At 75.1% G+C, this 57,671-nt stretch carries 50 protein-coding genes and 2 riboswitches (1 of these 52 cut by a window edge); of the genes, 18 read left to right on the top strand and 32 right to left on the bottom strand.

Annotation, left to right across the window (positions count from 1 at the left end):
- The first annotated feature begins 224 nt into the window (after window positions 1-224).
- The 5 genes from ABD160_RS10510 (at window position 225) to ABD160_RS10530 (ending at window position 6,386) form a co-directional block, all read left to right on the top strand.
- Complete coding sequence (locus ABD160_RS10510; RefSeq protein ID WP_344020971.1) at window positions 225-599, top strand: DUF952 domain-containing protein; 375 nt, start codon at window positions 225-227, stop codon at window positions 597-599.
- Between the two features lie 144 nt (window positions 600-743).
- A complete protein-coding gene (gene mdo / locus ABD160_RS10515) occupies window positions 744-2,015 on the top strand; it encodes an NDMA-dependent methanol dehydrogenase (RefSeq protein WP_425563599.1) in 1,272 nt (423 codons plus the stop codon).
- A gap of 90 nt (window positions 2,016-2,105) precedes the next feature.
- Window positions 2,106-3,155: a MadB family AAA-type ATPase gene (locus tag ABD160_RS10520; protein WP_344020973.1), complete on the top strand. Its 1,050-nt coding sequence runs from the start codon at window positions 2,106-2,108 to the stop codon at window positions 3,153-3,155.
- Window positions 3,152-4,675: a MadC family VWA domain-containing protein gene (gene madC, locus ABD160_RS10525; protein WP_344020975.1), complete on the top strand. Its 1,524-nt coding sequence runs from the start codon at window positions 3,152-3,154 to the stop codon at window positions 4,673-4,675. Before ABD160_RS10520 ends, madC begins: the two co-directional genes overlap by 4 nt.
- A 52-nt stretch (window positions 4,676-4,727) precedes the next feature.
- Entirely contained in the window at window positions 4,728-6,386 is a 1,659-nt protein-coding gene (locus tag ABD160_RS10530; protein ID WP_344020977.1) for an ABC transporter substrate-binding protein, read from the top strand.
- 960 nt (window positions 6,387-7,346) lie between these two features.
- On the opposite strand, the gene ABD160_RS10535 is transcribed toward ABD160_RS10530, so the two are convergent.
- Entirely contained in the window at window positions 7,347-7,709 is a 363-nt protein-coding gene (locus tag ABD160_RS10535; RefSeq protein ID WP_344020979.1) for a four-helix bundle copper-binding protein, read from the bottom strand.
- A gap of 118 nt (window positions 7,710-7,827) precedes the next feature.
- Window positions 7,828-8,532 carry a phytanoyl-CoA dioxygenase family protein gene (locus ABD160_RS10540; protein WP_344020981.1) on the bottom strand — a complete coding sequence of 235 codons (705 nt, stop codon included), beginning with the start codon at window positions 8,530-8,532 and terminating at the stop codon, window positions 7,828-7,830.
- 44 nt (window positions 8,533-8,576) lie between these two features.
- Here ABD160_RS10540 and ABD160_RS10545 point away from each other — a divergent pair, with 44 nt between their 5' ends.
- The 3 genes from ABD160_RS10545 to ABD160_RS10555 all read left to right on the top strand — a co-directional run bounded on the left by ABD160_RS10545 (window position 8,577) and on the right by ABD160_RS10555 (window position 13,900).
- Window positions 8,577-9,362: a class I SAM-dependent methyltransferase gene (locus ABD160_RS10545; protein ID WP_344020983.1), complete on the top strand. Its 786-nt coding sequence runs from the start codon at window positions 8,577-8,579 to the stop codon at window positions 9,360-9,362.
- A 221-nt stretch (window positions 9,363-9,583) separates the two neighbouring features.
- A riboswitch (cobalamin riboswitch) is annotated at window positions 9,584-9,787 on the top strand.
- Window positions 9,788-9,902: 115 nt separating this feature from the next.
- Window positions 9,903-12,806, top strand: a complete 2,904-nt coding sequence (locus ABD160_RS10550) for a ribonucleoside-diphosphate reductase subunit alpha (RefSeq protein WP_344020985.1) — start codon at window positions 9,903-9,905, stop codon at window positions 12,804-12,806.
- 5 nt (window positions 12,807-12,811) lie between these two features.
- Complete coding sequence (locus ABD160_RS10555) at window positions 12,812-13,900, top strand: ribonucleotide-diphosphate reductase subunit beta (RefSeq protein ID WP_344021745.1); 1,089 nt, start codon at window positions 12,812-12,814, stop codon at window positions 13,898-13,900.
- A 1-nt stretch (window position 13,901) separates the two neighbouring features.
- On the opposite strand, the gene ABD160_RS10560 is transcribed toward ABD160_RS10555, so the two are convergent.
- The 13 genes from ABD160_RS10560 to ABD160_RS10620 all read right to left on the bottom strand — a co-directional run bounded on the left by ABD160_RS10560 (window position 13,902) and on the right by ABD160_RS10620 (window position 30,378).
- The gene (locus ABD160_RS10560; RefSeq protein WP_344020987.1) at window positions 13,902-16,298 is read right to left on the bottom strand and encodes an ABC transporter ATP-binding protein/permease; all 2,397 of its coding nucleotides are present in this window, start codon (window positions 16,296-16,298) and stop codon (window positions 13,902-13,904) included.
- Between the two features lie 161 nt (window positions 16,299-16,459).
- Complete coding sequence (locus ABD160_RS10565) at window positions 16,460-17,437, bottom strand: ABC transporter permease (protein ID WP_344020989.1); 978 nt, start codon at window positions 17,435-17,437, stop codon at window positions 16,460-16,462.
- A gap of 13 nt (window positions 17,438-17,450) precedes the next feature.
- The gene (locus tag ABD160_RS10570; protein ID WP_344020991.1) at window positions 17,451-19,028 is read right to left on the bottom strand and encodes an ABC transporter substrate-binding protein; all 1,578 of its coding nucleotides are present in this window, start codon (window positions 19,026-19,028) and stop codon (window positions 17,451-17,453) included.
- A 48-nt stretch (window positions 19,029-19,076) separates the two neighbouring features.
- The gene (locus ABD160_RS10575; protein WP_344020993.1) at window positions 19,077-19,859 is read right to left on the bottom strand and encodes an ABC transporter ATP-binding protein; all 783 of its coding nucleotides are present in this window, start codon (window positions 19,857-19,859) and stop codon (window positions 19,077-19,079) included.
- On the bottom strand, window positions 19,856-20,905 hold the full coding sequence (locus ABD160_RS10580) for a FecCD family ABC transporter permease (protein ID WP_344020995.1): 1,050 nt from the start codon (window positions 20,903-20,905) through the stop codon (window positions 19,856-19,858). The genes ABD160_RS10575 and ABD160_RS10580 overlap by 4 nt, the downstream gene beginning before the upstream one ends.
- The gene (locus ABD160_RS10585; protein ID WP_344020997.1) at window positions 20,902-21,939 is read right to left on the bottom strand and encodes a FecCD family ABC transporter permease; all 1,038 of its coding nucleotides are present in this window, start codon (window positions 21,937-21,939) and stop codon (window positions 20,902-20,904) included. The genes ABD160_RS10580 and ABD160_RS10585 overlap by 4 nt, the downstream gene beginning before the upstream one ends.
- Window positions 21,936-22,976 carry an ABC transporter substrate-binding protein gene (locus tag ABD160_RS10590; protein ID WP_344020999.1) on the bottom strand — a complete coding sequence of 347 codons (1,041 nt, stop codon included), beginning with the start codon at window positions 22,974-22,976 and terminating at the stop codon, window positions 21,936-21,938. The genes ABD160_RS10585 and ABD160_RS10590 overlap by 4 nt, the downstream gene beginning before the upstream one ends.
- A 111-nt stretch (window positions 22,977-23,087) precedes the next feature.
- Window positions 23,088-23,321 carry a phosphopantetheine-binding protein gene (locus tag ABD160_RS10595; protein ID WP_344021001.1) on the bottom strand — a complete coding sequence of 78 codons (234 nt, stop codon included), beginning with the start codon at window positions 23,319-23,321 and terminating at the stop codon, window positions 23,088-23,090.
- Window positions 23,322-23,325: 4 nt separating this feature from the next.
- Window positions 23,326-25,011, bottom strand: coding sequence for a (2,3-dihydroxybenzoyl)adenylate synthase (locus tag ABD160_RS10600; RefSeq protein ID WP_344021003.1), 1,686 nt, complete (start codon window positions 25,009-25,011; stop codon window positions 23,326-23,328).
- Window positions 25,012-25,052: 41 nt separating this feature from the next.
- Entirely contained in the window at window positions 25,053-25,835 is a 783-nt protein-coding gene (locus ABD160_RS10605; RefSeq protein ID WP_344021006.1) for an SDR family NAD(P)-dependent oxidoreductase, read from the bottom strand.
- Between the two features lie 66 nt (window positions 25,836-25,901).
- Window positions 25,902-26,768, bottom strand: coding sequence for a siderophore-interacting protein (locus tag ABD160_RS10610; protein ID WP_344021008.1), 867 nt, complete (start codon window positions 26,766-26,768; stop codon window positions 25,902-25,904).
- Window positions 26,765-28,561, bottom strand: a complete 1,797-nt coding sequence (locus ABD160_RS10615; protein WP_344021011.1) for an ABC transporter ATP-binding protein — start codon at window positions 28,559-28,561, stop codon at window positions 26,765-26,767. The genes ABD160_RS10610 and ABD160_RS10615 overlap by 4 nt, the downstream gene beginning before the upstream one ends.
- The gene (locus ABD160_RS10620; protein WP_344021012.1) at window positions 28,558-30,378 is read right to left on the bottom strand and encodes an ABC transporter ATP-binding protein; all 1,821 of its coding nucleotides are present in this window, start codon (window positions 30,376-30,378) and stop codon (window positions 28,558-28,560) included. Before ABD160_RS10620 ends, ABD160_RS10615 begins: the two co-directional genes overlap by 4 nt.
- A 91-nt stretch (window positions 30,379-30,469) precedes the next feature.
- Here ABD160_RS10620 and ABD160_RS10625 point away from each other — a divergent pair, with 91 nt between their 5' ends.
- The gene (locus ABD160_RS10625; RefSeq protein ID WP_344021014.1) at window positions 30,470-31,144 is read left to right on the top strand and encodes a TetR/AcrR family transcriptional regulator; all 675 of its coding nucleotides are present in this window, start codon (window positions 30,470-30,472) and stop codon (window positions 31,142-31,144) included.
- Between the two features lie 9 nt (window positions 31,145-31,153).
- Here ABD160_RS10625 and ABD160_RS10630 read toward each other — a convergent pair whose 3' ends face one another.
- From ABD160_RS10630 to metE, 5 genes are all read right to left on the bottom strand, one after another.
- Entirely contained in the window at window positions 31,154-32,134 is a 981-nt protein-coding gene (locus tag ABD160_RS10630; protein ID WP_344021016.1) for a DUF6925 family protein, read from the bottom strand.
- Window positions 32,135-32,333: 199 nt separating this feature from the next.
- Complete coding sequence (locus ABD160_RS10635) at window positions 32,334-33,152, bottom strand: ABC transporter permease (RefSeq protein WP_344021018.1); 819 nt, start codon at window positions 33,150-33,152, stop codon at window positions 32,334-32,336.
- A complete protein-coding gene (locus ABD160_RS10640) occupies window positions 33,149-34,102 on the bottom strand; it encodes an ABC transporter permease (RefSeq protein ID WP_344021020.1) in 954 nt (317 codons plus the stop codon). Before ABD160_RS10640 ends, ABD160_RS10635 begins: the two co-directional genes overlap by 4 nt.
- Window positions 34,099-34,446: a periplasmic substrate-binding domain-containing protein gene (locus ABD160_RS10645; protein WP_344021022.1), complete on the bottom strand. Its 348-nt coding sequence runs from the start codon at window positions 34,444-34,446 to the stop codon at window positions 34,099-34,101. The genes ABD160_RS10640 and ABD160_RS10645 overlap by 4 nt, the downstream gene beginning before the upstream one ends.
- 98 nt (window positions 34,447-34,544) lie before the next feature.
- Entirely contained in the window at window positions 34,545-36,833 is a 2,289-nt protein-coding gene (gene metE, locus ABD160_RS10650; RefSeq protein ID WP_344021023.1) for a 5-methyltetrahydropteroyltriglutamate--homocysteine S-methyltransferase, read from the bottom strand.
- Between the two features lie 186 nt (window positions 36,834-37,019).
- A riboswitch (cobalamin riboswitch) is annotated at window positions 37,020-37,228 on the bottom strand.
- A 232-nt stretch (window positions 37,229-37,460) separates the two neighbouring features.
- Here metE and mdo (ABD160_RS10655) point away from each other — a divergent pair.
- The 3 genes from mdo (ABD160_RS10655) to ABD160_RS10665 all read left to right on the top strand — a co-directional run bounded on the left by mdo (ABD160_RS10655) (window position 37,461) and on the right by ABD160_RS10665 (window position 41,703).
- Entirely contained in the window at window positions 37,461-38,753 is a 1,293-nt protein-coding gene (gene mdo, locus ABD160_RS10655) for an NDMA-dependent methanol dehydrogenase (RefSeq protein ID WP_344021024.1), read from the top strand.
- Between the two features lie 133 nt (window positions 38,754-38,886).
- Window positions 38,887-40,152: an AAA family ATPase gene (locus ABD160_RS10660; protein WP_344021026.1), complete on the top strand. Its 1,266-nt coding sequence runs from the start codon at window positions 38,887-38,889 to the stop codon at window positions 40,150-40,152.
- A gap of 9 nt (window positions 40,153-40,161) precedes the next feature.
- Window positions 40,162-41,703: a VWA domain-containing protein gene (locus ABD160_RS10665; RefSeq protein WP_344021028.1), complete on the top strand. Its 1,542-nt coding sequence runs from the start codon at window positions 40,162-40,164 to the stop codon at window positions 41,701-41,703.
- 85 nt (window positions 41,704-41,788) lie between these two features.
- On the opposite strand, the gene ABD160_RS10670 is transcribed toward ABD160_RS10665, so the two are convergent.
- Window positions 41,789-41,968 (bottom strand): hypothetical protein, encoded by a 180-nt coding sequence (locus ABD160_RS10670; protein ID WP_344021030.1) that lies wholly within the window; start codon window positions 41,966-41,968, stop codon window positions 41,789-41,791.
- A 109-nt stretch (window positions 41,969-42,077) separates the two neighbouring features.
- Between ABD160_RS10670 and ABD160_RS10675 the strand changes: the two genes are divergently transcribed.
- From ABD160_RS10675 to ABD160_RS10685, 3 genes are all read left to right on the top strand, one after another.
- Window positions 42,078-43,325: a sensor histidine kinase gene (locus tag ABD160_RS10675; RefSeq protein WP_344021031.1), complete on the top strand. Its 1,248-nt coding sequence runs from the start codon at window positions 42,078-42,080 to the stop codon at window positions 43,323-43,325.
- Window positions 43,322-43,954: a response regulator gene (locus ABD160_RS10680; RefSeq protein ID WP_344021033.1), complete on the top strand. Its 633-nt coding sequence runs from the start codon at window positions 43,322-43,324 to the stop codon at window positions 43,952-43,954. The genes ABD160_RS10675 and ABD160_RS10680 overlap by 4 nt, the downstream gene beginning before the upstream one ends.
- A gap of 122 nt (window positions 43,955-44,076) precedes the next feature.
- Window positions 44,077-44,679, top strand: a complete 603-nt coding sequence (locus tag ABD160_RS10685; RefSeq protein ID WP_344021035.1) for a hypothetical protein — start codon at window positions 44,077-44,079, stop codon at window positions 44,677-44,679.
- A 13-nt stretch (window positions 44,680-44,692) separates the two neighbouring features.
- Here ABD160_RS10685 and ABD160_RS10690 read toward each other — a convergent pair whose 3' ends face one another.
- The 9 genes from ABD160_RS10690 to ABD160_RS10730 form a co-directional block, all read right to left on the bottom strand.
- Window positions 44,693-45,367 (bottom strand): response regulator transcription factor, encoded by a 675-nt coding sequence (locus ABD160_RS10690; RefSeq protein ID WP_344021038.1) that lies wholly within the window; start codon window positions 45,365-45,367, stop codon window positions 44,693-44,695.
- On the bottom strand, window positions 45,364-47,553 hold the full coding sequence (locus ABD160_RS10695) for a sensor histidine kinase (protein ID WP_344021040.1): 2,190 nt from the start codon (window positions 47,551-47,553) through the stop codon (window positions 45,364-45,366). The genes ABD160_RS10690 and ABD160_RS10695 overlap by 4 nt, the downstream gene beginning before the upstream one ends.
- A 36-nt stretch (window positions 47,554-47,589) precedes the next feature.
- Window positions 47,590-48,333: a hypothetical protein gene (locus tag ABD160_RS10700; RefSeq protein ID WP_344021042.1), complete on the bottom strand. Its 744-nt coding sequence runs from the start codon at window positions 48,331-48,333 to the stop codon at window positions 47,590-47,592.
- A gap of 97 nt (window positions 48,334-48,430) precedes the next feature.
- Window positions 48,431-49,237 carry an ABC transporter permease gene (locus ABD160_RS10705; protein ID WP_344021044.1) on the bottom strand — a complete coding sequence of 269 codons (807 nt, stop codon included), beginning with the start codon at window positions 49,235-49,237 and terminating at the stop codon, window positions 48,431-48,433.
- Window positions 49,234-50,403, bottom strand: a complete 1,170-nt coding sequence (locus ABD160_RS10710) for an ABC transporter substrate-binding protein (protein WP_344021046.1) — start codon at window positions 50,401-50,403, stop codon at window positions 49,234-49,236. Before ABD160_RS10710 ends, ABD160_RS10705 begins: the two co-directional genes overlap by 4 nt.
- Window positions 50,400-51,119 carry an ABC transporter ATP-binding protein gene (locus ABD160_RS10715; RefSeq protein ID WP_344021048.1) on the bottom strand — a complete coding sequence of 240 codons (720 nt, stop codon included), beginning with the start codon at window positions 51,117-51,119 and terminating at the stop codon, window positions 50,400-50,402. The genes ABD160_RS10710 and ABD160_RS10715 overlap by 4 nt, the downstream gene beginning before the upstream one ends.
- The gene (locus ABD160_RS10720) at window positions 51,095-52,123 is read right to left on the bottom strand and encodes an acyl-CoA dehydrogenase family protein (protein WP_344021050.1); all 1,029 of its coding nucleotides are present in this window, start codon (window positions 52,121-52,123) and stop codon (window positions 51,095-51,097) included. The genes ABD160_RS10715 and ABD160_RS10720 overlap by 25 nt, the downstream gene beginning before the upstream one ends.
- Entirely contained in the window at window positions 52,120-52,659 is a 540-nt protein-coding gene (locus ABD160_RS10725) for a DUF4242 domain-containing protein (protein ID WP_344021052.1), read from the bottom strand. Before ABD160_RS10725 ends, ABD160_RS10720 begins: the two co-directional genes overlap by 4 nt.
- Window positions 52,660-52,908: 249 nt before the next feature.
- Window positions 52,909-53,211 (bottom strand): hypothetical protein, encoded by a 303-nt coding sequence (locus tag ABD160_RS10730; RefSeq protein ID WP_344021789.1) that lies wholly within the window; start codon window positions 53,209-53,211, stop codon window positions 52,909-52,911.
- Here ABD160_RS10730 and ABD160_RS10735 point away from each other — a divergent pair.
- The gene (locus tag ABD160_RS10735) at window positions 53,192-53,713 is read left to right on the top strand and encodes a TetR/AcrR family transcriptional regulator (protein WP_425563608.1); all 522 of its coding nucleotides are present in this window, start codon (window positions 53,192-53,194) and stop codon (window positions 53,711-53,713) included. The two genes, ABD160_RS10730 and ABD160_RS10735, sit on opposite strands and share 20 nt — an antisense overlap.
- 117 nt (window positions 53,714-53,830) lie before the next feature.
- Complete coding sequence (mftM, locus tag ABD160_RS10740; protein WP_344021054.1) at window positions 53,831-54,580, top strand: mycofactocin oligosaccharide methyltransferase MftM; 750 nt, start codon at window positions 53,831-53,833, stop codon at window positions 54,578-54,580.
- On the opposite strand, the gene ABD160_RS10745 is transcribed toward mftM, so the two are convergent.
- Window positions 54,501-55,673 carry a DUF418 domain-containing protein gene (locus ABD160_RS10745; protein ID WP_344021056.1) on the bottom strand — a complete coding sequence of 391 codons (1,173 nt, stop codon included), beginning with the start codon at window positions 55,671-55,673 and terminating at the stop codon, window positions 54,501-54,503. The genes mftM and ABD160_RS10745 overlap by 80 nt on opposite strands.
- Window positions 55,639-56,262: a hypothetical protein gene (locus tag ABD160_RS10750; protein WP_344021058.1), complete on the bottom strand. Its 624-nt coding sequence runs from the start codon at window positions 56,260-56,262 to the stop codon at window positions 55,639-55,641. Before ABD160_RS10750 ends, ABD160_RS10745 begins: the two co-directional genes overlap by 35 nt.
- A gap of 111 nt (window positions 56,263-56,373) precedes the next feature.
- On the opposite strand from ABD160_RS10750, the gene ABD160_RS10755 reads away from it, so the two are divergent.
- Window positions 56,374-57,671: the 5' portion of a sensor histidine kinase gene (locus ABD160_RS10755; RefSeq protein WP_344021061.1), read on the top strand. Its footprint extends 28 nt past the window's final position; 1,298 of the gene's 1,326 nt are visible here — the first part of the coding sequence; it begins with the start codon at window positions 56,374-56,376; its stop codon lies off the right edge, out of view.

The following is a 57,671-nucleotide window of genomic DNA, read 5'->3' on the forward strand; positions in this document are numbered from 1 at the left end:
CGTCGATGGAGACCTCCTCGACGAGGGTCTCCTCGACCAGGACGTCCTCGTTCTGGTGCTCGCTCATGGGCAACCTCCGCAGGGATCCACTCTCGGCGAGAGCGGTGACCGACCGCCCCGCCGGCCGGCGCGGGCAGCAGATCGGACGTTATTGGCACCGGGTGCCGGAAAGCAAGAACCTGCGGGGACGCCCGTCCGTTCGGACGGGAGGGCATGCTGGCCGCATGACGGTGGACGACACGCTGCTGCACCTGTGCACCCCCGCCGAGCGGGCCGGCTACGAGCTCGCCGGGGAGATCGCACCGCCCTCGCTGGACGAGGTGGGCTTCGTGCACCTGTCCACCGCGGACCAGGTCGCGCTGCCCGCGCAACGGCTGTTCGCCGGCCGGACCGACCTGTCGCTGCTCGTCGTCGACCCGGCCGCGCTCGCCGCCGCGGGCGTCGAGGTCCGGTGGGAGCCGGGCGTGCCGGGCGATCCGGAGTCGATGCGCTTCCCGCACGCCTACGGCGCCGTGCCCGCCTCGGCGATCCGCGCGGTGCTGCCGTACCCGCCGGGGCCGGCTGGGTTCACCGCACCGGAGCTGCCTGACCTGGGCTGACGCCCGCCGCCCCGTCCGGTCGGACGGGGAACCTGACCGGGCCGACGGGCAGGTGGTCAGGTACCCGTCTGTAGCTGTTGCCAGTCATCTGCAACAGCCACCGTTGTGCTCGTCCGAACGCCAACGAGGCCGCGAGGAGAGCCAATGGCCATCGAGCTCAACCAGATCTGGGACTTCCCGATCAAGGAGTTCCACCCGTTCCCGCGGGCGCTTCTGGGGGTCGGCGCGCACGACATCCTGGGCGTCGAGGCGAAGAACCTGGGCATGACGCGGGTCCTGTTCGTCACCTCGGGCCTGCGCGGCTCCGGCATCATCGAGGAGCTCAAGGGCAAGGTCGAGTACCAGGGCGTCGACGTCGTCGTCTACGACCAGGTCGAGTCCAACCCCAAGGACTACAACTGCATGGACGCCGCCGCGCTCTACACGAGCGAGAAGTGCGACGGCATCATCTCGATCGGCGGCGGCTCGTCGCACGACGCCGCGAAGGGCGCCCGCGTCGTCATCGCACACGACGGCCGCAACATCAACGAGTTCGAGGGCTTCTCGAAGTCCACGAACATGGAGAACCCGCCGCACATCGCGGTCTCCACCACGGCGGGCACCGGGTCCGAGACCTCCTGGGCCTACGTCATCACCAACACCTCCGACATGGACAACCCGCAGAAGTGGGTCGGGTTCGACGACGCCGTCGTCACCACCCTGGCGCTGGACGACCCGCTGCTCTACTACAGCTGCCCGCAGCACTTCACCGCCTACTGCGGGTTCGACGTGCTCGCGCACGGTTCCGAGCCGTTCGTGTCCCGATTGGACTTCGAGCCCTCGCTGGGCAACGCGCTGTACTCGATCGAGCTGGTCGGGCAGTACCTGCGCGAGGCCACCTACGAGCCGCGCAACCTCGAGGCCCGCTCCAAGATGATGCACGCGCAGTACATCGCGGCGCAGGCGTTCAACTCGGGCGGTCTGGGCCTGGTGCACTCGACGTCGCACGCGGTGTCGGCGTTCTTCGACACCCATCACGGCCTCAACAACGCGATCGCGCTGCCCCGGGTGTGGGAGTACAACCTGCCCTCGCGCTACCAGCGGTACGCCAAGATCGCGACCGCGCTCGGCGTCGACACCACCAACATGACGACCGTGCAGGCCGCGGACGCCGCCGTCGAGGAGGCGATCCGGCTGTCCAAGGACGTCGGCATCCCGGACAACTTCGGTGTGCTGCAGTCCGACAGCTACGACAAGAACCGGATGAACACCGGCAAGTACGCCGGCCGCGGGGACACCATCCCCACCGACGAGAAGACGGTCCACCGGATCGCCGAGCACATGATGGGCGACTACTGCACCCCCGGTAACCCCCGCGAGTGCACGGTCGAGTCGCTGGTGCCGCTGGTCGAGCACGCCTTCACCGGGTCGTACTAGACGACCCGGCACAGGGAACGCACGGAACCCGCCGCCGCGCCCGGATCAGCCCCCGGGCGCGGCGGCCCCCGCACGCGCACGAGGAGAACGGTGCCCCCGACCACGTTCGACAGCCCCGAGACCCTGACCGAGGCCCTGTCCGGCGAGAACTACGTCATCGATCCCGACTTCGCCGTGGTCGTCCACCTGGCGACCGCGCTGGAACGGCCGCTGCTGCTGGAGGGACCGGCCGGCGTCGGCAAGACCGAGCTGGCCTCCTCGCTGGCCGCGGCGAGCGGCCGGCGGCTGGTGCGGCTGCAGTGCTACGAGGGGCTCGACGACGGCCGGGCCCTCTACGAGTGGGACTACGGCAAGCAGCTGATGCACGTCCAGATGCTGCGCGACCGGATCGGCGAGCTGCTGTCCGGGACGACGACGATGGCCGAGGCGTCCGCCCGGCTGCAGGCGCAGGACACCGGGCTCTACACCGAGCACTTCCTGTCCACCCGCCCGCTGCTGGAGGCGGTGCTGTCCCCGGACCCGGTGGTGCTGCTGGTCGACGAGGTCGACCGCACCGAGGAGTCGATGGAGGCGCTGCTGCTGGAGGTGCTCGCCGAGCAGCAGGTGACCGTCCCGGAGATCGGCACCTTCACCGCCCGCTCCGTCCCGTGGGTGGTGCTCACCTCCAACGACACCCGCGAGCTGTCCCCGGCACTGAAGCGCCGCTGCCTGCACTTCCAGGTCGGCTTCCCGACGCCCGCGCGGGAGGCCGAGATCGTGTCCCGGCGCGCGCCGCAGGTGGCGCCCGAGGTCGTCGCCGACGTGGTGGAGCTGGCCCGCACGCTGCGCGGGTTCCCGCTGCGCAAGTCGCCGTCGATCTCCGAGGTGATCGACGCCGCCCGGGCCGCCGCGGTGCTCGGCCTGGGCTCGGCGGGCGAGCTGGAGAAGGTGCGGCCCGCGCTGCTGTCCGCGCTGCTCAAGTACGGCTCGGACCGCGAGCTGGCGATCCGCAGGCTGGACGGCGAGGACCCCGGTCCGCAGGCGGGCGGACCGGTCGCCGCGGAGGGCGCGTCGACGACCGCGGGGGCCTTCGGCGCCGGGCGGGCCGCCTCCACCGGGTCCCGCGCGGCCGCCGACCGGAACCGCCGGGGCCGCCGGTGACCGCGCCGGCCCGCGATCCCGGGCCATGGGTGCTCTCGGTGCTCTCCGCGGCGTTCACCCGGGTGCTGCGGACCCAGCGGGTCGCGGTGTCGCCGGCCGAGGCGATCGAGGTCCGGCGGGTGCTGGCGATGTTCGGCGCGTCCGACCTGGACCGGCTGCGCACCGGGCTGCGTGCCGTCACGGTCGCCTACGCGCACGAACGTCCCGGCTTCGAGCGCGCCTTCGACGCGTTCTTCGGGCTGCTCCCCGGCACCGGTGACGGCTCCGGCGCGGACGGGCCCGGCCTGCGCGGACCGGCCGCGCAGGGACTGCCGACCGATCTGGAGCTCGCCGACGGCGACGACCCGCTCGGCCGCTACGCCGATCACGACCCGGGCACCGCCGACGTCGGTGACCTGCTCGACGCGCCGGAGCAGGAGAAGGGTTTCAACCCGCACCGCGACGACGACGACGTCTCGCTCGGCGGGTCCGACCGGGACCTCTCGGTCTCCTCGGCCGAGGACCGCGGCCGGCGCGGGACGACCCACACGGTGGACCTGGAACGGGCCGGGGCGGCGGCCGGGAAGGAGCTGACGTCCGGCGGCGCCGACCGGGTGTCGGGCCGGATCGACCTCGACGACCCGGAGGCCGTCCTGGCCATGCTCGCCGCCTACGACCCGCACGCCGTCTACGCCGACGGCCCGGAGGGCGAGCTGCTCTCGGCGAACCAGCTGGGCCGGCTGGTCGACGCGATCAGCGAGTTCGTCGCGCAGCTCGCCGAGCGGATCGAGACCGGCCCGGGCGCGCCCGCGGCGCCGGACACCGACCGCACCCCGGAGCCCGCCGACATGCAGCGCGCCTGCCACGAGCTGCTGCACCGGATGCGCGGTGCGCCGCGCCGGGTCCCGCGCGAGCACGCCCGCGGGCCGCTCGACGTCCGGCACACCGTCCGGCGCAGCATGCGCAGCGACGGCGTGCCGTTCCACCTGCTGGTCCGCCGGAAGGTGCCGGACCGGGTGCGGCTGCTCGTCGTCGCCGACGTGTCGCTGTCGGTCCGGTCGATCACCGCGTTCGTGCTGCGGCTGGCCAGGACCCTGCACCGGCAGGCGTTCCGCTGCCGGGTGCTGGCCTTCGTCGACGCCCCGGTCGACGTCACCGGCCTGCTGCTGCGCGCGCACGACGACCGGGCGCTCGCCGCGGTGCTGGCCGCACCCGGCCTGGACCTGGACGCCACCAGCGACTACGGCCGCGTGCTGGGCGGGATCAACGAGCGGTTCGCCGACGCGGTGGACAACCGGACCGCGGTGCTGTTCGTCGGCGACGCCCGGTCCAACGGCCTGCCGCCGGGCACCGACGAGCTGCGCCGGCTGGCGCGCCGGGCCTACCGGGTCGGCTGGATCACGCCGGAGCCGCGCCGCTACTGGGACCAGGCGTCGTGCGCGATGGGCGAGTACGCCGGGATCGTCGATCACGTGCTGGTCGCCCGGGACGCCGACGAGCTGCTGGCCGGGGCCGGCGAGCTCGGCCACGCCCTGTCCTGATCCGGCCCCGACCCGGTGCGGGGCGCGCCGACCGAACGGGCACCCTGGTGCGGTGGCCCTGACCCGTCGATCGTTCCTGCGCGTCACCGGTGCCGCGGCCGCACTGGCCGGGATCCCGGCGCTCGCCGCCTGCGGTGCCGCGGCCGACACCACCGCGCCGCCGCTCACCGTGCTGTTCGCCGGGGCCGGGCCGCTCCCGCCGCCGGACCCGCACCACGTCTGGCGGCCGGTGGACCGGGCCCGCGCCGCGGCCGTCGCGGACACGCTGCTGGTCTGGTCGCCGGAGATGCGTGCGGTGCCGCACCTGGCCGAGTCGGTGGAGCCGGACCCGACCGGCACCCGGTGGCGGGTCCGGCTGCGGGCCGCCGTCGCACACGACGGGCGGCCGATCACCGCGGCCGACGCGCTGGCGTCGTTGCGCCGGATCGCCGACCCGGCCACCGGGGCGACCGCCGCCCCGCTGCTCTCCGGCGTCGATCTCACCGCCAGCCGGGCGGTCTCGCCGACCGAGCTGGAGATCGTCCTGGGCGCGCCGGACTTCCTGTTCCCGCTGGTACTGGGTGCGCCCGGGACCGGGATCGTGCGCGACGGCGACGGCGCTGCCCCGGTCGGCACCGGCGCGTTCCGGCCGCACCCGGTGGGGCCGGAGGTGCTGCTGCGCCACGACGGGCACTGGCTGGGCGCTGCGGCGTCGCCGGAGCTGCGGTTCCTGGTCGACGACGACGAGGAGAACCGCTTCCAGGCACTCGTCGAGGGCCGCGTCGACTACGCGCACGATCTGTTCCCCCACAGCGTGCGCCGGATCATGGGCCGGACCGGGACCCGGGTCCTGTCCGCGCCCGGCTCGGCGACCCGGTTCCTGGAGGTCGGCAGCGGCCGGGCGGACCGGCTCGGCCGGGCCGACCTGGGCGGCGACGGGACCGCCCCGGACGGCGGCGGCCCGGCCGGGGCGCTGTTCGACGATCCGCGGCTGCGCGAGGCGGTGCGGTTGGGCATCGACCGGGAGGCGCTGGTCCGGCGGGTGCTGCTGGACCTCGGCGATCCCGGCGACGACCTGTTCGGTCCGGGCCTGGAGCACCATCCGGCCGACGTCCCGCCGGTGGAGCGCGACGCCGCCCGGGCCGCCGAGCTGGTCGCCGCGGCCGGCGCGACCGGGATCACGGTGCCACTGCTGTTCGACCCGTTCGATCCGCTGTCCCGGCCGGCGGCGGCGGTGATCGGCGAGCAGCTGGAGGAGATCGGGCTGTTCGCCGAGCCGCGCGAGCCGGACCCGGTGGGCGCCGAGCCGACCCCGGGGATCGCGTTCCGCCGGGTGCCCGCGCAGCCGATCCCGCTGCACCTGCGCGCCGCGGCGCTGGGCAGCTCCCCGGTGCCGGGCCCGGACACCGGCAACGACAACGACGGCGGCGGCGACAGCGACAGCGACAGCGACAGCGGACCGGACGGCGAGCCGCTCGGCCCGCCGCCGGCGGAGCGCCCGTACGCGCCCCGGGCGGACGTCGCCCGGCTGCTGGCGGCGGCCACCGCCACCCCGGACGACACCGTCCGTGGGGACGCGCTGCGCCGGGCCCAGGTGCTGCTGCGCGACGCCGCGACCGTCTGGTCGGACGGCGACGAGCACGTCGGGATCTCCGCCGACCTGGACGGGATGGAGCCGGCCCGGCCGGACACCGTGCGCTGGGCCAGGTTCGACCGCGCCCGGCTGGGGTGACGGGCGGGCGCCCCGGGGGTGCGCCGCGGGGTCGGTGGCCGGCATGGGTCGGTGCCCGACGCCCGGCACGGGTCGATACCCGACGCCCGGCACGGGTCGATGCCCGACGCTCGGTTGGGGCGGTGGCCGACACCCGGCCTCTCGACTCGCGTTCCGCGGAACGCCGTCCGCCGATCTGCGGGACACGGACACGCGGGAGACGGGCATGGGGGAACGGGGAGCTGCGGAACGCAGGGCTGCGGGACGCAGGGCTGTTGCGGGACGCGGAGCCGGCGGGCAACCAGTGGTGCGGGATCCCTCGATCCGGCGTTCCGCGGAACGCGTCCGCGGGAAGGAGCGCCGGGCCGGCACCGCCGGCTGACCGCGAACCGCAGCACTCCCGGACCACCCCGCTCGCGTTCCGCGGAACGCACCACGGCCCGTCCCGCGACCCGGTGATCCCTCGGAACCCGCCTGCTCGACCGCGTTCCGCGGAACGCACCACGACACATCCGGCCCCGCAGAACACGTGCCACAGCACGCCACCCCGCCCGCGTTCCGCGGAACGCACCGCGACACATCCGGCCCCACGGAACGCGTGCCACAGCACATCGCGCCCCCGGCCGCGTTCCGCGGAACGCACCGCGGGTCCCGCGGAACCCGCGCATCGCGCCCTCCGACCGCGTTCCGCGGAACGCACCGAGCACGCAGCACCCGCCGCCCGGCCACCTCCCGCAGCCCGCAGCCCGCAGCCCGTCGCAGAGCCTCACAGCACCCCGCGCAACACGCACAGCACCCGGCAGCACCCGGTCACCGCGTTCCGCGGAACGCACCCCAGCACCGTTCCGTCGGCCGGCCGGCCGGGCGGCCGGGCCGGCCCGACCGCCGGCCGGCGGACCTGCCGGGCGGCGCCGTCGACGGTCCCGGCCGGTGGGCCCCGCACGACCGGCCGGGGCCGGCACCGGTCGACGGCGCCGGCCGTCAGCCGCCGCCCTGCTCCCGCAGCAGCGCGGCGGCGTCCCGGGTGATCTCGGAGTGCCGCCGACAGTGCTCGTGATGGCCGGCGTGCGCGCCGCAGGCCGCCGAGCTCGCCTCGCAGGCGAGCATCGCGGCCTCCACCGCTGCCCGGGCGACGGCCTCGTCCCCGTGCCGCCGGCCCAGCACCCGCGCGGCGGCCGAGCACAGGTCCGCGCAGTCCAGCGCGAGCAGCACCTCGCGCTCCATGCCGCCGGCCCCGACCATCGCCGACGCGCAGGCGGTGCTCGCCCGCTCAGCCTCGTGCAGGATCTCGACGACGGCCGCCGGGGTCGTGACGCCGGCAGCCTCCAGCACGTCGTGGCTCATGTCCTTCTCCTCTCCGTGGTGACGGTCACCACGGCCGAGCCTGACAGCCGGCACACCGTTGCGCCCGGCAACTCAATCTTCCGTCGGGTGAGTCCCCGGGCCCGCCCGATCCGGGACCTCAGTCCTCCCGAAGGTGCGGCCGCCCCGCGGGCTGGAACAGACAGAGCAGCGCCCGCCGGTCCCGGTCGGACCGGTTCGGCCCCGACGAGTGCAGCATCAGCGTCGGAAACAGCACGACGTCACCGGCGACGGCGCGGATCGTGACCGGCGCCGGCTCCCCGGGCCGGGGCCCCTCGCTGTCCGGGCGTGGACCGGTCCGATGACTGCCGGGGACCAGGCGGAGCGCGCCGTTGCCGTCGTCGGCGTCGTCCAGGAACACCATCGCGGTGACCACCTCGGCGGCAGCCCGCGGATCCAGGAAGCGGGCCAGGAACGAGTGGTCGGTGTGCCAGATGAACGCCGAACCGACCCGGGCCCGCTTGAAACTGATCTTCGACGTCAGCAGGCCGACCCGGTCCGTGCCGAGCATCCGGGCGGCCGGGCCGGTCAGCCGTGGATCCTCGGCACAGCGGGCGAGCCGGTCGTCGAGATGCGCGACCGGGCGCAGGTTGCGCACCACGTCGCCGCCGGGTTCCCGGTGCACCGACGTCGGCGGCCCACCGCGCAGGCCGACCGTGGTGGCGATCCGACGGCCGTCACCGGACACCGTCTCGTGCACGACGTCGGCCGCAGCGGCCAGCGCCACCGCGGCCTCCACGGCGTCGCGGAGCCCGGCGAGCTCGTCACCGGTGAACACTCCGCGGCAGATCTCGAATCCGGGCATCCCACACCTTCCTTGTTGAACATGGATATCGATACCATTTTGTGGTGACCGATCCCGATGGGTACACGACCGCCATGCGCAGCCTGTGGGGCGGCGCGGACTACCGCCCGCTCGCCGCGCGACTCGCACCCGCATCCCGTGCCCTGGTCGACACCGTCGCACCCGGCGACACCGAGCAGGTGCTCGATGTCGCCGCGGGCACCGGCACCGCCGCGCTCATGCTCCGGGAGCGGGGCGCCGCGGTGCTCGCGACCGATCTCGCACCCCGGATGGTCGAGCTCGGCCGGGAGCGGACCGCGGGGACCGGGATCGTCTGGCTGGAGGCCGACGCGGAGGACCTGCCGTTGCCGGACGGCAGCGCCGACGTCGTCGTGTCGAGCTTCGGACTGATCTTCGCCCCGCGGCCGGAGACCGCACTGGCCGAGCTGCGCCGGGTGCTCGCGCCGGGAGGCCGGCTGGCCTTCACGGCGTGGACGCCGGACGGGTTCATGGGGCGGATGACCACGGCGATGCGGGCGCACACCGGCACCCCGCCGGGGGTCGCCGACCCGCTCGACTGGGGAGTCCCGGACACGGCGCGCCGGCGGCTGGCCGGATTCGCCGGGATCCGGATCTCCGCACACCGGCTGCCGTGGCACTTCGACTCGCCGGCGGCGATGACCACCTTCCTGCGCCGGCACTCCCCCGCGCACGCCGCCGCGGCGGCCGGGCTGGGCGGGCGCGCGAGCGCGATGTTCGACGACGTCGAGGCGCTCGCCGGACCGGCGGACCGGCCGGTCCGGCTCGACGCGGAGTTCCTCGTCGTCGACGCGACCGCGCCGACCCGCTGACGGCGCCGCCCGGCCCGGCCGGCCCGCCCGGCCACATCGCGGCGACGGCCACGGCGACCGCGGCGACGGCCACCGGCGCGTCGCGCATCACCCGCCCGGGTGACCCGTCGTCGTCCACCGGACCGACCCGCCGGGGCCGACCTGCACCGTTCACCGGCGGTGACGATTCGTCGCACCACACCGACTCCTTGGGGTCTCGAACGGCGACCGCCCCAAGATGTAGTGTCCGCGGCGCTGGTGGTTCACCGGCCCGCCCGGGCCGGTGAGGCAACAGGGAACCCGGTGCGAATCCGGGACTGCCCCGCAGCGGTGAACGGGAACGACCGCCGTCAACGAGCACTGGGAGCGATCCCGGGAAGCGACGGCCAGTAGGAGCGTGCACGACGCCCGTGAGTCCGAAGACCTGCCACCGGTGCGCGCGCCGCCGGCGTGCGCAGCTCCGGGGCCTCGCGGGAGGGCGCCAGGGTGCGGCGGTCCCGGACCGCCGTCGCCTCCTCGCGCGGGTCACGGACCGACGGCGACTCGCGAGGAGAGAGACCCGTGACCGCAAGCACCGCTCCCCCTGCATCCGCGCACGGCACGGCCCCGCCCGGCCTGCGGGTGATCCGCCGTGACGGCTCCGAGACCACCTTCGACGCCGGCAAGATCTCGGTCGCGATGACCAAGGCGTTCCTGGCCGTCGAGGGTGGCCCGGCGGCGGCGTCGTCGCGGCTGCACCATCTCGTCGGCGAGCTGACCGACCAGGTCGTCGCGGCACTCGCCCGGCATCCCGCCCCCGGCGTGCACGTCGAGCAGATCCAGGACCAGGTCGAGCTGGCCCTGATGCGCGGCGGGCACCACAAGGTCGCCCGCTCCTACGTGCTCTACCGGGAGCAGCACGCACAGGCCCGCGACGCCGCACCCGCCGCCCCGGGCACACCGACCGTGCACGTCACCCAGCCGGACGGCAGCCGGGTCCCGCTGGACCGCGACCGGGTCGACACCGTGCTCGCCGAGGCGTGCTCGGGCATCGACGACGTCTCGCCGGAGCCGGTGCTCGCCGAGCTGGACCGCACCGTCTACGACGGCATCACCGCCGACGAGCTGTCCCAGGCACTCGTCATGGCGGCCCGCACGCTGGTCGAGCGGGAACCGGACTACTCGCTGGTCGCGTCCCGGCTGCTGCTGGACCGGCTGCGCACCGAGGCCGTGTCGCACCTGTCCGGCACCCGGGAGACGCCCGACCAGGCCACGATGACGCAGCGGTACGCCTCCTACACCAGGGACTACCTGCGCCGCGCGATCGACATCGGGCTGGTCGATCCGGAGCTCGCCACGTTCGACCTGGACCGGGTCACCGCCGCGGTCCGCCCCGAGCGCGACCTGCAGATCGGCTTCCTCGGCCTGCAGACCCTCTACGACCGCTACCTCCTGCACGAGCGCGGCACCCGCTTCGAGCTGCCGCAGGCGTTCTTCCTGCGGGTCGCGATGGGCCTGGCGATCCGCGAGGTCGATCGCGAGGCGCGCGCGATCGAGTTCTACGAGCTGCTGTCGAGCTTCGACTTCATGGCGTCCACCCCGACGCTGTTCAACTCCGGCACCACCCGGGCCCAGCTGTCGTCGTGCTTCCTCACCACCGTCGACGACGACCTGGACTCCATCTTCGGCGGCTACCGCAACAACGCGCTGCTCGCGAAGTACTCCGGCGGCCTGGGCAACGACTGGACCCCGGTCCGCGGCCTCGGCGCGCACATCCGCGGCACCAACGGCGTCTCGCAGGGCGTCGTCCCGTTCCTCAAGATCGCCGGGGACACCGCGGTCGCGGTCAACCAGGGCGGCAAGCGCAAGGGCGCCGCGTGCGCCTACCTGGAGACCTGGCACGTCGACATCGAGGAGTTCCTCGACCTGCGCAAGAACACCGGCGACGACCGGCGCCGCACGCACGACATGAACACCGCGAACTGGGTTCCCGACGAGTTCCTGCGCCGGGTCCAGGCCGACGCGGACTGGACGCTGTTCTCCCCGGACGAGGTCCCCGACCTGCACGACCTCTACGGCACCGCATTCGCCCGCCGCTACCGCGAGTACGAGGCCGCCGCCGGCCGCGGCGAGATCCGGGTGCACCGGACGGTGCGCGCGGTCGACCTGTGGCGCCGGATGCTGACCATGCTGTTCGAGACCGGGCACCCCTGGATCACCTTCAAGGACCCGTGCAACCTGCGCAGCCCGCAGCAGCACGCCGGGGTGGTGCACTCGTCGAACCTGTGCACCGAGATCACCCTGAACACCCAGGCCGGGCCGGACGGCGAGGTCGCGGTCTGCAACCTCGGCTCGGTGAACCTGGCCGCGCACACCGGACCGGACGGGCTCGACGCCGACAAGCTGCGGCGCACGGTGACCACGGCCGTCCGGATGCTGGACAACGTCGTGGACATCAACTTCTACACGATCCCGGAGGCCCGCCGGTCCAACCTGCGGCACCGCCCGGTCGGCCTGGGGATGATGGGCTTCGCCGACGCGCTGTTCCAGCAGCGGATCGCGCCGGGCAGCGACGCCGCCGTCGAGTTCGCCGACCGCAGCGCCGAGGCGCTCAGCTTCCACGCGATCGCCGCGTCGTCGGACCTCGCGGTCGAGCGCGGCCGCTACGCCTCGTTCGACGGCTCGCTGTGGAGCCGCGGCATCCTGCCGATCGACTCGCTGGAGCTGCTCGCGGCCGCCCGCGAGGAGGGCGAGCTGGACGTCGACCGCTCCACCACCCTCGACTGGGACACCCTGCGGGCGACGGTCCGGCGCCAGGGCATGCGCAACTCCAACGTGCTCGCGATCGCCCCGACCGCGACGATCTCGAACATCTGCGGGGTCGCCCAGTCGATCGAGCCGATCCACCTGAACCTGTACGTGAAGTCCAACATGTCCGGCGACTTCACCGTGGTGAACCCGCACCTGGTCCGCGACCTCAAGGAACGCGGGCTCTGGGACGAGGTGATGGTCGCCGACCTCAAGTACTTCGACGGCTCGCTGGCCGAGATCGACCGGGTGCCCGCCGACCTCAAGGAGCTGTACGCGACGGCGTTCGAGATCGAGCCGCGCCGGCTGATCGCGGCCGCGTCGCGCCGGCAGAAGTGGCTCGACCAGGCCCAGTCGCTGAACCTCTACCTGGCCGGTCCGAGCGGTCGCAAGCTCGACGAGCTGTACCGGCTGGCCTGGCGCAGCGGCTGCAAGACCACCTACTACCTGCGCACCCGGGCCGCGACGTCGGTGGAGAAGTCCACCCTCAAGGGCACCGACGGGCGGCTCACCGGGGTGCCCAGCGGCGCCGGCGCGGGCGGCTCCCCGGCAGGCACCGCCCCGGCGCCGGCCGTCCCCGCGGCCCCGGCGGATTCCACCACCGGCGGCATGGAGCTCGATCTCGATCCCGCCGCCGCCTGCTCGATCGACGACCCCGACTGCGAGGCCTGCCAGTGACCACCGTGGACAGCACCACCGGCCCCCGGACCGACCCCGCCGACGCGACCGGCCTCGGCGAGATCGAGCGCGGCGCCGCCCCGGTGCACGCCGACGACAAGCGCATGATCAACGCCCGGACCGACGTCAACCAGCTGCTCCCGATGAAGTACCACTGGGCGTGGGAGAAGTACCTGGCCGGCTGCGCCAACCACTGGATGCCGACCGAGGTCGCCATGCAGGCCGACATCGCGCTCTGGCGCACCCCCGGCGGCCTCACCGACGACGAACGGCTGATGCTGACCCGCAACCTCGGCTTCTTCGCCACCGCCGAGTCGCTGGTCGCGAACAACATCGTGCTCGCCGTCTACCGGCACCTCACCAACCCCGAGTGCCGGCAGTACCTGCTGCGCCAGTCGTTCGAGGAGGCCGTGCACACGCACACCTTCCAGTACGTCTGCGAGTCGCTCGGGCTCGACGAGGGCGCGCTGTTCAACGCCTACCGCGAGGTCCCCTCGATCACCGACAAGGACACCTGGGCGCTGCGCTACACCCAGGCGCTGTCCGATCCGGACTTCCGGACCGGCACCCCGGAGAACGACCGGGCGTTCCTGCGCGACCTGATCGCGTTCTACGTGGTGTTCGAGGGCATGTGGTTCTACACCGGCTTCGCCCAGATCCTGGCCCTCGGGCGGCGCAACAAGATGGTCGGGATCGCCGAGCAGTACCAGTACATCCTGCGCGACGAGTCCATCCACCTGAACTTCGGCATCGACTGCATCAACCAGATCAAGATCGAGAACCCGCACCTGTGGACGCCGGAGTTCGCCACAGAGATCCGCGGCATGCTGCACGAGGCGTGCGAGCTGGAGATCGCCTACGCCCGCGACACCATGCCGCGCGGCATGCTCGGGCTGACCGCCGAGTCGTGCGAGCAGTACCTGCGGTTCATCACCGACCGGCGGGCCGAGCAGATCGGGCTCGCGCCGCTGTTCGGGCAGGCCGAGAACCCGTTCCCGTGGATGAGCGAGGCGATGGACCTGCGGAAGGAGAAGAACTTCTTCGAGACGCGGGTGACCGAGTACCGCACCGGCGGCTCCCTGGAGTGGGACTGAGTCACTGAGCCGGACGGCCACCGGCCCGACCGCCGAGATGCGCACCAGTGTCCGGATGTGATCGACAATTCGCGCTGACGCGCATCTCGGCGGCGGCGGGCAGCAGCGTCCCGCCGTCGACGACGAGCACCCGGTCGGCGAGCGCGTCGACCGCCTCGTGGTCGTGGCTGACGAACAGCACCGCCAGCCCCTCGGTGCGGCGCAGCTCCCCCAGCAGGTCCAGGATCGCCCGCCGGTTCGCCGGGTCCAGCGAGGACACGATCTCGTCGCACACCAGCAGCCGCGGCCCGGCCGCCAGTGCCCTGGCCAGGGCGACCCGCTGCTGCTGGCCGCCGGAGAGCCGGTCGGTGCGCCGGTCGAGCAGGTCCGCTGCCAGGCCGACCCGGTCCAGCAGCACCGCCGGCGGCGCCGGCGTCCCGAAGATCCGGATCGGGGCGGCGAGCTCCGCGGCGACGGTGCGGCGCGGGTTGAGCGAGCGGGCCGGGTTCTGGAACACGTACTGCACGGCGCCGCGCTGGGCCCGGGTCCGGGCCCCGGCGCGACCGGCCAGCGGCACCCCGTCCAGGGTGACGGTGCCGTCGTCCGGGCGGTGCAGCCCGACCAGGCAGCGGGCCAGGGTGCTCTTGCCCGCGCCGGAGTTCCCGACCAGCCCGACGCACTCGCCGGCGCCGACGTCGAGATCGACCCGGTCGAGCACCGGATGCGCCCGGTACCCGGCGGTCAGCCCGCGGACCTCCAGCAGCGGCACCCGGGCGATCCCGGCGGACGAGCGCGTACCCGGGGCGGTATGTGCCAGGGCGGTCTGTGCAGGGGCGGTATGTGCCACGGCGGCCTGCCCCGGGACGGTCTGCCCAGAGGCGGCCTGTGCCACGGCGGCCTGCCCCGGGACGGTCTGCCCAGAGGCGGCCTGTGCCAGGGCGCCCTGCGCCAGGGCGGCCCGCACCGGGGTGATGGCCTGCGGCCCGGCCGGAGCACCGTCGACCACGGTGAGCACGTCGTCGACGAGATCGCGGACCGCCGCCAGGTCGTGTGTGACGACGAGCAGCGCGACGCCGCGGGCCCGCCGCGCGCGCACCAGGTCCAGCACCGCCGCCGCGGTGTCCGGGTCGAGCCCGGTGGTCGGCTCGTCGAGCACCAGCAGGTTCGGGTCGCCGACCAGGGCGAGCGCCAGCAGCAGCCGCTGTTGCTGGCCGCCGGAGAGCTGGTGCGGGTAGCGGCGCAGGAACGCCGGGTCGCCGGGCAGCCCCACCCCGCGCAGGGTCGCGGCCACCGCGTCCCGGCCGGTCCCGGCACCGTGCGCGCGGTGCACGTCGCGGACCTGGGTGCCGATCCGCACCGACGGGCTCAGCCCGAGCGCCGGGTCCTGCGGGACCCAGCCGACGGCGCGACGGCCGGGACCGCCGCCGAACCGGACCGTCCCGCCGGCCCGCAGCCCGGGTGCCAGCGCCCCGGTCACCGCGCGGACCAGGGTGCTCTTGCCCGACCCGGACGGCCCGACCACGGCCAGCCCGCGGCCGTCGCCGAGCACCAGGTCGATCCCGGACAGCAGCGGGCGGCCGCCGGCGTCGTGCACCGAGAGCCCGTGCGCGACCAGCGCGTCCGGGCCGTCCCCGGCCCGCGGCGGGACCGGCACCGGCCGGCGCGGGGTGTCCCGGGCGGCGCGCGAGTCGGCCAGCAGGTTCACCGACACCACCAGCAGCACGATCATCAGGGCCGGGGCGAGCACCGCCGGAGGCTGCACGGTCAGCCCGCCCTGGTTGGCGGCGATGTCCAGCGCCCAGTCCGGGGTGTTCGGCGGCAGCCCGAGCCCCAGGTAGCCGCCCGCGGTGACCACCGACAGGGTCGCCGTCAGCCGCATCCCGGCGTCCGCGGCGACCACCGGGACGATGTTCGGGGCCACCTCGCGGAAGGCGATCCGGCGCAGCGGCTCGGCCCGGGCCTGCGCCGCCTCGACGTACCCGGCCGACGCCTCCTCCAGCACGGCGCCGCGGACCACCTTCACCACCCACGGCAGCGCGGTGAGCGCACCCGCGGCGACCAGCGCCGGGGCGCCGCGGCCGGCCGCCGTCGCCAGCACGGCGAGCACCAGGAACCAGGGCAGCACGACGAGCACGTCGACCGGCCGCATGATCCAGCCGTCCGCGGACCGGCGCAGCCCGGCCAGCAGCCCGGCCGGGAACCCGACCAGGTAGGCCGCGGCCAGCGCGGTCACGGTGATCAGCGCCAGCCGCCAGCCGCCGTGCAGCACCCGGGACAGCACGTCGCGGCCGAGCCGGTCGGTGCCCAGCGGATGCCCGGCGGACGGGCCGTCGAACGGGACGCCGACGGTGGCGCCCGGGTCCCACGGGGCCAGGATCGGCCCGGCCGCGACCAGCACGACCAGCACGGCGAGGCCCACGGCGACCAGCCGGCCGGGACCACGCCACCCGGTACCCGGACCGGGCCCGTCCTCCGGCCCGGCGCCGGGAGCGTCCCGCCGCCCGGTGCCGGGTACGTCCCGCCGCCCGGTGCCGGGTACGTCCCGCCGCCCGGCGCCGGGAGCGGCCGGGCCCCGGCGGCTCACCGGCGCCCGTCCAGGACCGCGCGGCGGGCGAGCGGGCTGGCGGCCAGCGCGGCGAGATCGGCGAGCAGGTGCACCGCCACCCCGAACACCGCCATCAGCACCGCGGCCGCCGCGACGACCGGGAAGTCGCGCAGCGCGATCGCCCGCACCAGCTCCTGGGCCAGGCCCGGGTAGGAGAACACCGTCTCGACGACGGCCACCCCGCCGACCAGCCCGGCCACCGATCCCGCGATCGGCGGCAGCGCCGCGGCCAGCGCGACCGGGGCCACGTAGCGGGCGAACAGCCGGGTGTGTCCGACGCCGTGCAGCGCCGCCGTGCGCAGCGGCTCCCCGGCGACCAGCTCGGCGGTGCGCGCCCGGATCACCCGCACCGGATGCGGGACCAGCCCGGCGAGCAGCGCGAGCACCGGCAGCACCAGCACCTCGGGGCGGGCCAGCGGGCTCGTCCCGGACGGCACCAGCGACACCGCGGGCAGCAGCCGCCAGCCGAGCGCGACGACCGCGATCAGCACCACCCCGATCACGAACGACGGCACCGCCTCCGCGGTGAGCGCGCCGGTGCTCACCGCGCGGTCGGTCCGGGTCCCGGCGCGCACCCCGGCGAGCACGCCGAGGCCCAGCGCCAGCGGGAACAGCAGCGCCACCGTGACCGACGCGAGCACCAGGCTGTTGCCGATCCGGGCGCCGAGCACGTCGGCGACCGGGCGGCCGGACAGCAGCGAGCTGCCCAGATCGCCGCGCAGCAGCCCGCCGGCCCAGGACCCGAACCGCTCGACCGGGCCGCGGTCCAGCCCGAGCTCGGCGCGCAGCGCGGCGACCTGCTCGGGCGGCAGCGCGCCGGAACGGCCGCTCTGCGCCAGGATCGTCTCGGCGGCGTCCCCGGGCAGCGTCTCGAACAGCCCGAACACCACGACCGCCACCACGACGAGCACCAGCGCCGCGCCGGCGAGCCGGCCGAGCAGGTACCGGATCACCGGCCGGGTCCGGTCACGCCGAGAGCCACACGCCGCGGTAGCTCGCCCAGTCGTCGTTGCCGAGGACGAACTCGGGCACGCCCTGCACCGACGGCGCGATCCCGGCAGGCTGCTTGACGAAGTTGTGCACGATCAGGCCGCCGGTGTCGAACAGCGTCTGCTGCAGCTCGGTGTAGAGCGCGGCCCGCTCGTCGACGTCGAGCGTGCCGCGGGCCGCCATGAAGGTCGCGTCCCACTCCGGGTCGCGCCAGCCGGCGTTGCCGGGCGCGTCGGAGACGGTGGTCTGGCCGTAGAAGTAGTCCAGGCTGTAGTTCCACCAGTTGTTGTGGGTGAGCGGGCGCTGCCCGGAGACCTGGGCGGCGTAGTTGTCGGCCGGGACGGTCTCCAGGTTCACCGTGATCCCGGACTCGCGGGCCTGCTCGGCGAACAGCGTCGCCGAGTCCAGCTGGCCGGGGCTGGAGTCGGCGGTGGTGAGGGTGACGGTCAGGTTCTCCTGCCCGGCCTGGCGGAGCAGCTCGCGGGCCCCGGCCGGGTCGTGCGGGCGCTGCGGGATGTCGCTCGCGTAGAACGGCGCGCCCAGCCCGTAGAGGTCGTTGCCGACCTCGGCGAACCCCAGGTATACGGTGTCGGCCATGGCCTGCCGGTCGACGGCCAGGCGCAGCGCCTGCCGGACCCGGACGTCGTCGAACGGCGGGGTGTCGGCCCGCATCTGGAGCGCCGCCATGGTGCCGAGCCGGGGCTCGACCAGCCGGAACGTCCCGTCGTCGGCGAGCGTCCTGGCGTGCAGCGGCGGGGTCTGGTCGATCATGTCGACCTCGCCGGAGCGCAGCGCGTTCACCCGCGCCTCCGGCTCCGCGATCTGCAGGATCTCGACCTCGTCGAGGTGCGCGACGCCGTCCCAGTACTCCGGGTTGCGCACCAGCAGCGCCCGCTCCCCCGGTGCCCACTCGCGGAGCACGAACGGCCCGGTGCCGACCGGCAGCGACGACGCGTCGAAGGTGTCGCTGCCCTCCTTGACGACGTAGACGTACCAGCCGGCCAGCACCGAACCGAGATCGGCGAGCGGCTCGGACAACGCGACCTGCACCGCGAGATCGCCGTCCGCCCTGGTCCGGGACAGGTCCACCATGGACAGGTCGGCCGAGGACGGCTTTGCCGGGTCGAGCATCCGCTCGATGCTGTACAGGACGTCCCGCGAGGTGAGCGGGCTGCCGTCGCTGAACCGCACGCCGGACCGCAGGGTGATCCGCCACTCGCTGCCGTCGGCGTTCGGCTCCAGCGACTCGGCGAGCCGGTAGCGCAGCGTCAGGTCGTTCTCGTAGGCGACGAGCCGGTCCCAGACGTTCTTGGCGATCGCGCCGGCCGCGGCCGATCCGGCGACGTGCGGGTCCAGCACGTCCGCCGACGGCGACTGCCCGGCCAGCGCGACCCGCAGCCGGCCGCCGGGGCGCGGCGGGCCGGCGTCCGGCGCGGCCGGTTCCGTGCTGCTCCCGCACCCGCCCAGCGCGACCGCGCCGGCCAGGCCGGCCGCACCGAGCAGCAGCGCCCGCCGGGACAGCGCCGTGCGGCGGGCCAGTTCGTCGATCCTCATGAAGAAGATTGATACATGAACAGCTGCTCAAGTCTGCAGTGAGTCACATCACCTTCGTGGCCGGGGCAGCACCAGCGGCGTGCCGGTCAGCGGATCGGTCGTCACCAGCGCGTCCACCCCGAACACCGACGACACCAGCTCCTCGGTGACGATCTCGCCCGGCTCCCCCTCGGCGACGATCCGGCCGCCGGCCATCGCGATCAGGTGGTGCGCGTAGCGCGCGGCCAGCTCCAGGTCGTGCAGCACCATCACCACCGTGCGGCCCTGCTCGACGTTCACCGTGCGCAGCAGCTCCAGCACGTCGAGCTGGTGCGCCAGATCGAGGAACGTGGTCGGCTCGTCGAGCAGCATCGTCTCCGGGCCCTGGGCCAGCACCAGCGCGATCCAGGCCCGCTGGCGCTGCCCGCCGGACAGCTCGGCCACCGGCCGGTCCGCCAGGTCGGCCAGCCCGGTCGCGGCCAGCGCGGCACCGACGGCCTCCTCGTCGTCCGGCGACCACTGCCGGAACCAGCGCTGGTGCGGATGCCGCCCGCGCCCGACGAGATCGGCGACGGTGATCCCGTCCGGCGCGGTCGGCTGCTGCGGCAGCACCCCGACCCGGCGGGCGAGCTCGGTTGCGGGCAGCCGGGACAGCTCGGTGCCGTCGAGCAGCACCCGGCCGGCCTGCGGGCGCATCAGCCCGGCGAGGCCGCGCAGCAGGGTGGACTTGCCGCAGGCGTTCGGGCCGACGATCACGGTGATCCGGCCGTCCGGGATCCGCACCGACTGCCCGTCGACGACCGGCTCCCCGGCCGCGTAGCCCAGGCTCAGGTGATGGCAGCTCAGGGTCATCCGCTCGCTCCGATCCGGTTGCCGCGCACCAGCAGCGCGATGAGCACGGGCGCCCCGACCAGCGCCGTGAGCACGCCGACCGGGAGCTCGCGCGGCGCGAACACGGTGCGCGCCACCAGATCGGCGGTCACCACCACGAGCGCGCCGGTCCCGGCGCAGGCGAGCAGACCGGGGCTGCGGTCGCGCAGCACCCGGCGGACGATCTGCGGCGCCACCAGCGCCACGAACCCGACCGGCCCGGCGGACGCGGTGGCCAGCGCGGACAGCCCGACCGCACCAGCCAGCAGCCCGGCCCGGGCCCGGCCGACCCGCGGGGACAGCGCGCGGGCCAGGTCGTCGCCGAGCTCGAGCACGGCCAGCCTGCGGGTCAGCGCCAGCATCGGCGGCAGCAGCAGGCACAGCCCGGCGGCGACCGGCACGACATCGGGCCAGGACCGGCCGGCCAGGCTGCCGACCAGCCAGACCGCGGCCTGGTAGGCGGCGTTGATGTCGGCCCGGCTGAGCAGGAAGGTCGCCGCCGCGCCGAGGATCGCGGCCACCCCGATCCCGACCAGCACCAGCCGGTAGCCGGAGAAGCCGCCCCGGTAGGCGATCGCGTACACCGCGACGGCCGCCACCGCGGCCCCGGCGAGCGCGCCGCCGGTCACCCAGGCCGCGGTCGCCCCGAACCCGATGATCATCAGCACCGCGCCGGCCGAGGCGCCAGCGTTGATCCCGATCACGTCCGGGCTGACCAGCGGGTTGTGCGCGAGGCGCTGCAGCACCCCGCCGGCGACGCCGAACGCCGCCCCGACCAGCACCCCGGTCAGCGCACGCGGGATGCGGTGGTTCACCACCACGTCGTAGGTGATCAGGGTGCCGTTGCCGGCGAGCGTGTCCAGCACGGTCGGCAGCGGCACCGGGTACTGGCCGACCGTCGTCGCCCACAGCGCGACCAGCACCGCACCCAGCCAGGTCAGCGTGCCGAGCACCAGCCCGCGCACCCCGAACCGGGCCGAGAACGGCCCGCGGCGCAGCACCACCGTCCCGCCACCCACACGACTCACAGGGTGGCCACCTTCCGGGTCCGCACCAGGTACAGGAACACCGGCCCGCCCAGCAGCGCCGCCGTCACCCCGATCTGGACCTCCTCGGGGGCGAGCACCACCCGGCCGGCGACGTCGGCGAGCAGCACCACCGCCGCGCACAGCAGCGCGGACAGCGGCAGCACCCACCGGTGCGCCGTCCCGACGAGCAGCCGGGCCGCGTGCGGCGCGACCAGCCCGACGAACGCGACCGGGCCGGCCACCGCGGTCGCCGTCCCGGCCAGCACCACGACGGCGACCAGGCCGGTCACCCGGGTCACGCCCGGCCGGGCACCCAGGCTGCGGGCGGTGTCGTCGCCGAGCGCGACCGCGTCGAGCCGGCGCACCAGGACCACCGCGAGCAGCACCCCGGCCACCGCGAACGGCACCGCCTGGCCGACCGTGACCAGATCGGCCCGCGCCAGCGACCCGATCACCCAGTACCGGTAGCGCGCGAACAGGTCCCGGTCGAGCAGGACGAACGCCGAGGTCATCGCCATGATCAGGGCGGAGACGGCGGCGCCGGCGAGTGCCAGCTTCACCGGGGTCGCGCCGTCCCGGCCGGAACCGCCGATCGCGTAGACCGCCGCGGCCGCGATCGCGCCGCCGAGGAAGCCGAACCACACGTAGCCGCTCAGCGACCCGACGCCGGTCAGCGCGATGACGGCGATCATCGCGCCGGCCGCGCCGGCGTTCACGCCGAGCGTGCCCGGCCCGGCCAGCGGGTTGCGGGTGACGCCCTGCGCGACCGCGCCGGCCAGCCCGAGGCAGGTCCCGGCCAGCAGCCCGGCGATCGTGCGCGGCAGCCGGATGTGCCGGACGACGATGTCCGACTGCGTCCCGCTGAAGTGCAGCAGCCCGGCGTGCAGCTCGGCCCAGGCCAGCGGGCGGGCACCCACCTTCAGCGAGGCGACGACCGCGACCGCGACCAGCAGCACCGCCGCCGGGAGCGCCCAGGGCGCGGCCGCGCGGACCCGGACCCCGGTGGGCGGCCGGACCGGGGCGGCGACGCTCACTCCGGGTGGACCAGGTCCGCGACCCGCTCGGCGGCGTAGGGGGCGCGCAGGCTGGCGGCCCGGTCCGCGAACAGGAACGCGTGCACCGCACCCTCCCGGACGGCGGTGCTGCCCGACAGCGCCGGATCGCCCAGGATCTGCGCGACGTCGGCCTCCCCGTCGGCGTCGACGGTGGCCGGATCGCAGCAGGTGGAGGTGAGGATGACGTCCGGGTCCCTGGCGATCAGCTCCTCCTTCGACACCGCCACGTGCCGGCGCTCGGTCAGGTCGGCGAACACGTTCTCGGCGCCGGCCATCTCCAGGATCCGGCTGCCGAAGTCGATGCCCGACGCCACCCGGTAGCTGCCGTCGTCGTCGTTGAGCAGGATCGCGACCCGCGGCGCCGGCCTGCCCTCGACCCGCTCCTGCACCGCGGCCACCCGCGCCTGCAGGTCGGCGACCAGCTCGCCGGCCCGCTCCTCGGCCCCGAGCAGCCTGCCCAGCGAGCGCAGGTCGTCGTAGATGGTGTCCATCGACACCTGGGCCGGATCGATGGCCTCGTCGGAGGCGCCGTCCTCGGTCGGGCACAGCGGGGCGTTGATCCAGGTCCGGACGCCCAGCTCGGCCAGGTCCGCCCGGGTGCTGACGGTCTCGTTGCCGCTCGCCGCGAACGAGTTGTTGTACCCGGACAGCACGAAGTCGGGTTCGGTGGCGAGCAGCGCCTCCCGGGTGGGGAGATCGGGGACGTAGGGGACCGCCTCCTGCGCCTGGGTGAACTCGGCCAGCACCGGCGCGTCCAGGTAGGCGGTGCCGACCAGCCGGTCGCTCACGCCGAGCGCGTGCAGCGTCTCGATCGCCGGCTGGTAGAAGGCGTAGATCCGCTGCGGCGGCTCCGGGACGGTCACCTCGATCCCGCAGTTGACCTCGGTCACCGGCTCGCCGCCGCCCGCGGCGGGCGCGTCGGGCGCCGGCGGGCCGCCGCAGGCGGAGAGGACCAGCGCGGCGGCGGCCGCGACGGCGACCGGCAGGATCCGGCGGGGAACGGACCGGGGGGACATCGCGGCTCCACAGCGTCGACGGGGCTCACAAGACACCTGACAAATTGTTCATATGTCATGGATGTCGTGAGATCCATCGTGCGGCCGGATTTTGTCCGGAACGTCACCCGGTCATCGGGCGGCGCGCAGCAGCTCCGTCCACCGGCGCAGCACCGGCTCGTCGGCGAGATCGGGGAAGTTCAGGTCCGGGCTGCCCTCGGCGCGCCAGCGCTCGACCAGCGACATGATCCGCACCGAGTCCAGGCCCAGGTCGAGCAGGTCGTCGTCGGGGCCGATGGTCGCCGGATCGCAGCCGAGCAGCTCGGCGACGTCGGCCCGGATCCGTTCCTCGAGCGGCAGGGTCATCGGTTCACTCCTCGTCGTCGGGGCCGGTCCCGGCCGCCGTGCGGTCCTGCAGCGCCGCGCGCAGCTCGCGCCTGCTGGTCTTGCCGACCCCGGTGACCGGGAACGCGGGGACGATCTCGACCAGGTCGGGGACCTTGAACGCGGCCACCCCGCGCTCGCGGACGAAACGCCGCAGCACGGCGCCGGTCGGGGCACCACCGGGGCGGGGCACCACCCACGCCTGGGTGCGCTCGCCGAGGTACTCGTCGGGGACACCGACGACGGCGGCGTCCAGCACGTCCGGGTGCGCCATCAGGTGGTCCTCCACCTCGGCCGGGGCGACCTTCTCGCCGCCCCGGTTGATCTGTTCCTTCACCCGGCCGACGACCTCGATGTGCCCGGTCGGGCGGCGCCGCACCAGGTCGCCGGTGCGGTAGAAGCCGTCCGCGGTGAACGCCGTCGCGTTGTGCGCGGCGGCCCGGTAGTAGCCGCGGATGGTGTACGGGCCGCGGGTGAGCAGCGCCCCGGCCCGGCCGGGCTTCACCAGCGCGTCGGACGGTGCGGCCGGGTCGTCGGGATCGACGATCCGGATCTCGTCGTCCGGCGAGATCGGGCGGCCCTGGGTGGTCAGCACGAGCTCGTCCGGGTCGTCGAGGCGGGTGTAGTTGACCAGGCCCTCGGCCATCCCGAAGACCTGCTGCAGCCGGCAGCCCAGCGCCGGGCCGATCCGGGCGGCCAGCTCGGGGCCGCACTTGGCGCCGCCGACCAGCACCACCTCCAGGCTGGACAGGTCGCGGGTGGTGCGCCCGGCGGCGTCGATCCAGGCGGCGGCCAGCGGCGGGACCAGACCGGTGATCGTCACCCGCTCCTGCTCGACCAGCTCGAACGCGGTGGCCGGGTCCGGCGCCGGGGCCAGCACCGAGGCCGCTCCGGCGTGCAGGGCACCGAGCACGCCCGGCGAGCTGAGCGGGAAGTTGTGCGCCACCGGCAGCGCGGCGAGGTACACGCTGTCCGGGCGCAGGCCGCAGATCCGGGCGCTCTCCCGGACGCTGTAGAGGTAGTCGTCGTGGGTGCGCGGGATCAGCTTGGGCAGCCCGGTGGACCCGCCGGAGAGCTGCAGGAACGCCACCTCGCCCGGGTCGCGGGCGGGCAGCTCGCGGGCGGGGGCGGCGGCCAGCTCGGCCAGCCCGGCCGTGCCCGCGGTGGTGCCGCCCGATCCGGTGTCCAGGACGACCACCTCCCGGACCGACCCGACCGCGTCGGCGGTGGCCCTGGCGAGCGCGCCGTGGTCGAAGCGGGCGTGCGCGTCGACGGTGATCACGGCGGTCGCCGCGGACCACTCGGCGACGTGGCGCAGCTCGGTGCCGCGGTGCGCGGGCAGCGCGAACACCGGCCGGGCGCCGAGCCGGAACAGCGCGAACACCACCGGCAGGAACTCCGGCACGTTCGGCAGCTGGAGCACCACGTTGTCGCCCGGCCGGACGCCGAGGTCGTGCAGCCCGGCCGCGAGCCGGTGTGCCCGGTCGTCCAGTTCGGCGACGGTCCACCGCTGCGCCACCGGGCCGGTGCGGCCGACGACCGCGGTGCGCTCCGGGTGCGCCGCGGCGAGCCCGGACAGCCAGGCCCCGAACGTCTCGCCGCGCCAGTGGCCGAGCGCGCGGTAGCGGTCGGCGACCTCCGGCGGCCACGGCACGTGCTCGGGATCGGTCAACGCATGTCCTTCCGGGTGGCGGCCCGGTACAGGCCGGGGTGTCACAGGCCGAGGCTCGCGCCGCCGTCGACGGTCAGGGTCTGCATGGTGATGTGCCGCGCGGTGTCCCCGGCCAGGAACAGCACGGCGGCGGCGACGTCGGAGGGTTCGGCGATCCGGCCGAGCGGGATGCCGAGCCGGTAGCGCTCCGGCGCCCCGGCGACGACGGCGGCCGCCCCGGCGTCGTCGTCCGGGTCCGGCCACAGCGCCCGCTGCATGGCGGTGTCGGTCGCCCCCGGGCAGACCGCGTTGCACCGCACGTGCGGGGCCAGCTCCAGGCCGAGCGTGCGGGTCAGCGACACCGACGCGGCCTTGGACGCCGCGTAGGCCGCCATCCCGGCCCGCGGGGTGCGGGAGGCGTCCGAGGCGACCGTGACGATCGCGCCGGCACCGCGCCGGTACATCCGCCGGCCGGCGGCCCGGCCGGCGTTCCAGACGCCGGTGGTGTTGACGGCCAGGCAGGCCGCGAGATCGGCGTCGTCGGCGTCCAGCACGGCGCCGGTGCGCAGCACCCCGGCCGCGCAGACCAGCAGGCCGAGCGGGCCGAGGTCCTGCTCGGCGACGTCGACCGCGTCGGCGACCGCGGCGGCGTCGGTGACGTCGGCGACCAGCGGCAGCACCCGCGCACCGGCACCGGCCAGCGCCCCGGCGGTGCCGACGACGGCGGCGTCCCGGTCCAGCAGGGCGACCGGGCGGCCCTGTGCCACCAGCGCCGACGCGATCTCCGCGCCGATGCCGCGGGCGGCACCGGTGACCAGTGCGACGGGCGGTTCGGGTGTCACCACGCGACGAATCTATGAAGTGAGGCTTCCCTCAACAAGGGGTCGCCTCACCTGGTGGGATGACCCCGCTCACGGGGCGCCCTGGTCCGCCAGCTGCTCGGTGACGTCGGCCAGGTCCTGCTCGGTGGGCGCGTCGTCCTGGGTCAGGTCGGCCCGCCAGTAGCCGGTGAAGGCGACCGCGCGCTTGTCCAGGCCGCGCTCGCCGACCAGGTGCCTGCGCACCGCCCGGACCGCCGACGCCTCCCCGGCCACCCAGCCGAACACCTCGTCGGCGCGGTCCGGCAGCGACACCGCCCGCACCGCGTCGAGCAGCGACGCCGGCCGGTGCACCCAGTGCACGGCGAGCTCCGCCCGCGAGGTGAGCCGCTGCTCCTCGGCCGGGCCGGCCACCTCGACCACCGCGACCGCGCGGACGCCGGCCGGCAGCGACTCCAGGATCGCCCCGATCGCCGGGAGTGCGGTCTCGTCCCCGGCCAGCAGCCGGACCGGCTGCCCGGACGGCGTCCGGTACCCGGCGACGGCCGGGCCGAGCACGCCCACCGCGTCGCCGATCGCGGCGGCGGCCGCCCACCGGCTCGCCGGACCGGCCGGGCCGGAGCCGCCGGTCGTCCCGTGCAGCACGAAGTCGATCACCATCCGGCCGGCGTCGGGATCCAGCGAGCGCACCGTGTACGACCGCATCCACGGCCTGCGCTCCTCGGGTACGGCCAGGTAGCGGGCGTACCACCCGGCGACGCCGCTGCCGTCCTCCGGCGCGGCCGGGATCTCCGGGATCCCGCCGTCCCGGGCGAGGAACAGCTTCACCTGCTGGTCGGGGGCGACCGACGCGGCGCCGCGCCAGTCGTCGGACTCCAGGGTGATCCGGCGCATCAGCGGGGTCAGCGGCTCGATCCCGGCCACCCGGCCGAGGACGTACGGGGGCAGGGGCTGGGTCATGGGCTCTCCTCGACTGTGGCGGTGGCGGTGGCGGCAGGGGTGGCGGCAGGGGTGGCGGTGCGGGCCGGCACGAGCCGCCAGCCGCGGGCCCGCCGGCGGGACTCCTGGAAGGCGGCGTAGCGGCCGCCGAGTGCCACCAGCTCGGTGTGCGTGCCCTGTTCGACGATCCGGCCGTCGTCGAGCACGACGATCCGGTCCGCACCGACCACGGTGGGCAGCCGGTGCGCGATCACCAGCACGGTGGAGCGCCGGGCGAGCGCCCGCATCGACCCGGTGAAGAACCGCTCGTTCTCCGGGTCCAGCGCGGCGGTGGCCTCGTCGAGCAGCACGATGTCGGCGTCCTTGAGCAGCGCCCTGGCGATCGACACCCGCTGGCGCTCGCCGCCGGACAGCGAGGTGCCGCCCTCGCCGACCCGGGTCGCCCAGCCGTCGGGCAGCCGCTGCACGATCTCGGTGACGCCGGCCAGCCGGGCCGCCTCGGCGAGCTCGCCGGGCGTCGCGTCCGGCCTGCCGAGCCGCACGTTGTCCTCCAGCGTGCCGTCGAACAGGTAGACGTCCTGGAAGACCAGCGCCAGCTGGGCCATCAGGTCCTCGGTGGTCTGGTCGCGGACGTCGGCCCCGCCGACCCGGACGGTCCCGGCGTCGACGTCGGCGAACCGGGCGATCAGCCGGGTCACCGTGGTCTTGCCGGATCCGGAGGCGCCGACCAGCGCGACCGTGCTGCGCGGCGGGATCCGCAGCGACACCTCGCGCAGCACCGGCGTCCCCGGCTGGTAGCCGAAGCTCACCCGGTCCAGCTCGACGGCGCCGGGCTCCGGGCGGGCGGCCGAGGCGGCCGGCTCGGGCAGCGGCTCCTCGGAGAGCACCGCGACCAGCCGGCGCAGGTCGTTGCGGGCGATCCGGACGACGCCCGCGTAGTCGCCGACCTCGGCCAGCGGGCCGGTGAACCGGGCCGCGAGCGCGACCAGCGCGATCATCCGGACCGGATCGAGGGTGCCGCCGAGCGCGAGGAAGGCGCCGGTCAGGATGAGCACGCTGAACGCGACCTGCACCGCGAACCCGCCCGCGACGATGCCGGCGGTGGCCAGCCAGATCGAGCGGCGCCCGGCGCGGCGCTGGTCCTCGATCGCGTCCTCCAGCGGTGCGTAACCGCCGGCGCCGCGGCCGAAGGCGCGCAGCACCCGCTGGGCGCGGGCGAACTCCACGACCCGGTTCCCGGCGACCACCGCGGCGGCGTCGTCGAGCTCGTCGCCGCGGCCCACCCAGCGGGCCGCGAACCGGAACGCCAGCCACAGCAGCGGCGCGCAGACCGCGGCGGCGACCGCGAGCCGCCAGTCGAACAGCAGCATCGCCAGCGCGATCGTGGCCGGCGTGGCGACCGCGACGACCAGCGGCGTCAGCAGGTGCGCGAACAGTCCGGCCACCATCATCGTGCCGCCGGTGACCAGCCGGGACAGCCGGCCGACCCGCTCGGCGGAGAACCAGCCCAGCGGCAGCGACGAGACGTGGTCGCCGAGCCGCTCGTGCATCGTGGTCAGCACCACCAGCGCCACGCCGAAGCCGCGCATGGCCTGCACGTGGTAGGCCACGCAGGCCAGCACGACGGCGAGCAGCAGCACGCCGGTCCAGGTCCAGGCCGCCGCGGTGTCGCCGACCAGCAGCGCCTCCAGGAACGGGACGAGCAGCACCGTGGCGAGGCCCTGCAGCACGCCGAAGCCGATCACCCAGGCCAGGTAGCCGAACATCCGGCGGCGGTGCTGCGGGCCGAGGATCAGCAGCAGGTCGGAGATCATCGGGCGTCGTCCTCCCCGGACCGGTGCGCGGCCCACATCGCGGCGTAGCGGCCGCTCGCGGCGAGCAGCTCGTCGTGCGTCCCGGACTCGACTATCCGGCCGTCGTCGACGACGGCGATCCGGTCGGCGCCGGTGATCGTCGAGAGCCGGTGCGCGACGACGAGCACGGTGCGGCCGGCGGCGAGCCCGGACAGCGCGTCCTGGATCTCGGCCTCGGACTCCGGGTCGGCGAACGCGGTCGCCTCGTCGAGCACCAGCACCGGGGTGTCGGCGAGCAGCGCGCGGGCGATCGACACCCGCTGCGCCTCGCCGCCGGAGAGCAGCGCGTCCTCCCCGACGACGGAGTCGTAGCCGCGGGGCAGCGCGAGGATCCGGTCGTGGATCCGGGCGGCCCGGCAGGCGTCGTGCAGCTCGTCGTCGGTGGCGTCCGGGCGGCCGAGCCGGACGTTGCCGGCGATCGTGCCGTGCAGCAGCTGGACGTCCTGCAGCACGAACCCGACGTGCCGGTACAGCACCGCCGGATCGATCTCCCGCACGTCCACGCCGCCGATCCGCAGCGCACCGCCGGTCACGTCGTGGAACCGGGCGACCAGGGTGGCCAGCGTGGTCTTGCCGGCGCCGGACGGGCCGACCAGCGCGGTGACCGTCCCCTCCGGACAGTCCAGGTCGATCCCGCGCAGCACCTCGGCGCCGTCGCCACCGCCGTAGGAGAACCGGACGCCGGCCAGCTCGATCCGGTGCCCGGCGGGTTCGCGCGGCTCGTCCGGTTCCGGCAGCACCGGGGTCGCCAGCAGCTCGTGCAGCCGCAGCGCCGCCGCGGCGGCGGTGCGCCGGTTGGACGCGCCGAAGCCGAGCGCGGTGATCGTGGTCGGGACGACCAGCGAGACCAGGATGCCGGTCATCGCCTCGACCGGGGTGATCCAGCCGGCGCCGACGAACCAGGCCGTCCCGGCGCAGGCGACGAGCAGCACCACCGGCGCCGAGATCGCCATCGTCGCGATCACCTCGATCCGCAGCATCGGGCGGACCCACTCGGAGTAGAACCGGCCGAAGTCGCGGGCGGCCTCGGCGTAGCCGCGGTGCGCCCGGCGGGCCTGGCCGAACGTCTTGACCACGGCGATGCCGGACACGAACTCGACGACGGCCGAGCTGATCCGCTCGTTGCCGGCGTTCATCTGCTCGACCTTCTCGGTGTAGCCGCGCATCATCCAGGCGTAGGCGGCGGCGTACCAGGGCAGCGTCACCAGCGCGAGCAGCGCCAGCCGCCAGTCCAGCCAGGCGAGGTAGCCGATCCCGGCGATCGGCAGCACCCAGGCGCCGACCCACTCGACCGGATGGTGCGCGACGACCTGGTGCAGGTCGTGCACGTCGTCCTGGGCGGCCTTGCGGACCATCCCGGAGGAGCGCTCGGAGAACCAGCCCAGCGGCACCCGGCCCAGGTGCGCGGCCATCCGGCGGCGCAGCAGCGCCTGCAGCCGGACGTCGGCGAAGTGGGTCAGCGCCAGCGCCAGGCCGGTGATCACGCCGCGGGCGCCCAGCCCGCCGACGATCAGCCACACCGCGCCGAGCACCGCGCCGTCGTCCGGCGGGCCGGGTTCCAGGAACGCCGCGGCCAGCCCGGCGAGCGCGACGAACGGCACCAGCGCGGCCGCCGAGCCGATCGCGGCCAGCACCTGCGCGACCCGGATGGTGCCCCGGACCGGCCGGAGCAGGTCGGCCAGCGCGGCGGACTCGGCGCGGGCGCGGGCCCGCGGGTCCGGTGCGGGCTCGACCGCCGGGCCGGCCGGGACCTGCTGCTCGTCGATGGTCGTGGTCACGACGTCTCCCGGGTCGGACAGAGGTTTGATTAGGCGAACCTTAGCTATCCGTGAATAGCGTTCGCAATCCCTTCCGGCGTACGGTTCCGGGGTGTCGATCAGGCCGGGCCCACGCGCCGGGAACCGGCCGGGCCCCAAGCCGCGGCTGACCCGGGAGGAGATCGTCGAGGCGGCCGTCGAGGTCGGCGTGGACCGGCTGTCGGTGGTCGCCGTCGCGGAGCGGCTCGGCGTCGCACCGGGCACCCTGTACCGCTACGTCGACGGCCTGGAGGAGATCGCCGCCGCCGCGGTGGAGCTGGTGTTCGCCCGCACCCCGCTGCCGCCGTCGGACCGGGGCTGGCGGGCGTTCCTGGAGGACGAGGCGGCGCTCGCGTTCGACCTGCTGATGCGCTACTCCGGCCTGATCCGGGACTTCGACGCCGATCTCGGCACCGTCTCCGGCAGGCGGATGCGGCAGATCGTCGCGGTGCTGCGCGAGGCGGGCTTCGATCCCGGCGCCGCGGTCCGGGTCGCCGACGCGGCCCTGGACATCGTCGCCGACGGCACGGTCCAGGCCCGGTTCGTCCGCGGCCCGCAGGGCGGGCCGGGCGACATCTCCGAGCCGGCCGCCGCCTACCTCGACTCCCTGGACGAGCCGGTCCGCTCCGAGGTGCTGGCGATCATGCTCGATCCGCGGGCGCACGTGCTGGACAAGGTCGCGCTGGTGCTCGACGGCGTGGAGCACCGGCGGGCCGGCGGCCGGGACGGCTACCGCGGGATCCGCTGACCGGGCGGGTCACCCGGCGTTGCGGTCGCCGTCCGGGTCGAGCAGGTCCGGCTCCGGCGCGGCCCGGCCGCGCCAGGCGGCGAGCACGTCCGGATCGGCGCCGGTGTGCCCGAGCACCCGCAGCGCGACGGCCTGCGCCGCCCGTCCCGGCGGATCGGCCGGGCGGGCACCGGGCCGCTCCCCGGCGCGCACCGCGCGGGTCACCTCGGCGGTGATCTCCCGCTGCGCCGGATCGCCGAACCGGTCGAGCAGCCGGTCGAACGCGGCCAGCCGCGCCGGGTCGAACGGACGACGGCCACCGGTCAGGTCGGTCAGCGGATGGGCCGGGTAGAGGTGCCCGCACGGCAGGTGCCCGGCCGGCACCGGGACGGTCGCCGCGTGCGTGCGTCCGGACCGCAGCACGTCCGGCAGCAGATGGGTGTGCGGGCCGTCCGGCGAGCGGCCGTCCGGCGGCGGGATCGCCGCATACACCTCGATCCGGCCGATCGCGGTCCGGAACACCCGGTGCGGACCGGCGGCGACCAGCGCGCCGGTGAGGCGGGCGTCCAGCGGGTGGCCCTGCGCGTCCCGCAGCAGATCGAGCAGGTCCGGATCGGCGGTGCGCACGCAGGCGTCCACCGTCGGCGTGCCCAGCCCCAGGTCGACCAGCACCGCGCCCCGGTCGGCGGCGCGCAGCGCCCCGGTGTCCGGGCCGAGGACGGTCACCGCCGTCCGGCCGGCCCGGCGGGCGTCGCCGGCGGGCAGGCACAGCGCGACGGCGTGGTTCCAGTGCCCGCCCGGGCCGACCGGGGTGCGGTGGGCGACCGGCCGGGTGCCGGACGGCGGATCCACCCGGATGCCGCCGCGCCCGGTCACGACCGTCCCGGGACCGGTGGTGACCGGCTCGTCCGGGAGCCGGACGAACTCCGCGATCGCGCCGGGCGCGCCCATGCTCCAGCCCGCGTCCGGGTCGTCGAGGTATCCGGTCAGCAGCTCCCGAACGGCGTCCATCCCCGCACCCTGCCCTGCACCGGCGGCGGTCGACACCCCGCACCGGCGTGTTGCATATTGTGTGCAACAACTCGGGGGAGTGCGCATGGCGCAGGGACCGCACGACGGGACCGAGTGCACCGGCTGTGACTGGGACCGACGACCGGAGGCGTTCCGCTGGTACCCCGAGCCCGGCACCGGGCCGGCGCCCCCCGGGGGGTCACCGGGCCCCGATCCGGTCCCAGCGCCGTCCCCACCACAGGGCGGTCCCCGCGGTCAGCACCACGGCCACCGAGGGAACGAGCACCACCTGCGGCGCGGTGAAGAGGTACTCGCGCCCCTCCGCCACCATCGCCCCCCACTCCGCCGTCGGCGGCTGGACACCCAGCCCGAGGAACGACAGCCCGGAGACGGTCAGCAGGGTGCTCGCGAACCGGACGCAGGCGTGCGCGGCGAGAGGTGGCGCGAGGTTGCGGGCGACGTGCCCGGCCAGCACCCGCACCGGACCCGCGCCGAGCGCCCGGGCGGCCGTCACGTACTCGCGTCCGATCTCGGCGAGCGTGAGCAGGTGCGCCTGCCGGGCGAACGGCGTCCAGGCGATCGCGGTCACCGCGACCAGCAGCGAGCCGGTCCCCGGGCCGAGCGCGACCGCGGCCAGCAGCCCGAACAGCACCACCGGGATCGCCGCCAGCACGTCGACCAGGCGGATCACCAGCCGTCCGAACCGGCCGGTCACCGCGGCGAGCATCCCGACCGCCACCCCGGCGACACCGGTCAGCAGCACCGCGAACAGGCTCAGCCCGATCGTCAACCGGCCGCCGTGCACCAGCCGGGACAGCAGGTCCCGGCCCAGCTGGTCGGTCCCCAGCGGGTGGGCGGCGGACGGCCCGGCGAGCAGGCCCGCGAAGTCGGCCCGGTCCGGATCGGGCAGCAGTAGCGGCCCGGCGAGCAGCACCACCACCAGCAGCAGCACCGGCAGCGCCGCCGGCCCGGTCACCGGTCCGATCACCGGCAGGGAGGGCCCCCGGCGCCGGGTCATCCGGCCCGCTCCGCCGTGCGCCGGACCGGGTCCAGCGCGGTGGCGACCGCCTCCACCAGCACCCCGGCCGTCACCGCCACCGCCACCACGACCAGCGTCCCGGCCTGGATCACCGGCAGGTCCTGGGCGGGGACCGCCCGGTGCAGCAGCCGGCCGAGGCCGGGGATGCCGAAGACCACCTCGACCACCACCGAGCCGCCGAGCAGACCGGCCACGAACATCCCGGCCAGCGCGGTCACCGACGTGGTGGCCAGCCGGGCCCCGTGCCGCCACAGCACGCGCTGCCCGGACAGTCCCTTCGACCGGGCCAGCAGCACGTGCGGGCGCTGCAGGATCCCGACCGTCTCGGCCCGGACCAGCTGCGCGGCGAGCGCCCCCGGGTAGGCGGCGAGGGTCAGCACCGGCAGCACCAGGTGCTCCGGACCGCCCCAGCCGATCGCCGGCAGCCACCCGGCCCACACCGCGAGGGCCAGCACCAGCCAGGGTGCGAGCACGAACTCCGGCACCGCGACCCCGGCGATCGTCCCGGCGCCCAGGCACCGGTCCCAGCGGCCGCCGGGACGGCGGGCCGCGTACACCCCGGCCGGGATCCCGACGGCCGCGGCCAGCGCGAGCGCGAGCACGGTGAGCAGGCCGGACACCGTCGCCGCGCTCCCGACCTGCTCGACGACCGGGGTCCGGGACACGTACCCGAGGCCGAGGTCACCGCGCAGCACGCCACCGAGCCAGCGCAGGTACTGCTCGACGACCGGCCGGTCCAGGCCCAGCTCGGCGCGCACCCGCGCCTCGGTCGCCGGGTCCGGGACCGCCTCGGCGGTGCGGGCCCGCAGCACCGCGCGGGCCGGGTCCACGTCCACCCAGCGGGGAAGTGCGAACACCAGCACCGACGCGGCCAGCAGCACCGGCGGGACGACCAGCAGCCGCCGCAGGAGAAGGAGGAGTCCGCTCACCCGGCCGGGATCAGCTGCGGCAGCACCGGCCGGATCTGCAGCGGATCCGGGGTGAACCCGGTCGCCCCGCGCAGCACCGCGGTGTTCAGCGGGTGCACCAGCATCACCCCGACCGCGTCCGCGGTGAGCATCCCGGCCGCCTCGGCGAACAGCTGCCGGCGCTGCGCCGGATCGACGGTGCCGTTCAGGCGGTCGACGAGCGCGTCGTAGGCGGGGCTGCAGTACTGGTCGATCGCGTAGCTGCCGGCGCAGGTGTAGTCCGAGGTGAGGGTGCTCGCCGCATCCGGGAAGTCGGACAGGTAGCTGCGCGAGTTGAGGAACATGTCGTACTGCCCGGCGAGCACCTCGGGCAGACCTGTTCAATCAATAGAACGTGTGGAATGCCCCCGCGGCGCCCACCGTGACGGCCGGTCCGGTGGAGCGCCGCGGGAGCGCACCGGCGTCAGCCGGTGGTCTGCGCCCGGACCCGGCGGGCCGCCGCGACCAGGTTGGTGAGCGCCGCGACGGTCTCCGGCTCACCGCGGGTCTTCAGCCCGCAGTCCGGGTTCGCCCACAGCCGCTCCGGGCCGATGTGCCGCAGCGCCGCGGTGAGCTGGCCGGCGAGCTCGTCGGTGTCCGGCACCTCGGGCGAGTGCACGTCGTAGACGCCCGGGCCGAGGCCGCGCGGGATGCCCGGCCCCAGGTCGGCGAGCACCTCCATCCGGGACCGGGCCGCCTCGACGGTGGTGACGTCGGCGTCCAGCCCGTCGATCGCCCCGACCACCTCGCCGAACTCGGAGTAGCACAGGTGGGTGTGGATCTGGGTGCCGTCGGCGACCCCGCCGACCGACATCCGGAACGCGTCCACCGCCCACTCCAGGTAGCCGGCGCGGTCCCGCTCGTGCAGCGGCAGCAGCTCGCGCAGGGCGGGCTCGTCCACCTGGATGATCCGGATCCCGGCCGCCTCCAGGTCGGCGACCTCGTCGCGCAGGGCCAGCCCGACCTGGCGGGCGGTGTCGGCGAGCGGCTGGTCGTCGCGGACGAACGACCAGGCCAGGATGGTGACCGGCCCGGTCAGCATGCCCTTCACCGGCCGCTGCGAGAGCGACTGCGCGTAGCTCGCCCAGTCGACGGTGATCGGGGCCGGGCGGGACACGTCCGAGTGCAGGATCGGCGGCCGCACGCAGCGCGAGCCGTAGGACTGCACCCAGCCGAACTCGGTGGTGGCGAAGCCGTCCAGGTTCTCGGCGAAGTACTGGACCATGTCGTTGCGCTCGGGCTCGCCGTGCACCAGCACGTCCAGCCCGATCTCCTCCTGCAGCGCGACCACGCGGGCGATCTCCCGGCGCATCCGCCCGGTGTACTCGCCGGTGTCGATCCGGCCGCTGCGGTGCGCCGCCCGGTCGGTGCGGATCGCGGCGGTCTGCGGGAACGAGCCGATCGTGGTGGTCGGGACGTCGGGCAGGCCCAGCGCCTCGCGCTGCACCTTCGCCCGCACGTCGGCCGTGCCGCGCCGGTAGTGGTCGGCGCCCAGCTCGGCCAGCCGGGCCCGGACCGTCGCGTCCCGGCGGGCGGCCGCCGCGACCCGCTCCCGGGTCTCCCGCGCGGCGTCGAACTCGGCCGCGACCGAGGCCCGGCCGCCGTGCAGGGCGCGGCCGAGCAGCACCACCTCGTCGACCTTCTGCCGGGCGAAGGCGAGCATGTCGACGACGTCGCCGGTCAGCGACGCCTCCACGGACAGGTCGTAGGGGACGTGCAGCAGCGAGCACGACGTCGAGATCCCCACCCGGCCCGCGACGCCGGTCAGCCGCGACGCGGTGACCAGGGCGGCGTCCAGGTCGGTGCGCCACACGTTGCGCCCGTCGACGACGCCGGCCAGCACCAGCTTGCCGCCGATCCCCTCGACGCCGTCGATCCCGTCCAGATCGGACGCCCCGGTGACCAGGTCCAGGGCCAGGCCCTCGACCGCGGTCGAGGCGAGCACCGGCAGCGCCGGGCCGAGCTCACCGAAGTACGACGCGACCAGGATCTTCGGCCGGCGCGGCGCGGCCGCGAGCCGGTCGTAGGCCCGGCGCAGCGCGGCGATCTCGTCGTCGGAGCGGTCCGCGGCGAACGCCGGCTCGTCCAGCTGCACCCACTCGGCACCGGCGTCGGCCAGCTCGGCGAGCAGGTCCCGGTAGACCTCGACCAGCGGGCCGAGCAGGTCCAGCGGCCGGAACCCCTCGGGCGCACCCTCGGCGGGCTTCGAGAGCAGCAGCAGGGTCACCGGGCCGACCAGCACCGGGCGGGTCACGACGCCGGAGCGCAGCGCCTCCCGGAACTCCTCGAGCGCCGCGCGCGAGCCGGGCGCGAGCCGGGTCCCCGGGCCGATCTCGGGCACCAGGTAGTGGTAGTTCGTGTCGAACCACTTGGTCATCTCGCAGGCCGGCGCGCCGGTGCGGCCGCGGGCCATCGCGAACATCCGCTGCAGCGGGTCGGTGATGCCGGCGAAGCGCTCCGGGACGGCGCCGACGGCGAGCGCGGTGTCCAGGACGTGGTCGTAGAACGAGAACGTGTTGCCGGGGACCTGGTCCAGTCCCGCGTCCCGCAGCGTGGTCCAGGTGTCGCGGCGCAGTCCGGCCGCCACCTCGTGCAGCGCGGAGACGTCGGACCGGCCGGCCCAGAACGCCTCGGTCGCCCGCTTCAGCTCCCGGTGCGGCCCGATCCTGGGGTACCCCAGCACGGTGCTGCCGGTGGTGGACACGGATGACACAGGTTTCGCCATGGTCACAGCCCTCTCTCCTCGCGAGCGCGGTGGAGGACCCGTCACCGCCGGAGAGGGGCACGACGGCACGGTCCGGGCGGGTCCGCACCGGACGCGCGATGGCGCCGGCGGGCACGGTGGTCACCCGGTCGTCCGCTGGGCCCTCCCTCGAGGCCACGGATCCGCGCACGCCGGTCGGCGCGCGCACCGGCGGCAGGTATTCGGACTCGTGGGCGCCGTGCTCGTGCCTACCGGCCGTCGCTTCCCGGGTCGGTTCCCAGTGCTGATGACGACTGTCGTTCCCACTCACCGCTGCGGGGCAGTCCCGGATTCACACCGGGTTCCCTGTTGTCCCGTGCCGGCCCCCGCGGGGACCGGCACGAACCGTCGGCGGACCGACCATAACCCACCGGACGCGATCGGCGGACTGTTGCCTTCTCCTCACTGTTGCCATACTCTGGCAACACGTTCGCCCTCCCCGCTCGGGGTCGAGGGCGACCTATCCCTGCACCCCTCCGTTCAGACGGGTTTCCTGCCTGGTCTGCCGAGGAGTAATCGCGATCACCTCTGTGCCCGGGGCCACAACCGGTCCTAGCGTGCGGCTCGACCCATCCGCCTGCCGCAGAAAGGGCTGACATGCAGGTAGACGAGCTGCTCAAGCCGTTCCCCATCAAGGAGTTCCACCCGTTCCCCAGGGCGCTGCTGGGTCCCGGCTCGCACGAGCTCATCGGCCCGGAGGCCCTCAAGCTGGGCTTCAAGAAGACCCTGGTCATGACGTCCGGCCTGCGCGGCACCGACATCGTCCACAAGATCGTCGAGTCGATGAAGTACCACGGCCTCGAGGTCGTCGTGTACGACCAGGTCGAGTCGAACCCCAAGGACTACAACGTCATGGACGCTGTGGGCCTCTACCAGCAGAACAAGTGCGACTCGTTCGTCTCCATCGGCGGCGGCTCCTCGCACGACGCCTGCAAGGGCGCGCGCGTCTCGGTCGCCCACGACGGCCGCAACGTCAACGAGTTCGAGGGCTTCAACAAGTCCGAGAACCCGGCGAACCCGCCGCACATCGCGGTCTCGACGACGGCCGGCACCGGCTCCGAGACCTCCTGGGCGTACGTGATCACCGACACCACGACGGACCCGGACAACCCGCACAAGTACGTCGCGTTCGACGACGCCTCGGTCACCACCCTGGCGATCGACGACCCGGTGCTCTACTACGACTGCCCGATCGACTACACCGCGCAGTGCGGCTTCGACGTGCTCGCGCACGCCTCCGAGCCCTACGTGTCCCGGCTGAACTTCCAGCCGTCGCTGGGCAACGCGCTGCACGCCATCAAGCTGACCTCGCAGAGCCTGCGCCAGGCCGTGTGGAACGGCCAGGACCTGGCCGGCCGCGAGGGCATGATGTACGCGCAGTACATCGCCGCGCAGGCGTTCAACTCCGGTGGCCTGGGGATCATCCACTCGATCTCGCACGCGGTGTCGGCCTTCTACGACACCCACCACGGCCTGAACAACGCCATCGCGCTGCCGCGGGTGTGGGCGTTCAACATGCCGGTCGCCTACGAGCGGTTCGCCGACATCGCCGAGGCGATGGGCATCGACACCAGCGGCATGACCAAGCCGCAGGCCGCCGACGCCGCGCTCGCCGCGTCCATCCGGCTGCTGCGCGACGTGGGCATCCCGGAGAAGTTCGCCGACGTCAAGCAGGACACCTACTCGAAGAACCGGCTCGGGGTCGGCCCGACGAAGTTCTACGAGAACGCGCCGACCATCATCGGCGACGCGGCGGACGTCGACCGGATCACCAACCACGTCCTGGGTGACGCCTGCACCCCGGGTAACCCGAAGGAGTGCACCTTCGAGACCGTCCGCCCGGTCGTCGAGCACTCCATCAACGGCGACCTGGACGACCTGCTCACCTGATCGTCCGATCAGCCCGACCCGTTCGCGCCTGCGGGCCCACTCCGTGCGAGGTCATACTCGCCACGGGTGGGCCCGTCGGCTGCGCGGCCCGCCGCACCCACCTCCGGTGCGGCCTGTGAAGGAGATTCCCAGCGTGACTCCCGTTCCCGGCTCCACGAGCGCTGAGAGCCCCGTCCCGAACACGGCGCCGTTCGAGTCCGTCGACGAGGTCGTGGAGACCCTGCGCGAGCAGGGCTACATCGCCGACACCCGGCTCGCGACCACGGTCTTCCTGCTCACCCGGCTGGACAAGCCGCTGCTGCTGGAGGGGCCCGCCGGCGTCGGCAAGACCGAGCTGGCGAAGATGCTCGCGCTGGCCACCGGGCGCCGGCTGCTGCGGCTGCAGTGCTACGAGGGCCAGGACGAGACCAAGGCCCTCTACGAGTGGGACTACGGCAAGCAGCTCATGTACACCCAGATCCTGCGCGAGAAGATCGGGCAGGTCGTCGAGGACGCGCCGGACCTGGCGTCGGCCGTCGACCGGATCGGGTCGCAGGAGAGCGTCTTCTTCTCCGAGCGGTTCCTGGCGCCGCGCCCGCTGCTCGAGGCCATCCGCTCCGAGCAGCCGTGCGTGCTGCTGATCGACGAGGTCGACCGGGCCGACGAGGCGCTCGAGGCGGTGCTGCTGGAGACCCTGGGCGAGTACCAGATCTCGGTGCCCGAGGTCGGGACGTTCCTCGCGAAGCACCGCCCCTACGTGCTGCTGACCTCGAACAACACCCGGGACCTCGCGGCCGCGCTGAAGCGCCGCTGCCTGCACCTGTTCCTCGACTACCCCTCGGCCCAGCGCGAGCTGGAGATCGTGCGGTCGAAGAAGACCGGGCTCGCCGACCAGCTGGCGGAGGAGCTCGTGGGTGTGGTGCGCGGGCTGCGCGAGCTGGAGCTGCGCAAGGCGCCGTCGATCTCGGAGACGATCGACTGGGCGCGCACGCTGGCCGTGCTGGGCGTCGAGGAGCTGAACTCGCAGGTCCTGTCGGACACCGTCTCGGTCGTCGTGAAGTACGACAAGGACGTCCGCAAGGCGCTCGACGCGATCCCGAACCTGGTCGACCCGAACGCCGTCGTCACCGAGCCGGGGCACGGCCACGGGCACGGGCACGGCCACGGGCACGGGCACGACGGGGACCACTCGCACGACGCGGGCCACGCGCCCGACACCGGCCCCGGCCGCCGTCCCGACGACGGGCCGGACGACGGCGACGTCGACGGGCGGGCCCGCCGCGCCGCCAAGGACCAGCCCGGCCGGCACGCCGACGGCTACGGCAACAAGGCCGCGGCCGGGCGGTCCGCGCCGCCGCTGCGTTCTGTCACCCCCGGCCAGGGGGCCCGCTCGTTCGGCGCCCGCAAGCGCCCGATCTGAGGCCGCGACGTGGAGGCGAGCATCCACCGCTTCGTCCGGCTGCTGCGGATCCGGGCGGTCCGCATCTCGGTCTCGGAGGCGCTCGACGCGATGGCCTGCGCCGCCCAGCCCGGGGTGCTGGCCGACCGGTCCGTGCTGAAGGAGGCGCTGCGCGTCGCGCTGGTGAAGGACCGGCGCGACGAGGCCACCTACGACGAGGTCTTCGACCTGTTCTTCGCCCTGGTCAAGGTCGGCGAGTCGGACACCGGCCACGGGCACGGGCACGGCCACGGCGACATGAGCGACGACACGCCGCTGGAGAACTTCACGCTGTCCGAGGAACCGTCGGAGACCCCGCAGGAGGGCCACGACCACGGCACCCCCGCCGACATCCGGGACTTCTTCGATCCCGAGGACCTGGCCGAGCAGTACAACCTGCACCAGGAGGCCAACAAGATCGACATGGCGTCGATGACCGACGAGATCGTGCTGTCCAAGGAGCAGGCCGGTGACGTCGCCGACGGGCAGCGGGTGCAGATCGAGACCGACCGGTTCTCCGGCGGCGGCCTGCCCGGCGACATCTCGCAGGCCCAGGGCACCAAGGTCGACGCCGATCTCTCGGTCGCCCAGCAGGACGCGCTGCTCGGCTGGCTGACCTCGGAGGAGGACCGGCTCGCCGAGGAGGCGCAGGGCACCGAGGACGACGCCGCCGCGCTGCGCCGCCGGCTGGCCGGGGTGCTGGAGAACCTGCCCGAGCTGCTCAAGGCGCACCTGGAGAAGCTGCTGGAGATCGAGCAGCGGATCGTCGAGGGGCACGACGACGCCGAACGCGTCGCCGAGGTCGACCGGGCGTCGGAGACCGAGCGGATGCAGCTGGAGGACTCGCTGCGCCGGCTCGCCAAGTCGCTGCACGGCGCGCTGACCCACCGGCGCCGGGTGTCGCCGCGCGGCCGGATCGACTCGGCCCGGACGATGCGCCGCAACATGCGCTACGACGGGGTGCCGTTCGCCCCGGTCACCGTCGCCCGGCAGGAGGACAAGCCGCGGCTGGTGGTGCTCGCCGACGTGTCGCTGTCGGTCCGGGCCACCGCCCGGTTCACCCTGCACCTGGTGCACGGCCTGCAGGACCTGTTCGGGCAGGTGCGCTCGTTCGCGTTCGTGGCCGATCTGGTCGAGGTGACCGACCTGTTCGCCGACCATCCGGTGGAGCACGCCCTCGGGCTGATCTTCGGCGGGGACCAGCTCGACGTCGACGCCAACTCGAACTACGGCCTGGCGTTCGGCCAGTTCCTGGAGGACCACGGCTCGGCGGTCACCCGGCGGACCACGGTGCTGGTGCTCGGCGACGGGCGGGGCAACGGCAACGACCCGAACACCGAGGCGTTCGTCGAGATCACCCGCCGGGCCCGGGAGACGATCTGGCTGACCCCCGAGCCCCGCTACTCGTGGGGGCTGGGCCGCTGCGACCTGCCCGCCTACGCCGAGTTCTGCGACCGGGTCCGGGTGGTCCGGGACCTGTCCGGCCTGGAGACGACGACGAACGAGATGGCGGGCGAGCTGATCGGCCGCTGAGCTGATCGGTCGCTGAGCTGATCGATCGCCGAGCTGATCGGCCGCTGACCGCACCCGGTCCGCTCCGGCACGGGGCGGACCGGTCTCAGGTTCCGGCACCACCCCGCCCGAGCATCCCGACGACCACCCACACCGCCCCGACCAGGATCCCGCCGGCGACCGCGACCGTCGACAGGGCGGAACTGCCGATCACCGCGAGCACGCCCACCACCAGCGCGAACAGCATGGACACGAGCACGGCGATCGGGGTGAGGTTGCGTGTCATGCGACGAGCGTGGCGGCGAGGGCGTCCCGGCCGGTACCGACCGCCGTGGGGTGCGGGCCCCCACCGATCGGTGGAGGCGCCCGTCGCCCCACCGGAGGACGATGCGTACGTGACGACGCCCGACCGGAACGTCTGGGAACGGACGGCACCCGCGTGGCACGCGGTGTTCGTCCTGTTCACGGTCGGGACCGGGGTGCTTGCCGTGGCGGGCGGCCGGGGGCCGGGGCCGGTGCTGCTCACGGTGACGCTGCTCGCGGTGATCCTGCTCGCCCACGCGCTGCTCGCCGCACGCGCGATGGAGGCGCCGCTGCCCTCCCGGGCCGGTGTGGCGTACCTGCTGGTCACCGTCCCGGCGACGCTCGCGGTGTTCGCGCTGGACCGGGTGGGCGCGACGATGCTGTTCGTGCTGTTCCCGATGCTGTGGCGGCTGCTCCCCACCCGGCCGGCGGTCACGACGACGGTGCTGGTCGTCGCGGCGGTGGGTGGGCTCTCGGCCGCAGCGCAGCCCGGCCCGCCCTCGCCGGCGATGATCGCGTTGTTCGGCAGCGCGGCGGTCTGCGCGGTGCTGCTCGGCCTGTGGATCACCGCGATCTGCGATCAGAGCGAGCGTCGTGCCGCGGTGCTCGACGAGCTGGAGCGGACCCGGTCCGAGCTGGTCGCGGCACACCGGGAGGCGGGCGCGCTCGCCGAGCGGGAACGGTTCGCGCGGGACGTGCACGACACCCTCGCCCAGGGTTTCACCAGCCTGATGCTGTTGGTCCGGGCCGCGTCCGAGCAACTCGAACGCGACCCCGATGCGGCCCGGCGGAATCTGGACCTGGCCGAGAGCACCGCCCGGGACAACCTCGCCGACGCCCGCGCGCTGGTCGGTGCCGCATCCCCGGCCGGCCCGGCCGGGGACCCGCTGACCACGGCACTGGAACGGCTGGTGTCCGGGGCCCGGGAGGCACTCGGTGTGCCGGTGCGCCTGGACACCGCGGACTGGCGGGCCGGCGGCGGGCCGGCCCCGGTCGAACCGGTGGTGGCGGTGCTGCGGCTGGCCCAGGAGGCGCTCGCGAACGTGCGCCGGCACGCCGACGCCGGAACGGTCGACGTGCTGCTGTCCCGGTGGGACGGCGGGATCCGGCTGGAGGTCCACGACGACGGACGCGGCTTCGACCCTGAGGCCCCCCGGCCGGACCGGTACGGGGTGGACGGCATGCACCACCGGGTCGCCGAGCTGGGTGGCACGCTCGGCCTGGACTCGGCGCCCGGTGCGGGATGCCGGCTGGTGGCGTGGGTCCCCGAGCACCCGGTGGGGTGCGGGCCGGCGCCGGGCCGCGCGACCGGACCGGTACCGGCCGGCGAGGCCGGGTGACCGGCCCCCGGGTGGTGCTGGTCGACGACCACCCGGTCGTCCGGGAGGGGATGCGCAGCGTGCTCACGGCGGCCGGGATCAGGGTCGTCGGAGAGGCCGGGGACGCCGCCGGGGCCCTCGCGCGGACCCGCGACCTACGCCCGGACGTCGTGCTGATGGACCTGCGGCTGCCCGGCCGCTCCGGGCTAGAGGCGACCGCCGAGATCGTCGCCGCCGCACTGTCGAGGGTCCTGGTCGTCACCACCTTCGACACCGACGGCGACGTGCTGGCCGCCGTCGAGGCGGGCGCGTCGGGCTACCTGCTCAAGGACACCCCGACCGAGCAGCTGGTCGCCGCGGTCCGGGCCGCCGCGACCGGTGCGACCGTGCTGCTGCCCGACGCCGCGGCCCGGCTGGCCCGGGCGGTGCGCGCACCGCGACCCCCCGAGCTGACCCGTCGCGAGCGGGACGTGCTCGGTGGCGTCTCCCGCGGCCTGTCCAATCCCGAGATCGCCCGCGACCTGGGCATCGGCGAGGCGACCGTGAAGAGCCACCTGATCCGGGTGTTCGAGAAGCTGCAGGTCGACGACCGGACCGCGGCCGTCGTCGTGGCGCTGCGGCGGGGGGTGCTGCGGCTCCCCGCCCCCTGATCCGCACCGGCCTCGACCCGATGTCCGGCACACCCGCTCTAGGCCGTTCGACCGAATCATCATCACGTTCCGTTCCCGCGGAGGTACAGTCGGTCGTCCCCCCTGTGAAGGAGCGTCCGGCGATGGGTGACGGTGGGCTGGTGGTCCGCCTGCTCGCGCGCATGTGTACCGCGATGTGGGGATACATGCCGGGCGTGATCCCGGCGATGGTGGCGACCATGGGCAACGGGCCGGCGCTGCGCTGGTTCGCGCTGAACTTCCCGCGCTTCCTGGTCACGCTGCGGGTGCTCGGGCCGGTCCGGACCCATCTCGCCGGGCTCACCATCTCGCTGGCGAACGGCTGCGTCTACTGCGCCTACGGGCGGGCGCACGCCCTGGAGCTGATCTGGCTGCGCGACCGCGGGAAGCTGTTCCCGCTGGACGCCCGCACCCTGGAGAGCTGGAACGGCCTGACCCGGCACGAGATCGCCGTCCGGCTGCGCGTGGTGCTGGAGCAGGCCGGGCTGCACGCCGAGGTGATGTGGGTCGACCGCACGCTGGCCCTGGTCGAGGGCCTCCCGCCGATCGACGCGACCGAGCGCCGCATCGCGCACCTGTGCCGGATGGTCGGCACCATGAACGCGATCGCGGTCGCCGCGGGCACCGTCCCGGACGGCGCGCACGACCCGGTCAACAAGGACCTCGCGCTGAAGGCCCGGCTGGTCGCGGCGCACGACGCCGGCTGAACCGTCGGCGGCGTCAGCCTGCCTCGTCCGGACCGCCGAGCCCGGCGGCCCTGGCCCGCGCCACTGCACCGGCCCGGCCCTGCTCCCCGAGCTTGGCGACGATCGTCGAGGTGTGGTTCCGGACGGTCTTGGGGCTGATCCGGAACCGATCGGCGATCGCGGCGTTGGTGAGCCCCCGGGCCATGAGGTCGAGCAGCTCCCGCTCCCGTTCGGTCAGTCCGGGCAGACCACCCGCCGCCGCCCCCGGCGTTCGCGCTCCGGTGACCCGGGCGGCGAGATGTTCCGTCGCCGCAGCGGCGAACACACCGGCCCCGCCCGCGGCGGCGTGCACCGCGCGGAGGATCTCGTCCCGGTCGGCGCCCTTGAGGAGGTAGCCGCGGGCACCGGCGCGGATCGCGGCGAGCACCGACGCACTGTCGTCGTACATGGTCAGCATGACGATGCGTACCGACGGCGTCGCGCCGAGGATCCGCCGGGTCGCCTCGATCCCGTTGAGGCCGGGCATGGTGACGTCCATCAGGACGACGTCCGGCACCGTCTCGGCCGCGAGCGCCACCGCCTGCTCCCCGGCCCCGGCCTCTCCCACGAGCTGCACCGACGGGTCCGAACCGAGCACCGCACGCAGTCCGTAGCGGACCGTCGGGTGATCATCGGCGACCAACACGCGTACCCGGCTCGATTCGGTCACTTCGCGCTCCCGTCGCCGTCTCGCGGGAGCGGCAGCCGGGCCAGCACGACCGTCCCGGCGGCCGCTCCCGGCCGCATCTCGCACCAGCCGCCGAGCTCCTCGGCGCGTTCCCGCATGGATGCCGTTCCGACCCCGGCGCCGGCGTCCGGCGCCGGACCGCGGCCGTCGTCGGTGATCTCCAGGTCGAGACCGTCCCCCCTGTGGCGAACGGTCACCGCGCAGCACGTGGCGCCCGCGTGCCGCGCGACGTTCGTCATCGCCTCCACCGCGATCCGGTAGACGGCCGACTGCACGGCGGCCGGTGACGACGACAGATCCGCGACGTCCACCCGGACCTCCAGCCCCTGCCGGCGATGTGGCTCCGCAGCCTGGTCGAGCGCAGCGGCGAGGCCGGCGTCGTCGAGCGCCGGCGGGCGGAGCTCCCTGGCGAGCCGGCGCACCTCGTCGAGCGCCTGCCCGCACAAACCGCCCAGGTCGCCGAGCAGCCGGTCGGCAGCCGCGGGATCGGTCTCCAGCAGCGACCGGGCCGCGCCGATCACCATCATCTGCCCGCTCAGCGCCGGCCCGAGCGAGTCGTGCAGGTCTCGGCGGAGCCGCCTGCGTTCCTCCTCGCGGGCCGTGACCAGCTGGGTCCTGGCACGTTGCAGGTCGGCCGCGAGCATCCGGAGACGGTCGGACTCCCGCGCCGCGTACAGCGCCGTCCCGCAGTGCCCGGCGAGATCGGCGAGCAGCCGCAGGTCGGCCGCCGCGAACCGCTCCCCGGGGCTGCGCCTGCCGACGAGCAGCCGGCCCACGTACTCGCCCCGGTGGGTGAGGTCGACACCGTCGACCGGGGTCCCCGACCGGCCGGAGCGGGCCAGCAGCCGCTCGCCGGTGCCATCGGGTACCGACACCGCTGCGCAGGGCACGCGCAGCGCCTCCCGGACGGCGTCGACCAGCGCCGGAGCGACGTCCTCCGGCAGGAGCGTCCCGCGCAGCCGGTCGCCCAGCCGGGCGAGCGCCCGGTAGGGGTCGCCTCGCTCGCCGAGCACCAGCCGCTCCACCCGCGTCTGCACGACGGCGCGTACCGGCGCGAACGCCAGCGCCACCAGCGCCGCGGCGAGGACCGACAGCGCCGGGTCCCCGATCGGCCAGAGGCTGCCGACCCCTCCGACGACGAGTGCGTACACGACGACGACGAACGCCGTCAGCACACCGTGCACCACGGTGCGGCTCACCCACAGGTCGATCTCGAAGAGCCGGTACCGCAGCACCGCCGCCGCGATCGCCGCGGGCACCAGCGCCAGTACAGCGCTGCTCAGCGGCAGCACCACGGCGTACGAGGCGAGCCCGGCCGGGCTCGCCTCGTGGATCAGCGAGCGCAGCGGGGTGGCGATGAGCACGACGGCCAGGACGAACCAGGCCATGACCGCCGCGAGCAACCAGCGCGCCTGCAGCCGTTCGACCGGGCCGGAGACACGCACGTACCGATACACCTGGGCGGCGACGCAGCTGCCGAACAGCAGCATGATCGCCACGTCCTCGGCGGGGCTCCATCCCTCGGCCCGGCCGTCGTCATCGACGAGGGAGGCCGCCGCCAGCAACACCAGCCAGCCGGCGAACGGCCAGCGTGCCCAGGACGGCACGAACCGGCCGTCGGGGAAGACGTACGCGGCCAGGAACAGCGGCACGATGCCCAGCCCCTGCAGACGCCGACCCAACCCGCCTGCCTGTGGGAACAACGCGTCCGCGACCAGCGCCAACTCGGACCCGAGCGTCCCGAACAGCACCAGGGAGAGCCCGAGATGGAGCCGGTACGGGGAGGGCTCACCGCGCAGGACGAGCCATGCCGCGACCGCCGACACGGCTGTCGTGGCGAACGCGACGGCCACGTAGCCCACCGCCCACCAGCGCACGTCGACACCCCAGGCCGCCAGGACCGCCCGCCCGTCGGGAGAGGTCCACGGGGCGAAGGCCACCTCCGGCAGTGCCGGTGCACCGGTCACGGTCAGCACACCGACGGCCAGCTGGGCCCCGAGCAGGACCGTGCCGACCGCGACGACCGCCGTCCGGGCGACGCCGAGGAGCCGCCTGCTCTGCACCGGCGGGGCCGGGCCCGGCCCGCCGTCGCCGGCCACGATCGGGGCCGCGCCGATGGACCCGGCGGCTCCCGCCGGGCCGGCAGCTCCGGTCGTCCCTGTCGCCACCGCGGCCGCCTCGGAACTCGTCGCGCACGGACCTGCTCACGGGTCGGTCCGACCGGACGAGGGCGTGAGCCGGGGTCCCGATCGCCAGCAGTACACCGCGAGCACCACCAGCGTGGCCATGAAGGCCGCGTGCAGCAGATCGTAGAGCAACCCGCCCCCGACCAGGAACATCGCGACGAGGGCGAGCACCGTCGTCGCGGGCAGCCACCGGGGGACGGTGCGCGACCGCCACAGCGCGACGGCCAGCAGCACCGTCCCCACCGAGGCGAGCAGGAACCCGGCGAGCTGCGGGCCGAACGACCGCATCGCGTCGGCCTGCACCGCGTCGAACAACGCCGCCGACGCCGCCGGGTCGTCCAGCGGGAGGGTCGCGAACCAGCTCGACACCCCGAACGCGAAGAAGCCGGCCGCGAAGGAGATCCCACCGAGGACCGTCAGGACCGCACCCGAGGTCGCCGACGCGTACCCGCGACCGGCCGGGACGACCAGGCACACGACCAGACCGAGGGCCACGAACACGGCTCCGGTGGCGATGCCGCCCACGGCGCCGAACAACCACACCGCCTCCCGGACGGCGAGCACCGCCGCGCGATCGGCCGTCGCGTCGGCGGCCAGAGGGCGGACGAGCAGGTTGACCGCAGCGACCGCGGCGGCGATGGCGAGCCCGGCCGCGGCGACCCGTGCCCGGCCGGCCGCCCGCGCGACCGGCCGGGGCGCCTCTGCCGCTGCGGGCCGGGTCGGCCGGCGGGTGTCACGGGCGGACGGTTCGAGTGGATGCATGTCGGCTCCCGGGTCCGGGTGGGGTTCGGTGACCAGGTTCGGGGAGCCACCGTCCCGGGCGACAGGGCCGCGACGTCCCGGTCCGCCCGTCCCGCACTCAGCCGGTCGCGGGTGCCCCCAGCAGCCGCCGGGCGGCCGCGTCGAGGGCGTAGCCGAGCGCCCCGATCACCAGGATCACCGCCATCACCTTGTCGTAGGCGAGCTGGTCGCGGGAGTTGAGGATCTCGTAGCCCAGCCCGGAGGTGACGCCGAGCATCTCCGCCGGCACCAGCACCACCCAGCCGATCCCCAGCGCGAGCCGGACCCCGGTGAGCAGGTGCGGCCGGACGGTCGGCAGCACCACGGTCACCAGCGTCTCCCGGCGGCTCGCGCCGAGCGAGCGGGCGACCAGGGTCAGCTTCGGGTCGACCGCCCGCACGCCGGCGACGACGTTGAGCACGATCGGCCAGACCGCCGCCGCGGCGACCAGGAAGACCACCGGCCGGTGCCCGATCCCGAACACCCCGATCGCGACCGGCGCCCAGGCCAGCGGGGAGACCATCCGCAGGAACTGGAACACCGGGCGGGTGCCCTGTTCCAGCAGCGCCGACGAGCCGACGGCCAGCCCGATCGCGACGCCCAGCACCCCGGCCACCAGCAGGCCGAGCAGCAGCCGCCACAGGCTGGTCGCGATGTCCTCCCACAGCACCCCGTCGGCGGCGAGCGCGCCGATCGCGGGCACCGCGTGCTGCGGTGCGAACGCCCGCAGCATGCTGTCCGGTGCGGCCAGCGGCGTGGTCACCAGCCACCACAGCACGACGGCGACGGCGGTCCCGGTCAGGGGCGCGGCCAGCCGCGCGGCGCGGCCGGAGGTGCCGGGCCGGTCCGGGCGGGCCGGGGCCGGTCGGGGCGGGGCGGTGCTCATACCGGGATCAGCTCCTCGGTGCGGGTGAGGGATGCGGGGAGGCCGAACGCGGCCGGGCCGCCGTGCCGTTCGATGCTGCGGCGGACGAACCGGTCGTCGGTCAGGTCGGCGTGCACCGCGGCCGGGTCCAGGCCGTCGAGGAAGGAGGTGTCGCCGTCGACGACGGTCTCGCGCATCGACTCGACCAGCGCGCCCGTGTAGCCGGGGAACGGGAACGGCTCGAACCCGATCCGCTCGCCGTGCCAGTCCGGGTGCACCGGGGAGCGCGGCGGCTGGTCCAGCGCGCGGGTGATCGCCGGGAGCGGCTGGGGCAGGTAGCGGCCGGTCGACAGCACCGACGCCGCGTCGGCGCGGGCGCCGTCGATCCACCGCTGGGCACCGGTGACCGCGTCGGTGACGCCCTGCACGGCGCCGGGATCGGCGTCGACCAGATCCTGCCGGACGACGACCACGCAGCACGCGTGCCGGCGCCAGGAGTCCCCGACGAAGCGGGCGATCCGGCCGACCTCGCGGATCTCGGCGGCGGCGTTGAACGGATCGGCCACGATGTATCCGGCGACCCGGCCGGTGTCGAGTGCCGGGAGCATGTCGGCCGGGCTGAGCACCACCAGCCCGACCGTGCCGTCCCGGGCCGACGGCTGCTCGCGGACCACCGGGCGCAGTCCGGCGCCGCGCAGCATCCGCTGCAGCATCACGTTGTGGATCGACCACCAGAACGGGATCGCGACCTGCTGCCCCGCCAGGTCCGACAGGTCGCGGACCTGCGGGGCGACGGTCAGCGCGGAACCGTTGGTGTGGCTCCAGGCGATCATCTGCAACCGGGCGCCGAGCGCGTAGCGCAGCTGCACCGCGAACGGCATCAGCAGGTGCACGACGTCGACCTCGTCGGCCAGGAACGCCTGCGCGAGAGACTCCCAGCCGCGGAACAGCACCGGGCGCTGGACGTCCAGCCCGGCCTCGGCGAACCGGCCCTGGGCGTGCGCCACCAGCAGCGGGGAGGCGTCGGTGATCGGCAGGTAGCCGATCCGCAGCCCGGCGCCGGAGCGTGCGGTGCTGCGGCCCGCAGTGGCGAGATCGGCGATCCCGGCCACCCCGCCGCCGATCGCGGCGGCGGCGCCGAACCCGGCGGCGGCGCGCAGCAGGGTGCGCCTGCTGGGTCCGCTCACCGGGCGCCCACCACCTGGGAGCGGTACCCGGCCAGCACCTCGTCGCGCAGCGGGTGCCCGCCGGGCGCGTCGGACGCGGCCGGGGTCCACCGGCCGCCGATGCCGCCCTCGCCGTCCAGCGCGGCGACCCGGGTGCCCAGGTAGAGCGCCTCGTCGACGTCGTGGGTGACCAGCACCAGGGTCAGGCCCTCCTCCTCGGCGACGCCGCGCAGCCAGGTCTGCAGCTCGGCCCGGGTCGCCGGGTCCAGCGCGCCGAACGGCTCGTCGAGCAGCAGCACGTCCGGCCGGACCGCCATCCCGCGGGCGATCGCGACCCGCTGGGCCTGCCCGCCGGACAGTGCGGCCGGCCGGGCGTCGGCGTGCCCGGCCATCCCGAACCGGTCCAGCAGGGCGTCGGCGTACGCGTCGTCGAACCGGTCCCGGTTGGCCCGGTAGCGGCCGCCGAGGCGGACGTTCTCGCCGACGGTCAGCCACGGCAGCAGCAGCGGCTCCTGGAACACGGTCGCGGTGACCGGGTCGCCGGGCCGGTGCAGGGTGCCGCCGTCGAGCGGTTCCAGGCCGGCGAGTACCCGCAGCAGCGTGGACTTCCCGCTGCCGGTGGGGCCGAGCACGATCTGCCTGCCGCCCCGCTCGATCTCCAGGTCGACGCCGTCGAGCACGGTCCGTGGGCCGTAGCGGCGCACGGCGCCGCTCAGAGCGAGCGCGACAGTTCCCATCTCAGGTGTCCTTCCGTGGGGGCCTGGACCGGGAGGAACGCGCCCTCGCGCAGCCGGCGTGCGACGTCGCTGCCCGCGACGTAGCCGGCCCCGCCGCGGACCGCGGACTCGACCCGGGTGGCGTCGGTGGCGGTGGTCGCCGCGTCCAGGCGCAGCCGCAGCAGCTGCGCCGGGGTCGCCGCCGCCGGATCGGCGGCCAGCGTGTGCAGCCGGTCGTGCACGTCGGCCGCCCGCTCGGCGACGGCCCGGGCGTCCGGTGCCAGCGGCTCGGACGTCCCGGTGGCGCCGGCGACCGCCGCGGTCGCCGACCGGTCCGCCAGTCCGCTGCAGAACGCGCTCTGGACCAGCAGGAACGTCGGCCGGATGGCGCCGACGAAGGTCCGCATGTCACGGGACAGGACGGCCTCCGGCGGCACCCGGACGCCCTCCAGGCGGACCGACGTGGAGCCGGTCCCGTTCAGCGCGAGCAGGGTCGGCCGGGGTGCCCGGACGACGCCGTCGTCGGAGGTGGAGATCCGGACGACGGCCCGCCCGTCGCCGTCGGCACCCAGCCGGACCGGGAGCACGACGACGGCGTCGTCGAACAGGTTGGACGCCCACCGGATCGGCCCGTCGAGCACCAGCCCGCCGTCCGGCGCCGGGGTCGCGACCACCGGGACCGGCTCCGGCCCGGCCAGGTCGCGCAGCGCCGGCGCCATCGCGGTCGCGCCGATCCGGCCGGCCCGGCGGACCGCGTCGGTGAGCTCCGGATCGGGCCGGTCGGCGCGGGACAGGTACTCGACGGTCATCCGCTGCGCCCAGGTGGCGAACGCCGAGCTCATGCAGTCCCGGGCGATCGTCTCGACCAGCTGCACCGCGTGCGCCGCACCGGAACCGGGCGGCGCGATCAGGTCCCGCTCGCCGAGCCTGCGCAACCCGGTGCGGACGTCGTCCTCGCCGCGGTCGACCGGCCCGGCCGCATCGGCGAACCAGGTGCCGAGCAGCTCGGTGGCGGGCGCGGTCACCGGTCGCCGCCGGCGAGGGTGTGCAGCCGGTCGATCGGGGTGTCGACGGCCTTGCGGCCGCGGACCACGTCCTCCTCGCCGCCCTCGGCGTCGTAGAAGCACAGGCACTTGGTCATGTCCTCGCGCACGTAGGTGCGCAGGAAGCTGACCTCGGGGACGTCGGCGTAGAGCGGCGCCTTCGCCTTCTTGCGGGCCAGGTAGGTGTCCATGTCGAGGCCGTCCGGGAAGTCCCACTCGACCAGGTAGCCGGCGGCCGGCTTGGTCTTCTTGAGCTCGTCGAGATCGGCACCGACCAGGCGGACCTCGTCCGGCCCGGCGACCTCGGCGACCCCGGGCAGCGCGTCGAACCGGCCGGCCAGGCCGTCGGCCGAGCCGGCCTCGACGACCGAGAACACCCGGTCGTGACCGCCGGTGACCTGCGACTCGATCAGGGTCGCGCCGGCCGCGGCGGACGCGCGGTCGACCTCGCCGAGCAGCGCGGTCACCGCGTCGCGCTCGGCGGTGGCGGGGACGAACTCGAACAGGTACAGCGACATGGTGCGACCTCCGGGGTCGGGATGCACGGCGCGCGTGGCCGCCCGCAGGCGGGGACGCGGAGCACGTGGGGAATGACGAGACAGCGCGCGCAGGGCGCGCGGCAGGCCGGTCGTCAGGCCTGCGGCGAGGAGCCGGGACACGCCGCGGCGACGACCCGGAGCAGGTCGACGTGGCGGCGCTGCACCAGCCGGAACGTCCTCACGCCCTCGACGGTAACAGACAGATCGGTCTATCTGTCCAGTGCGGAGTTATGCTCGTCTCGTGCCGTCCGTGCCGCCAGCGCCGTCAGTGCCCTCGTCGGGGCCCTCGTCGGGGCCCTCGTCGGGGCCCTCGTCGGGGCCCTCGTCGGGGCCCTCGTCCGGGCCCTCGTCCGGGCCCTCGCCGGGCTCCTCGTCCGGGCGGTCGCCGGGGTCCTCGCCGGGCTCCTCGTCCGGGCGGTCGCCGGGGTCCTCGCCGGGCTCCTCGTCCGGGCGGTCGCCGGCCGCGCCCGCCACCGGGCCGGCCGAGCGCCTGCTCGACGCGGCGGCCCGGCTGTTCGACCGGGAGGGCATCCGCGCCGTCGGCATCGACCGGGTGATCGCCACCGCCGGGGTGGCCCGGGCCAGCCTCTACACGCACTTCGGGTCGAAGGACGCGCTGGTCACCGCCTACCTGGAGCGCGCGGACCGGGAGGACCTGCAGCGCCTGCGGCGCGCGGTGCGCGGGCTCGGCGACGACCCGCTCGGCCGGATCCGGGCCGCCTTCGACCTGGCCTCCTCGGCCGCCCGCCGGCGCGGCTACCGCGGCTGCCGCTACCTCAACGCCGCGACCGAGTTCCCGGAGCCCGGCTCGCCGGTGGCCGCCGTCGTCGCCGAGCACCGGGCCCGGCAGCGCACCGCCTTCCGGGACGCGCTGGTGCAGCTCGGCCACCCGGACCCGGACGAGACCGCCGCCCGGATCCAGCTCGTCTACGACGGCGGGCTGGCCGGGTCGAAGGCCGAGCGCAGCGCGGAGCCGATCACCCGGGCCGCCGCGCTGGCCGAGGCCCTCGCCGCGGGGACGGCCGGGCGGTGAGCCGGCCGGCCCACCCGCACCCGGCCGTCCGGAGGGGGAGGACCCGGAGGGTCGGAGATGGTGCGCCGCGCACCCGACGACCTAGCGTGAGGGTGACCGCCCAGCCCAGGAGCGCCGATGATCGACACCGACCGGCTCAGCAACGACCTCGCCGGCTGGCTGGACCGCACCCTCGTCCGGCCGGGGCTGCTCCCCGCCGAGCGGTTCGAGGAGGCGTTCGTCGCCTGCGTCGCGAGCGCGGCGAAGGACCCGGAGTTCCCCGACGACGCCTGGCTCGCCTTCTACCGCAACACCCTCGACGCGCTGACCGGTGAGCCCGAGCCGGGTGGCACGAACGCCGAGACCGCGCCGGTGCACGCTCACGCCCGCGAGCTCGTCGCCGGCACCGACGTCCTGGAGCTGGGCTGCTGCTTCGGGTTCCTGTCCCTGCAGCTGGCCCGCGACGGGCACCGGGTCACCGCCACCGACCTCACCGGCGGCACCGTCGACCTGCTCGCCCGGATGGCGCCGCAGCTGGGCGCGGACGTCGAGACGCACGTCGCCGACGCGCGCGCCGTCGCGCTCCCGGACCGCTGCGCCGACACCGTCTTCGCGGTGCACCTCATCGAGCACCTGCCCGCGGCCGAGGGCGACGAGGTGGTCGCCGAGATGCTGCGGCTGGCCCGGCGGCGGATCGTGGTCGCCGTCCCGTTCGAGGACGAGCCGAACCCGGCCTGGGGGCACGTGCGGACCTTCGACCTCGCGACCCTGCAGCGGCTCGGCGAGCGCACCGGACACCCGTTCGAGGTCACCGAGCATCACGGCGGCTGGCTGGTCGTCGACCTGCACGGCGCCGGAGATCCCGCGGCGCCGCCGCCAGGTGGGTGAGCGCCTCCAGCGGGCCGCGGTCGTGGGACCGCAACCGGCGCGCGGCGGCCACCGCCGACACCGTCATCACCCCCGCCCACACCGCGACCACGACGACCGTCCGGACCTGCGGTGAGATCCCGGCGAGCGCACCGGCCAGCCCGAACCCCCAGTCGTGGAACAGCACCGCGGCCAGCACGTTCTGACCGACGTAGCAGGTCATCGCCGTCCGGCCGATCGCCGTCAGGCCACGCCGCACCGGACCGGCCGGACCGCGCAGCCGGCTCAGCACCTCCGGCACCAGCCCGAGCAGCCCGGCCGCCACCAGCGGCGCGACCAGGTACCGCTCGACGGCGAACCAGGCCGGCCCGCCGAGCGACGTCAGCACGTTCAGCAGCACCCCGGCCACCCCGACGAGCACCAGCGTCCGCCGGAGCCGGGCCCCGCCGTCGTCGAACAGGCCCGCGCGCAGCAGGGCCGAACCGGCCAGGAACAGCACCACCGCCGACGGCACGATCAGCACCAGCTCGATCCGGAACAGCAGCGGCTGGGTGAGCCGCAGCCACACCTGCCCGGTCCAGGTCGACGGGTACGGCGGGAACGCCGGATCGCCGGCCCCGGTGAGCATGCCGAGGGTGAGCACCCCGACGACGAGCAGCACGAACGCCCCGGCGAGCCCGGCGGCGGCCAGCCGCACCGTCCGCGAGCGTCCGATGAGCCAGGCCACCGGCACCGACGCGATCGCGTAGCCCATCAGCACGTCGAACTCGAACACCAGCAGGTAGTGCAGCAGCCCCTCGGCGAACAGGATCCCGGCCCGGGCGAGATAGCGGCCTGGCCACCGCAGCCCGCGGCGCACCGCGGAGCGGTACTGCAGCTCCATCCCGATCCCGAACAGCAGGGTGAGCAGCGCCAGGAACTTCCCGTTGCTGACCGCGAGCAGCACCCCGTCGAGCCACCAGCCGCCGGCGAACCCGGCGAGCACCGCGCCGGGGCCGCGCGGATCGGCGAACACCCACACGTTCGTCGCGAACGTCCCGGCGATCGCCAGCCCGCGCAGGACGTCCGGCGCCGCGAGCCTAGGACCGGACACGGTCACGCTCCCGGTCGTCACCGGGCAGCACGGTGGCCCACAGCGGGCCCGCGACGAACCAGATCGCGGCGACCACCGACAGCCGCCCCAGCCAGGCCCACATCGGGTCGGCCGGCCACTGCCCGGGCTCCGGGAACGGCTGCCCGCCGACCGCGGTGAGCAGGCACAGCACCCCGGCCGCGAGCAGCCAGGCCAGTACCACCCGCCCGAACCCGCGCCACTCGTGACGGACCCGGGCCGGGCCGCCGCGCGGGGGCCGCACCGGTCGCGGCCCGCCGGCGAACCGGTGCGCGAACCGGGCGTCCGCCCAGCGGATCATCGGGTGTCCGAACGCGACGGTCGCGCCCAGGTACACCGCGGCCAGGCCGTGCACCCGGGACGGCTCCCCGCCGGACGCCACGTCGGCGACGGCGGCGACGACCAGCACCACGTCCATCAGCGGCACACCGACCAGCAGCGCGGCGCCGAGCGCCGGGCGGTGCAGCAGGTAGCGGGCGGCGAGCCCGGCCACCAGGAACACCCAGAACGCGATCTCGGCGGCGCCGATCAGCCACAGCAGCGGTTCGGCGAGCAGCAGCTCCACCACGGTCTCCCCCACGGATTCCCCCATGGCCGACGATCGTGTCCGCCGGCGCGGTCCCGGTCGTCCGGCGCCCGACCGATCCGGCACTACCACCTTCGACGGACGCCCGGACCGCCCGGGACGTGCTGGGATGTCCGGATGCCCCGTGTCCGCGCCGATCTCGGTTCCGGTCGCCCCGCCGGCCCCTCCGCCACCGGCCCCTCGGCCGACCCGTCCGCCGGTCACTCCACCGGGCCGTCGGCCGGTCGCTCCGCCGGGCCGGCGGCGGGTCTCGGGGGCCTCCGGGGCCTGCCGCTGCCGGTCCGGGACGCCGGCGTCGCGCTCGGCTGGTTCGCCTTCGGGCTGCTGCTGATGTGGGCGCTCCCGGAGATGCGGGTGCCGTGGTCGGGTGCGGGCCCGGGGGTGACCGTCCCGGCGGTCGTCGTCCTCGCCGCCGCCTGCCTGGGCTCGGTGCTGCGGCGGGCCGCCGCCCCGGCCGGACTGGTCGTCGGCACGCTGGCACTGGCCGCGGGGGTGGTGTGGGAAGGGCGCACCGACCTCGGCGTCCTGCTGGTGCTCACCGACCTGCTCTACTGCGCCGTCCGGCACCCGCCGCGGCGGACCGCGCAGGTCGTCGCGGCCTGCGCCGGGACCGTGGTGGCCCTGCTCGCCGCCGCCGCACTGGTGGTCGGCGGCGGGCGGCTGGCGATCCTCAGCCTGTTCAACCTGGTCCTGATCGTCGGGGTGCCGACGGTGTGGGGGCTGGAGGTGCGCAGGCACGCCGACATCGCCGACGCCGAGCGGGCCCGCGCCGAGGAGGCGGCCAGGGCGGCGGCCCGGGAACGGGACGCGGCGGTCGCCGAGGAACGGGCCCGGATGGCGCGGGACCTGCACGACGTCGTCGCGGGACGGCTGTCCGCGATCGCGCTGCAGTCCGAGGCGGCGCTGCACTCGGGCGCCGATCCGGCGGTGATGCGCCGGGTGCTCGGCACCGTCCGCGAGTCCGGCGTGGCCGCGCTCGGCGAGATGCGCACGATGATCGGGCTGCTGCGCACCGGCGGCCCGCACGACCCGCCCACCGCACCCGCCCGGCTGTCCGAGCTGGACCGGCTGCTCGACGAGGCCCGTGCCGCCGGGCTGGCCGTCCGCTACGACGACGAACGTCCCCCCTGCACCGAGGTCGGCGCACCGGTGGAGCTCACCGGCTTCCGGATCGTCCAGGAGTCGCTGACCAACGCCGCGAAGCACGCCCCCGGCGCGCCGGTCGCCGTCCGGCTGCGGACCGCCGGGGAGGCGCTCACCATCGAGGTGCGCAACGGGCCCGGCACCCGGCCGGCGACCGGCGGCCCGTCGCTGCACGGCGGCACCGGCCTGGCCGGGCTGGACGAGCGGGCCCGCGCCGTCGGCGGCACCCTGGACGCCGGACCGGACGGCGACGGCTGGCTGGTCCGGGCCTC

Origin of the sequence: Pseudonocardia kongjuensis (assembly GCF_039526905.1) — a bacterium.
GTDB lineage: Bacteria > Actinomycetota > Actinomycetes > Mycobacteriales > Pseudonocardiaceae > Pseudonocardia > Pseudonocardia kongjuensis.

Excerpts from the sequence above, each read along its gene's own strand:
- ABD160_RS10510 (WP_344020971.1), top strand. The coding sequence starts at position 225 with ATGACGGTGGACGACACGCTGCTGCACCTGTGCACCCCCGCCGAGCGG.
- mdo (WP_425563599.1), top strand. The coding sequence starts at position 744 with ATGGCCATCGAGCTCAACCAGATCTGGGACTTCCCGATCAAGGAGTTC.
- ABD160_RS10535 (WP_344020979.1), bottom strand. The coding sequence starts at position 7,709 with ATGAGCCACGACGTGCTGGAGGCTGCCGGCGTCACGACCCCGGCGGCC.
- ABD160_RS10540 (WP_344020981.1), bottom strand. The coding sequence starts at position 8,532 with ATGCCCGGATTCGAGATCTGCCGCGGAGTGTTCACCGGTGACGAGCTC.
- ABD160_RS10570 (WP_344020991.1), bottom strand. The coding sequence starts at position 19,028 with ATGAGGATCGACGAACTGGCCCGCCGCACGGCGCTGTCCCGGCGGGCG.
- ABD160_RS10575 (WP_344020993.1), bottom strand. The coding sequence starts at position 19,859 with ATGACCCTGAGCTGCCATCACCTGAGCCTGGGCTACGCGGCCGGGGAG.
- ABD160_RS10590 (WP_344020999.1), bottom strand. The coding sequence starts at position 22,976 with ATGTCCCCCCGGTCCGTTCCCCGCCGGATCCTGCCGGTCGCCGTCGCG.
- ABD160_RS10595 (WP_344021001.1), bottom strand. The coding sequence starts at position 23,321 with ATGACCCTGCCGCTCGAGGAACGGATCCGGGCCGACGTCGCCGAGCTG.
- ABD160_RS10610 (WP_344021008.1), bottom strand. The coding sequence starts at position 26,768 with ATGACCCAGCCCCTGCCCCCGTACGTCCTCGGCCGGGTGGCCGGGATC.
- ABD160_RS10615 (WP_344021011.1), bottom strand. The coding sequence starts at position 28,561 with ATGATCTCCGACCTGCTGCTGATCCTCGGCCCGCAGCACCGCCGCCGG.
- ABD160_RS10630 (WP_344021016.1), bottom strand. The coding sequence starts at position 32,134 with ATGGACGCCGTTCGGGAGCTGCTGACCGGATACCTCGACGACCCGGAC.
- ABD160_RS10635 (WP_344021018.1), bottom strand. The coding sequence starts at position 33,152 with ATGACCCGGCGCCGGGGGCCCTCCCTGCCGGTGATCGGACCGGTGACC.
- mdo (WP_344021024.1), top strand. The coding sequence starts at position 37,461 with ATGCAGGTAGACGAGCTGCTCAAGCCGTTCCCCATCAAGGAGTTCCAC.
- ABD160_RS10670 (WP_344021030.1), bottom strand. The coding sequence starts at position 41,968 with ATGACACGCAACCTCACCCCGATCGCCGTGCTCGTGTCCATGCTGTTC.
- ABD160_RS10685 (WP_344021035.1), top strand. The coding sequence starts at position 44,077 with ATGGGTGACGGTGGGCTGGTGGTCCGCCTGCTCGCGCGCATGTGTACC.
- ABD160_RS10700 (WP_344021042.1), bottom strand. The coding sequence starts at position 48,333 with ATGCATCCACTCGAACCGTCCGCCCGTGACACCCGCCGGCCGACCCGG.
- ABD160_RS10705 (WP_344021044.1), bottom strand. The coding sequence starts at position 49,237 with ATGAGCACCGCCCCGCCCCGACCGGCCCCGGCCCGCCCGGACCGGCCC.
- ABD160_RS10715 (WP_344021048.1), bottom strand. The coding sequence starts at position 51,119 with ATGGGAACTGTCGCGCTCGCTCTGAGCGGCGCCGTGCGCCGCTACGGC.
- ABD160_RS10725 (WP_344021052.1), bottom strand. The coding sequence starts at position 52,659 with ATGTCGCTGTACCTGTTCGAGTTCGTCCCCGCCACCGCCGAGCGCGAC.
- ABD160_RS10730 (WP_344021789.1), bottom strand. The coding sequence starts at position 53,211 with ATGCCCTCCCGGTCGAACAGCCGGGCCGCCGCGTCGAGCAGGCGCTCG.
- mftM (WP_344021054.1), top strand. The coding sequence starts at position 53,831 with ATGATCGACACCGACCGGCTCAGCAACGACCTCGCCGGCTGGCTGGAC.
- ABD160_RS10750 (WP_344021058.1), bottom strand. The coding sequence starts at position 56,262 with ATGGGGGAATCCGTGGGGGAGACCGTGGTGGAGCTGCTGCTCGCCGAA.